Source organism: Pseudoxanthomonas mexicana, from assembly GCF_046736355.1.
Taxonomy (GTDB): domain Bacteria; phylum Pseudomonadota; class Gammaproteobacteria; order Xanthomonadales; family Xanthomonadaceae; genus Pseudoxanthomonas_A; species Pseudoxanthomonas_A mexicana_B.
Genome location: NZ_CP157201.1, coordinates 513,008 through 569,027, shown reverse-complemented (window position 1 = coordinate 569,027; position 56,020 = coordinate 513,008). Strand labels below are relative to the sequence as shown.

Sequence of the window (56,020 nt, the reverse complement as noted above, 5' to 3'; positions counted from 1 at the left end):
AGCTCGCCCTTCAGCGTCACGTCGGTCAGCACCAGGTCGAACCGGTGCGTGGACAGGCCCAGCGACTCGGCGGTCAGCAGCGCGAAGGCGTCCTCGGCGCGCAGCACGTGGACCACCTTCAGCGCCTGCCGCTCGAGCATGCGCCTGGTGGTCTCGGCGACCACGCGGCTGTCCTCGATGTAGAGGATGGTCGCGCCCTCGACCGGCTCGGGCTGCACGTAGCCGCGGATGAACGCGGCCAGCGCCTCGTGGCCGAGCGACTTGTCGAAGTAGTCGGTGACGAACTCGGTGAAGCGGCGCTCCTCCAGGTGCTGCTGGGCGTCGCCGGAGACGACGATCACCGGCACGTAGGCCTGCCCGGCCGCCTCGCGCACGCTGCGCGCGATTTCCAGGCCGTCGCCGTCGGGCAGCGCCAGCGCGGTGGTGACCAGGTGCACCGCACCCTTCTCCAGCGCCGCGCGCGCCTCGGCGATGCTGCCGCAGCCGATCACCTCCACGCCCGGCAGTTCCTTGCGCAGCACGTCGCCGATCAGCTTGCGCACCAGCTTGGAACCGTCGACCACCATCACCCGCGGGGTGTCGCTGATCAGGTGGCGCAGTTCCTGGCTCATGTTGGGGACGGCTTCCTTCAGACTTCGGTCGGGCGAGTCTGCCGCAAGAAGTGCCCGGTCACCAGCCATGCGCCGAGCCAGCCCAGCAGCAGCGAGCCGGCCAGCACGGCAACCGACGCCTGCCAGGACGGCCCGGCCAGCGCGAACGCGCTGCCGTAGCTGCGGGTCAGCGCGGCCAGCGGTGCGCGCAGCGCGGACGCGGCGGCGGCGACCAGCGTCAGCGCCAGCAGGCCGGCGGCCAGTCCGTACCACGCGCCCAGATACAGGAACGGGCGGCGGATGAAGCCGTCGCTGGCGCCGAGCAGTTGCAGCACGCCGATCTCCTCGCGCCGCGACTGGATGTCCAGGCGCACGGTGTTGCCGACCACCAGCAGCGCGCCGAGGCCGAACAGCGCCGCCAGCACCCACGCCAGCCGCCGGCCGAAATCCAGCCAGGCGTCCAGGCGCTGGCGCCAGGCCGCGTCGTGCTGGATCTGATCGGTTTCCGGCAGCGCCTGCAGGGCGGCCAGCAGGCCGGCCTCGTCCTGCGCCGGGGTGATCGCGAGCAGGTAGGGCAGCGGGTTGCCGTCCAGCGCATCCAGCGCCGCGCCCAGCCCGCTGCGCTGGCGGAATTCCTCCAGCCCCTGCGCGGGCGTGCGCAGTTCCACCGCCTGCACGTCGGCGCGCTCGCGCAGCAGCGCGGCGACGGCCTGCGCGCGCGCGGCCTCGACCTCGGCCTTCAGGAACACGTCAATCTGCCGCGACTGCGACACCCCGCCGGCGAAGTGCTGCAGGTTGCCCAGCGCCAGCCACAGCCCCAGCGGCAGCGCCAGCGACACCGCCATCACTCCGACGGTGAGCAGGGTGGCCCACGGCCGCCGCAGCACGCGGCCGAGGCTGGAGACGAAGCTGAAGAGGTGCTGGTCCAGCCAGATGCCGGCGCCCGAGCGCGGACGGGCGGGGGAATTCTCCTGCGCGCTCATTCGGCCAGGTCCGCCGGCGAGATGTCGTCGACCAGCCTGCCGTGATCGAGGATCAGCACGCGCTTGCGCATGCGCTTGAGCAGCGCCAGGTCGTGGCTGACCACCAGCACGCTGGTGCCGCGCTCGGGCATCGAGGCGAACAGCGACATGATCTCCGCGGCCAGGGTCGGATCGAGGTTGCCGGTCGGCTCGTCGGCGACCAGCAGGCGCGGCTCGGCGACGATGGCGCGGGCGATGCCCACGCGCTGCTGCTCGCCGGCCGAAAGCTGGGTCGGCAACGCCTTCTCGCGGTGGCCCAGCCCCAGCCGCGCCAGCACCTCGCGCACGCGCCTGCCGATGTCGCCGCGCCGCTCGCCGCGCAGGATCAGCGGCAGCGACACGTTCTCGGCGACCGTGCGGTCGGTGAGCAGGCGGTGGTCCTGGTGCACCGCGCCGACCTCGCGCCGGTGCAGCGGGATGCGCCCGCCGCGCACCTTCAGCAGGTTGCGGCCGGCGAACACCACCGCCCCGCGCGTGGGCCGCTCGCTCAGGTGGATCAGCTTGAGCAGCGTGCTCTTGCCGGCGCCGGAATGGCCGGTGACGAACAGCATCTCGCCTTGCGCCACCTCGAAGCTGACCTCGGACAGCGCTTCATGGCCGCCCGGGTACCGCTTGCTGACGCCTTCGAATCGCAGAACGCTCATGGGCGCCGATTATGCCTGCTCGCGATGCCGGTCCGGACGGCGAAGCCTGATCGATGAGGGAACGCAGTTGCAGGGGTGTTGTGTAAGGCGGAGCTTGCTCCGCTGCTCCCGGTTCCGGAGTCCGGATGGAAAAGCAGCCGGGCAAGCCCGGCTCCACAACCCATAGAAGGCGTGCCTCAGCTGCCGGAGACCAGCGACTTCAGCTTGCGGCCCAGGCGGGTGAAAAACGATGGCGCGCCGACCGGCGGCGCTTCCGCCCTGGCAGCGGCGGGCTTGGGCGCAGCGGCCACGCTGGCGCCAGCCTGGTCCTCGACCGGACGACCGTGGCGGCGGCGGCGGCGCTTGCGCGGCGCGCGCTCGCCCTGCGGCGCATCCGGTGCGTCTTGCGCGGGAACCACGGCGGCCGGACGCGGCGCGGCGGCCGGCGCGGACGCCGGGGCGCCTTCGCCCTGCGGCTTCCTGCCCTCGCCGCGCGGCGCGCGCGGCTTGCCGTCGCGCGAACGCGAACCACCACCACTGCTGCCGCCGCCGCTGCGGCCACGGCCGCCACCGGCGCCGCGACCACCGCCGCGCCGCTCCTCGTCGGCCGCCTTCTGCTCGCGCGCCTCGCGGAAGATCTCGCTGACGCTCTCCTCCGCCTCGCCTTCGATCGGCGCGCGCTCGGGGCGCGGCAGCGGCGTCAGCAGCTCGGGGGTGACCGGCTCGGACGGGATCTTCTGCTCGATGTAGGCCTCGATGTCCGGCAGCGACATCGCGTAGCGCTCGCAGGCGAAGCTGATCGCGTCGCCCTCGGCGCCCAGCCGCGCGGTGCGGCCGATGCGGTGCACGTAGTCCTCGGCGTCGAACGGCAGGTCGTAGTTGTAGACGTGCGACACGCCGTCGATGTGCAGGCCGCGCGCGGCCACGTCGGTGGCCACCAGCAGTTCCAGCTGGCCGGCCTGGAACTTCTTCAGCAGGCTCTCGCGCTTCTTCTGCGGCACGTCGCCGGACAGCACGCCGACCCGGTAGCCGGCCCGCTCCAGCGCGCGCGCCACCCGCTCGACGAACGCCTTGGTGTTGACGAACACCATCGTGCGCGCGCCCTCGCTGCGCGAGAGCAGGCCCAGCAGCAGGCGGATCTTCTCGTCGTCGGCCGGGTAGTAGATCTTCTGGCGCACGCGCGCGGCGGTGATGGTCTCGGTCTCGACGACCAGCTTCTCCGGATCGTTCATGTGCTCGTAGGCCAGCTCCAGCACGCGGTGGCTGAGCGTGGCGCTGAACAGCAGCGTCTGCCGGGTGCCGCGCTCGGGCATGCGCCGCAGCAGGAAGCGGATGTCCTTGATGAAGCCGAGGTCGAACATGCGGTCGGCCTCGTCCAGCACGCAGACCTCGCAGGCGTGCAGCGAGACCACCTTGTGCTGCTTGACGTAGTCGATCAGCCGGCCCGGGGTGGCGATGATCACGTCCACGCCCTTCTGCAGCAGCTCGCGCTGCTTGTCGTAGTCCACGCCGCCGTAGACCAGGGCGAAGCGCAGGCCCAGGTCGGCGCCGAACTTGACCGCGTCCTTGTGGATCTGGATGGCCAGCTCGCGGGTGGGCGCCAGGATCAGCGCGCGCGGATCCTCCGGCTTGCGCTCGGCCAGCGCCGGCCGGTTCAGCAGCCGGTTCATCACCGCCACCAGGAAGGCCAGGGTCTTGCCGGTGCCGGTCTGCGCCTGCCCGGCGACGTCGCGCCCGGCCAGGGCCACCGGCAGGGTCAGCGCCTGGATCGGCGTGCAGCGGGAGAATCCGGCCGCTTCCAGGCCCGCGAGCAGCGCCGGATGCAGGTCGAAGGAGGAAAAGGTTACGTCGGTTAAGGGTTTGTCGCTCATGCCATCTTCTTGGTGCGCCGCGCGCGCAGAGGCGGGCGGCGAGGGGTGCGGTGGATGCGCTTGCATCGCGCTGAACGGCGTCGCAAACTGCGTCCCTGATGCCGGGCCGGCAGCTTGATTTGGCCGCCCGAACGCCCCAGTTTACCGCAATAGCGGTGGCCATCCCCGGCCCCACCCGTCCGCGCCAGGCCGCGGACCCGCGCAGGAGACCCCAGTGAGCAACAAAGTAACCCACGTCGGCGACGCCGATTTCGACGCCGCCGTGCTGCAGTCCGACGAGCCCGTGCTGGTCGATTTCTGGGCCGAATGGTGCGGCCCGTGCAAGATGATTTCCCCGGTCCTGGACGAACTGGCCCAGGCCTACGAAGGCCGCCTGAAGGTGGTCAAGCTGAACGTGGACGAGAACCGCGCCACCGCCATCAAGTACCACGTGCGCAACATCCCGCTGCTGCTGCTGTTCAAGGACGGCCAGGTGCAGGCCACCCAGGTCGGCGCGGTCGGCAAGGGCCAGCTGACCCAGATGATCGACAAGGCCATCGGCGCGCAGGCGGTCTGAGCCGCGCCGGGCCTGCCGGCTGAATCCGTTCGAACCCGTTGCCGCGCGCCGCTTGCCAGCCGCGCCGGCACGGTGATAGTGTCGATGCATCCGGCGCGGGGACTGCGCCGCACCCTTCTGGCATCACACCCCATCCAGGCTCTTTCCCGACACGTCCGCGCATCGTGGACGCTCGCCACAGCGAGGAACTCGCACTTGTCCGACAGCAACAACGAAACCGGCGCTCCCGCCGAGAAGCGCGTGCGCAAGCCGCGTGCCCCCAAGGCCGCCACCACCGAATCCGGCGCACCGGCCGCCGCCGCGCCGCAGGCCGATAGCGCGCCTGCGGCCCCGCCGCCGGCCAGCGAGAACGCCGCGCCGCCGCGCCCGGCTTCCCACGAGTCCGAGGGCGGCCCCGCCCCGCAGGGCCAGGGCAACCCGCAGGAAGGCGAAGGCCGCGAGCCGCGCGAGGGCGGCCAGCGCTTCAACAACAACAACCAGCCGCAGGGCAACCGCCGCGACCGCTTCCGCAACCGCCGCAACCGTGATCGCGACCGCGACGGCCTGCCGCAGGACGGCAACGAGGGCTTCGTGCCGCGCAGCCCGCCGGCCAACGTGCCGGAAGGCTTCCCGCAGTACTCGCTGGGCGACCTGAAGAAGATGCCGGCGCAGAAGCTGCTCGACATCGCCGACCAGCTCAACATCCAAGAAGGCGTGGCGCGCGCGCGCAAGCAGGACGTGATCTTCGCCCTGCTCAAGGTGCTGACCCGCCACGGCGAGGGCGTGGCCGCCGACGGCGTGCTGGAGATCCTGCCGGACGGCTTCGGCTTCCTGCGCGCGGCCGAGGCCAGCTACCTGGCCGGCCCGGACGACGTCTACATCAGTCCCAGCCAGATCCGCCGCTTCAACCTGCGCACCGGCGACCACCTGGCCGGGCGCATCCGCTGGCCCAAGGACGGCGAGCGCTACTTCGCCCTGGCGGTGGTGGACACCATCAACGGCGAGCCGATCGAGGCCAGCAAGGGCAAGGTGCTGTTCGAGAACCTGACCCCGCTGTTCCCGCGCCGCCGCTTCACCCTGGAGCGCGGCAACGGCTCGTCGGAAGACATCGCCGGCCGCATCCTCGACCTGATGGCGCCGCAGGGCAAGGGACAGCGCGCGCTGATCGTCTCCCCGCCCAAGGCCGGCAAGACGATGCTGATGCAGCAGGTCGCCACCGCCATCACCACCAACCACCCGGAAGTGCACCTGATCGTGCTGCTGGTGGACGAGCGCCCGGAAGAAGTGACCGAGATGCAGCGCACCGTGCGCGGCGAAGTGGTCTCCTCGACCTTCGACGAGCCGGCCGCGCGCCACGTGCAGGTCGCCGAGATGGTGATCGAGCGCGCCAAGCGCCTGGTCGAGCACAAGAAGGACGTGGTGATCCTGCTCGACTCGATCACCCGCCTGGCGCGCGCCTACAACAACGTCGTGCCCAGCTCCGGCAAGGTGCTAACCGGCGGCGTGGACGCCAACGCCCTGCACCGCCCGAAGCGATTCTTCGGCGCCGCGCGCAACGTCGAGGAAGGCGGCTCGCTGACCATCATCGCCACCGCACTGGTCGAGACCGGCAGCAAGATGGACGAGGTGATCTACGAGGAGTTCAAGGGCACCGGCAACAGCGAAGTGCACCTGAACCGCCGCATCGCCGAGAAGCGCGTGTTCCCCGCCATCGACATCAACCGCTCCGGCACCCGCCGCGAGGACCTGCTGATCGAGCCGGAACTGCTGCAGAAGATCTGGATCCTGCGCAAGCTGCTGCATCCGATGGACGAGATCGCGGCGATGGAATTCCTGCTCGACAAGATGAAGAACACCAAGTCCAACGACGAGTTCTTCAGTTCGATGAAGCGCTGAGATCCTCTGCACCCATCCTGGGAAACGCCCCGCGATTGCGGGGCGTTTTTCGTTGGGGAAGGCGCAATTGCAAGGGTGGAGGCGGCGGCCCGGTGGCGGCGGAATGACGCCGCAGCGGTTCGTCGCCGGGGGATGGATGCCCGCCGGCAAGCGGAGCAGCCGGCCGGTTGACGGGGCCGGAGACAGGAGTAGGATCGAGGCCAGCCAAGGGACAGACCCGCGGCGCGCACAACGACATGAGGGATTCTCATGGAATACGACTACCTCGTCTTCATCGGGCGTTTCGAGCCCTTCCACAACGGCCACGCCGCCGTCGCCCGCCACGCGCTGGGCAAGGCCGGCAAGCTCGTCTTCCTCGTCGGTTCGGCCGACACGCCCCGCACCATCCGCAACCCGTGGACTGTGGCCGAGCGCGCGGTGATGATCCAGGCCGCCCTCGACGGCGACGCCGACCGCCTGCTGATCCGCCCGCTGCGCGATCACCTCTACAACGAGGCGCAGTCGATCGCCGGCGTGCAGCGCACCGTCGCCGAGGCCGTCCGCAGCGACGGCGGCGACGCCGCGCAGGCCCGCATCGGCCTGGTCGGCATGGACAAGGACGCCTCCAGCTACTACCTGCGCGAGTTCCCGCAGTGGCCGCTGGTGGACGTGCAGCACACCGAGACGCTGTCGGCCACCGAGCTGCGGCGCTACCTGTTCGAGGCCGGCGACATCGACTTCCACGGCGCCCTGCTGATGCTGCGCGGCAACGTGCCGGCGCCGGTGTACGAGATGCTGGAGGCTTTCCGCCGGAACTCACCCGCCTACGCGCAGCTGGTGGCCGAATACCGCTTCATCCAGCAGTACCGGGCGGCGTGGAAGGACGCGCCCTATCCGCCGACCTTCGTCACCACCGACGCGGTGGTCGTGCATTCGGGCCACGTGCTGCTGGTGCGCCGCCGCGCCGAGCCCGGCAAGGGCCTGTGGGCGCTGCCCGGCGGCTTCGTCGGCCAGGACGAGGGCCTGCTGGACGCCTGCCTGCGCGAGCTGCGCGAGGAAACCCGGCTGCGGATCCCGCTGCCGGTGCTGAAGGGCTCGCTGAAGGGCCGGCACGTGTTCGACCACCCCGAGCGCAGCCAGCGCGGCCGCACCATCACCCATGCCTTCCACTTCGACTTCCCGGCCGGCGAACTGCCCGAGGTGCGCGGCGGCGACGATGCCGACAAGGCGCGCTGGATCCCGGTCAGCGAGGCGCTGGAGATGGGACCCAAGCTGTACGAGGACCACCTGCACATCCTCGAGTTCTTCCTGGGCCGGGGCTGATCTCCCGTCCCGTCCTCTTCCCCGCCGGCGGACAGACCGCCGGCTCCACTCGACGCGAAGGAGCTTCCGTCATGCAAAGCCTCAACAACCTCCTCCTCAACACCGACAGCTACAAGGCCAGCCACTGGCTGCAATACCCGCCGGGCACCGACGCGACGTTCTTCTACGTCGAATCGCGCGGCGGCACCTACGACCGCACCGTGTTCTTCGGCCTGCAGGCGATCCTGAAGGAATACCTGGCCAGGCCGATCACCCACGCCGACGTGGACGAGGCGCGCGACCTGTTCGCCGCGCACGGCGAGCCGTTCAACGAGGAAGGCTGGCGCTACATCGTCGACCGTCATGGCGGCCTGCTGCCGATCCGCATCCGCGCCGTGCCCGAGGGCAGCGTGGTGCCGACGCACAACGCGCTGATGACGATCGAGTCGACCGACCCGCGGGCCTACTGGGTGCCGTCGTACCTGGAGACGATGCTGCTGCGCATCTGGTACCCGGTGACCGTGGCCACCGTCAGCTGGCACGCCAAGCAGACGATCCGCCAGTTCCTGGAGCGCACCAGCGACGATCCGGAAGGCCAGTTGCCGTTCAAGCTGCACGACTTCGGTTCGCGCGGCGTGTCCAGCGTGGAATCGGCCGCGATCGGCGGCGCCGCGCACCTGGTCAACTTCCTCGGCACCGACACCGTGTCGGGCCTGCAGCTGGCCCGCGCCTACTATCACGAGCCGATGGCCGGCTACTCCATCCCAGCCGCCGAGCACAGCACCATCACCAGTTGGGGCCGCGAGAACGAAGTGCAGGCCTACCGCAACATGCTGAGGCAGTTCGCCAGACCCGGCGCAATCGTCGCGGTGGTGTCGGACAGCTACGACATCTACCACGCCATCCGCGAGCACTGGGGCAGGACGCTGCGGCAGGAAGTCATCGACTTCCGCCCCGACTCCGGCGACCCGGTGGCGGTGGTGCACCAGTGCCTGGAACTGCTGGACGAGGCCTTCGGCCACACCGTCAACGGCAAGGGCTACAAGGTGCTGAACCACGTGCGCGTGATCCAGGGCGACGGCATCAACCCGATCAGCATCCGCGCCATCCTCGAGCGCATCACCAGCGCCGGCTACGCCACCGACAACGTCGCCTTCGGCATGGGCGGCGCGCTGCTGCAGCGATTGGACCGCGACACCCAGAAGTTCGCGCTGAAGTGCTCGGCCGCCCGCGTCGATGGCAAATGGATCGACGTCTACAAGGACCCGGTCACCGACAAGGGCAAGCAGAGCAAGCGCGGGCGCATGACCCTGCTGCGGCACCGCGAGTACGGCAACTTCCGCACCGTGCCGGTGCCGGCCGACGCCGCCTCGCTGGCCGACGTCGAGAAGCCGATGGGCTACGACGACGCGATGGTGACGATCTGGGAGGACGGCAGGCTGCTCCACGACGACAGCTTCGCCGACATCCGCGCACGCGCGGACGCGGCGCGGCTGTAGGCGCCGCGCCCGCGCGGCCTTCCCGCGATCGCGGCCCTGCCGGATCGCGGGGATCTGCGGCCACATACGCGCCGCTTTCGCCAAACTTTGCATTCGCACCGCGCACGGCCGCCAATCCATCGGCACGCCTGCCGCAAGCGCCGCCATGAAGCCCGCCCAGAATGGGCGAAGGCGTGATGCAAAAGCGCGGCGGGATTGCGATCATGTGCGCGTTCCATCGATCGAGCGACATTCGCCTGTCGGCACGCTGATCGGATGGAGCGAGATCCGCCGCATGCGGGCAGGCCCGTCGTCACCGGTCCACCCGTCCAGCGCGCCGGCCGCCCTTCGAATCGGGAACCGCTTCGTCGCGCGGCCACTTCGCCACTGCCCGGGATCCGGAAAGCGTGGCGCCTGTCCTGCACCTTTCGTAATCATGTCCAAGATACCCAGACAACATCCACGCGCCGTCGCGCCCGTGCTCGCGTCCTGCTTCGCGATCCTCCTTCCCTCCCGCGCTTTCGCGCAGGCATCTCCCGACGCCGGGGCCGGCCTGCGCGTGGAGCAGGTCGTCGTCACGCTGGAAGGAAAGGATGTCCCCGCAGACCGGCGCGCGCGCATCATCGATCAATTGCGCCGCAGCGTATCCCTGTTCCCGGGAAACCGCTTCTCTCCCGAAGCGCTCGACTACGCGCTCGCACGCGCGGTGCGGACGCAGGGCCTGGAACGCGCGGACTATGCCGTGCGCGGCGGCGACGGCGGCGGCCTGGTGGTCCACATCCAGGCCGCCGTGGGCGAAGGACGAGCGACGCAGGCCGCGGGCGGGATGCTGGTGCAGGGCGGCAGCGGCTTTCCCGTCCTGTACGACGGCAACGGCAGCTACGTGAAGCTCAAGGCGGAGGCGTTCGCACTGCACTACAGCAACACGAACGCCTGGTACGGGCGTCCGGATCTGATGCTGGACGGGAACCCCCTCGCCGGCGACAGCCCGGCCGGGCGCGGCTATCGGCAATGGATGGAAGGCTACCTGCACGGCGGCGTGTACGGCATCACCCCGTTGAACGATCGCACCCACGTCTACGGCGGCGTCAGCGCCATGCTGACCGGTTCCATCGGCAGCGAACTCTTCACCGATGCCACCCGCACCCATGCCGCCGTCGAGGATGCGTACCTGGGCGTGCTCACCGGCGGCACCCGGGAAAACGGCGACCGCTGGGTCCTCAACGCCAGCGCCGGCCGGCAACGATTCACCCTGGGCGACGGCTTCCTGATCGTCAACACCGCCGCCAATGGCGACAACCGCGCGGCATTGCAGGCCAACGCGCGCTGGTCGAACGATTTCCTCGGCCTGCTGCAGTTCCAGCACAACCGTACCCGCGTGGAGGCATTCCGGGTGGAACCGGACGAACTCCCGCGCCTGGACACGCGCACGGTCATCCACGGGATCAACGTCGAGACCGATGCTTTCCACCACACCCACCTGGCGGCCAGCTACCTGACGGTGCCGCGATCCCGGGCGCTTTCCTACCGGCTGGATGGCAGCAGCGTGGACCGCGAAGGATTGCGCGTGATGGACGTGCGCGGACGGTGGCAATCCTCGCCGCCCGGACAACGCGGCTGGCTGTTGTCGGGCGAATACGCCAGGCAGACCCACGCCCGCGAGGACGTGCGCGCAAGCGCCTACTCGATCGAGGCGGGCTATACGCTGCCCGACGTCGCCGGGTCGCCGGTCGTGAGCTATCGCCATGCCCGCTTCTCCGGCGACGACCCCGCGACCGGGCGGTTCGAGCGCTGGGATCCCCTGCTGTCCGGCGGCAATGGCGAGCAATGGGTGCAGGGCATCAACCACTTCAAGGTGGTGCAGGACTCCAACGTGATCGCCCATCGCCTGCAGGCACGGCTGCGTCCTTCGGCGAAGCTGGAACTGGTGCCGCAGTTGTGGGTGTTCCGGGCCGACTCCCGCCTCAACCTGGGCGGCAACCCGGCGCTGTCCTTCCTGCAATCCGACGACTACGGGACGGAAGCCAACCTCACGGTCAAGTTCTTCCATTCCCGCAACCTCTACCTGCATGGACACGTCGCGGTCACCCGGCCGGGACGCGCGGTGGATCTGGCGCTGGGCGGAACCCAGCGCAACTGGTGGAGCACGATGTTCTTCGCGCGCTACGCCTTCTGAACCTTCAACTTCCAAATGGAGATTCCTTGTGGATCGCAGAGAAATACTCAAAGGCATGACCATGGCCACGGCCGTTGCGCTGGCCACCGGCACGATGGCCAGCGCAACGGCGGCCGCCGCTTCGGGCACCACCGGCGGTGGCGGGAAAGGCATCGGCGAGGTGGACGTGAAGCCGCTAGACCCGGATTTCTTCCTCCCCGGCCGCTTCAAGGGCAAGACCCTGATCGTCACCGGCTGCGCCCGCGGCATGGGGCGCGCCGCGGCAATCCGCGCCGCGCGCGAGGGAGCCAACGTGGTGGGCGTGGACTGGATCCGCGACGAGGGCGAAGCCGTGGTGGAGGCCATCCGCCGGGAAGGCGGGCAGGCACGCTTCGTGTACGGCGACGTGGGCGATACGCGGACCTGCGACAGGATGGTGCAGGTCGCGGTGGAAGACTTCGGCGGGCTCGACCTGGCGTTGAACAATGCCGGCGTGATGGATGCGGTCTTCCCCGGCGAACCGGTCGACTACGCCAGGCAGAAGGATCTGATATTCCAGTCCGTGCACCAGGCCAGCGATGAATACTGGGAAAAGGTGTTGCGCACCAACGCGACCGGCGTGTTCAAGTCCATGCGCGCCGAGCTGCGGCAACTGGTGGCGCAACGCCGCGGCGGCGCCATCGTCAACGTGGGATCCGTGGCCGGGTTGATCGGTTTCGGCGGCACCTGCGCGTACTCGGCCAGCAAGCATGCCGTCAGCGGCCTCACCCGCTCGGCCGCCATCGATTATTCCGTGTACGGCATCCGCGTCAATTCCGTGAACATGGCGACCACCGAGACTCCCATGTACGAGCGCGCCAAGGCCCTGCTCACCGCGCGTGCGCGCGAATCGAAGGGGATGCCGCAGGTGGGCCTGATGAAGATCGACAGCCTCCTGCAGGCCACCGATTCGCACAAGCGCGGCGCTACCGCGTGGGAACAGGTGGCGGTGATGCTGTTCCTGCTTTCGGAAGAAGCCTCCAACCTGACCGGCGCGCTGTATGCCACCGATGGCGGCTACACCGCCTACTGATCAGGCAGATTGGCCACGGCGCACGGCCCGGTCCGGGCGGCGAAAGAAACGGAAGGCCTGCCAGACCGCAGGCCACCACCTTCATCCGGCGGCGCGGTCGCCGCGGGAGGGAGCCTTCATCACCGGCCTGTCGGCCAGGCCTTCGCTGCAGGACAGGATGCGGTTCAACTCCTTGCACAGTACCGACGCACGCTTGGCCTGCTCGTGGACGAACTGCCTGACATTCTCGTCGACGTACAACTGTGCCATCGTCCAGCCCGCATCGGTCCGGCACACGAGTCCCCGCTCCTCCAGTTTTGCCAGCTTGCGCCGGATGGTCTCCCTTGGCAGCAGCGATATCTGCTCCAGATCGCGCAGGCGCATCGCGCGCATGTCGCGGCCCTCCCTCACCAGATGCCCGTCCTCGCCCAGCACCACGTCCGGGGTGGCGCCCGGGGGTATCAGGTGGACGACGTTCAACTGGGCCAGCAGGCTCCAGATGACCACCGAATCCAGATCCAGATCGAAATGCCGCATCGTCCGCAGCAGATGGTCGACGATGTAGCGGTTCAGCGTGAACGATATCAGCACACGCGTGCCGTCCAGCGACGGGCCGTACCGGGCGTGGCTTGCGATCGACATCACCTCTGGTACCTCATGGATCCGCCATTGCGTGCCGTAAAAGTGCCACCGATCGCGTGAAGGAGGTGCCAATGCCATCGGCAGGTTCCTTCCGCGCCGCAAGCGCATCGCTTGTTGGCCGACCGCGCCGCCTATACGCTGGCCAAGCCGTGCGCCGGCCGAGTCTGCATGGCGCTGTGTCCTTCCTTCTTGCGTCCCGGAGATCCGCCATGAACTGCACCCGACTTTCCACCCTGGCTGTCGCGCTCCTGGCCGGCGCGATGTTTTCCGGGTGCTCGCAGCCGCAATCCACCACGATCGAGGCGCCCGCGGCCGCGCCTCCCGCACTGCAGCCGGCCAACGCCGACGCCCTGCATTTCCGCATCGGCACACTCGATGCCTACGCGCTGAAGGATGGCGACATCGAGATCGCCAACGACGGCAAGACCTTCGCCGTCGGCCAATCGATCGCCGACGTGAACGCGCTGTTGGCCGCGGCGGGACAGCCCACCGACGTGCTGCACCTGAGCCTGCAGCCATTGCTGGTCCGCAGCGGTGAGCGCGTGCTGCTGTTCGACACCGGCTCGGCGGACGCCTCGTTCGCGCGCGCCGGCCGCCTGCCGGACTCGCTGCGCGCGGCCGGCGTCGAGCCGGCGCAGGTCACCGACATCTTCATCTCGCACCGGCACCAGGATCACGTCGGTGGCCTGCTGACCGCCGATGGCGCACTGGCATTCGGGAACGCCACCGTGCACCTCTCGGCGCCGGAATGGGAATCCCTGCGCAACGACGCGCAGGCCGCCACGCTGGCCGCCGCGATCGCGCCGAAGGTCGTGGCCTTCCAGCCCGGCGCGGCGATCGTGCCGGGCGTGGTCAACGCGGTGGCCGTCGACGGGCACACGCCCGGGCACAGCGCCTACGAGATCGTGTCGGGCGACGAACGCCTGCTCTACCTCGGCGACACGGCGCACCACCACGTGATCTCGGTGCAGCGCCCGGAGTGGACCGTGCAGTTCGACCAGGACGCGCCGCTGGCGCAGGCCAGCCGGCGTGCGCTGCTGCAACGCGCGGCCGACGAAAGGCTGCGCGTCTACGCCGTGCATTTCCCCTATCCCGGCCTGGGACGCGTCGAGGCCAGGGACGACGGCTTCGCCTGGGTTCCCGAGCACTGAGCGGACCACGACGACGACGCACGCGATGGAGGGCAGGAATCCCGGCGGGTGCGGACCGATAATCGTCCACTCTATCGGCCCAGCCGCGATGGACGAGATCGCGGTGATGGAATTCCTGTTCAGCAAGATGAAGAACACCGAGTCCAGCGACGAGTTATTCAGATGACGCGTTGATCCACTGCTTCATTCAACAAAAACGCCTCGCATAGCGAAGCGTTCTTGTTGCAATCCGCGCCCATACAAGCAGCCTTGCCTTCTTCAACGACCGCTGTTGGCATCCATCCGAGATTCATTGCTCCACATGGCGTGCGATACCTCATCAGTCAGACACAATACCAAGAAACCACCATGCGCCTTCCATTCGTCGCAATTCCTGAATCCGAGATTGCCTGAAGGCTCACCATATTTTTTTATGATGGATGACCTCACTTCATCTATCGCCCCATCAGCGAGGACTGGGCGGAACCTGAATGCAAGCTGGTCTATCTTTCCGTCCTTGAGTCCTGCCCAGAGGCGCCCAGGCTTTTTCATGAAGTATTGATTATCGGCAATGCAGGAATTCTCGCAGTTCAAGGAGGGCAGCCTTTCACGAGCATCCCTTAATGGCTGCCCGATCCATATTCCATTCATTTCAAAAACCTCGTCTTCAGCCTTTGGATTGGCCGCCTCCAAAACCAAGAACGGGCAAAACATCAGAATCGCGAAAGTTAATCCCTTCTTCATTGCGGCAACCTCATTCCAAGCCATTCCTGTATTTGTCACGGCACCGTGATAAGTCCTGCAAATCCAAGGCATACATTACTTGCGCGGCTCGCGCAGGAAGCGCGCCATCGACGCGCCCGCGCCGGGCGTGGCCGGCACGAACTGCGCAGCGACGTCGACGAAGCCGCGCATCACCGCGATATCGCGCGGACTGCGGTTGAGCGCATCGCGCAGGTCCGGATCGGCGCCGGCGCGCAGCAGCCGCTGCACCACCGCCAGCAGGCCGTGCAGGGAGGCCAGGTGCAGCGGGCCGAAGCCGCGCGGATCCCGCACGTCCAGCAAGGCCTCCTCGTCGAGCAGCCGTTCCAGGCCGGCCAGGACGACCTGCTCGTCGCAGGCGGTGCCGGGCTCGGCGCGCGCGCCGAGCAGCAGCAGCAGCGGCGTCACCGCGCCGGCGGCGAGCCGTTCGGATTCGGCGCCGGACAGCAGCAGCGTGTCCAGCAGCGCCAGCAGGCGCGGGCGGTCGCGCGCGGTGAAGCCGTACAGCGCCGCGCAGTGCAGCGGGGTCAGGCCCTGCGCGTCGCCGGCATGCACGTCGGCGCCGGCGGTGAGCAGGCGCGCGGCGATGTCCGGCAGGCCCAATGCGGCGGCCAGCATCAGCACGGTGACGCCGCCGGGCAGGCGCTGCTCGATCTGCGCGCCGGCGGCCAGCAGCGCATCGACGATCTCGCCCTGGCGCATGCTCACCGCCGCCGACAGCGGGGTGGCGCCGGTGTTGGCCGCGTGCTGCGGATCGGCGCCGTGCGCGAGCAGCAGATCGACGGTGGCGCGATGGCCGCCGCCGGCCGCGCGCAGCAGCGCGGTGCAACCCTGCGCGTCCTGTGCGTCGACGGCGAAACCGAGGTCCAGCAATCGCCGCACCGCGCCGGCATCGCCGGCCATCGCCGCGGCGGGCAGGTCGGACGGGCGCAGCGCGCGCTGCGGCAATGGCCAGCCATGCCAGTCCAGCCAGTCGGCCAGATCGCGGCGGCCGCTGGCCAGCGCCACGCCCAGCGGGGTCTGCCCGTCGGCGGCGCGCGAAGCGGGCGAGGCGCCCTTGGCGATGAGCTGCCTGATCGCCGGCTCGCGGCCGAGCGCGGCTGCCAAGTGCAGCGCGCTCATGCCGTGACCGTCGCGCGCCTCGCGGTCGACGCCGAGATCGAGCAGGCGATCGAGCAGGCGCGACCAGCCCAGCCGCACCGCCAGCGACAGCGGCGGATCGCCCTGCGGCGAGGCGCCGAACGGATCGGCGCCGCGTTCCAGCAGTTCCAGCGCGAACGGCTCGGCCTGCGCGGCGTCGGCACTGTTCTGCGCGCAGGCAGCGAGGAAGCGCGCCAGTCCGCCCGCGCCGGCCGGCGATGCGCCGCGCGCCAGCAGCACCCGCAACGTCGCCAGCGCATCGGTGCCCGAGGCCAGCAGCGCGAACACCGGCGTGTCGCCGTCGGCATCCGGCACTTCGGCAGGCGCGTCGTGGCGCAGCAACCATTCGATGCGCGCCGGCGCCATGCGCAGCGCCGCATCGTGCAGCAGCGCGCCCAGTTCCCCGGGCGGGCACAGCGCCGCCAGCGCGGCCATGCTCTCGTCGCGGCCGGCCAGCAATCCTTCGCGCAGCAGCGCGGCCGGCGGCCGGTGGTCGGCCACGCGCGCTTCTTCGTCCTCGCCGGCGCGCACCGCCAGCGGCAACGGGTAGGCCGGATCGAGCAGCGACACCAGCGTCCAGCGGCCGGCGCTGGCGGCCAGATCCGCCGCGCGGCGATCCTGCGCGTCGGCCGCCTGCGCATCCACGCCCCATTCCAGCAGGCGCCGGATCAGCGCCGGCGAGGCGCCCTCGCCCTGGCAGGCGTGCATCAACGCATTGCGTTGCTGCGCGTCGTGCGCTTGCCGGTCGGCGCCGGCCTCGGCCAGCTTTTCCAGCACCGCGATGCGGCCGCCGTGGGCGGCGTCGAGCCAGGGCGTGCGGCCCTCGCCGTCGCGCGCCTCGACCTGGGCGCCGGCGGCGAGCAGCTTCTCGACGATCTCGGCATGGCCGGCGCGCGCGGCCGCGTGCAGCGCGCTGTGGCCGGCGGCGTCGCGCGCGTCCACCCGCGCCTTGTGCCGCAGCAGCAGTTGCACGCCGGCCGGGTCGTCCTCCTCGGTGGCCGCGGCGGCCAGCAGCACCGGCTGCGCGCCCGGCGGCTCGGGCCGAGCGCCGCGTTCGAGCAGGAACTTGGCCAGCCGCCAGTTGCCTGCGCCGCAGGCCACCCCGAGCGGGGTCAGGCCTTCCTGGTTGATCGCGTCGATGTCGGCGGCGGCATCGCGCAACAGCGCGACCACGCCGGGATCGGAACTGCGCGCGGCATGGTGCAGCGGGGTGTTGCCGTCGGCGTCGGCCACGCGCGGATCGGCGCCGTTGGCCAGCAGCGTGGTCACCGCGTCGGGCCGGCCGTGCCAGCTGTCGCGGGTGGCGGCCAGCAGCGGCGTCATCCCGGCGTGGGCCTGGTTGACGTCCACCCCGCGCGCGATCAGCGTGCGCAGCAGGCGCAGGTCCGGCAGCACCGCCGCCAGCACGCCGAGGCTGCGCTGGTCGCGCCATTCCGGCAGCGGCAGCGCGTGCGGATCGGCGCCGGCGTCGATCAGTTCCAGCGCGCGCTCGACCCGGCCGCCGCGCGCGGCCTCGAACAGCGCCAGCTCCAGGTCGTCCTCGCGCGCCGCCGCATCGATGCCGGCCGGCGCCGTCATCGTCGCGGCCGGCTGCGGCATGTCGATCACCGGCAGGCCGTCGGCGGCAGACACGCGCTGCAAGGCCAGGTGCAGTCCCGGCAGCGCCAGCGCGTAGACGATGGCCACGTAGACGCGCGCCGAGGCCGGCAGCAGGCCCGGCCATGCCAGCGCCAGCCCGGCGGCGAGGATCAGCAGCGCCAGCATCGCCACGCCCAGCCCGCGCCAGGCATGGAACTCGCGCTCGGCCAGCGCGCGCAGGTGCCAGCCCAGCGTGCCGCCGTCGCGCTCCATGCCGTGCCACAGCGGCCAGGTCCGCCACAGCCCGATGACGGCCACCGCCAGCGCCGCGCTCAGGCCCAGCGCGGCCATCAGCGAACCGCTGCCGCGCAGCGCCGCCAGCGGCCAGGCGACCAGCAGCGCGCACAGCGCCAGCGCCGCGCCCCACATCAGCGCCAAGCCGCCGGCCTCCGCGCGCAGCGCGCGCCGATCCCCGGACCACGGCCGGGTGCCGGCATGCCAGGACACCGCCAGCGCCAGCGCCGGCTGCGCCAGCCACGCGCCGGCGGCCGCGGCGATGCCGCCGGCCAGGGCCGACGCGGCCAGCGCCAGGCCGGCCGCCAGCGCGATCAGCGCGGCTTGCCGCGACGACGAGGAGACGGAACGCTCAGGCATCGTCCTGCCGTGCCGGCAGCGGCGAAGGGGGGAACTGGATATGGAAACCGCGCTCGACCAGGTTGCGCCGTACCACCGCGGCGTCCTCGCGCGCCAGACGGCGTTCCGGCGTCAGCGCCACTTCCAGCACGAAGCCCAGCGCTCCCAGCGGTTCGCGCAAGGGCGCGGGCACGCTGTCGAAATCGTCGCGCCGGGCCAGGTACAGGAAGGTATCCGGCTTGCGCTGGCTCTTGTAGACGTAGGCTTGCATCCGCGCGTACTGCGCCTGCGGGTCGGGGGACAGGCGGGGATTGTGGAGGAAACGCCCGGCCCGCGAAACCCGCGCGCGCGTTGCGCGGCATGACCTGTGGCCGGCCCGGAAGCGCGCGCAAGGCTGGTACGCTGCGCGCTTCACATGGCAATAACGGTAACCCGATGCGTCCTGCCCTCGTCGCCCTGTTCCTGCCGCTGGCATGGCTGGCTCCTTCCGCCCACGCCCAGCCCGTTCCACCGCTAACCATCGAACAGGTGATGGCCGACCCGGACTGGATCGGCGCGCCGGTCGAGCGCGCCTGGTGGGCCTGGGACGGCCAGCACGTGCAATACGAGCTGAAGCGCGAGGGCAGCCTGATCCGCGACAGCTACGAGCAGGCGATCGACGGCGGCGGCGCCGGCGCGCGCGTCGAGGACGCCCAGCGCGGCCGGCTCGACACCGCCAACCCGGTCTACGACGCGCAGCGCCAGCGGGCATTGTTCGTGCGCAACGGCGACGTGTTCCTGCGCGACCTGCGCAGCGGCGCGCTGACCCAGCTCACCCGCACCGCCGAGGTCGAGACGCAGCCGCGCTTCGCCACCGACGGCGGCGTGATCTGGCGCAGCGGCTCGACCTGGCTGCACTGGTCGCCGCAGGGCGGCATCGCCCAGATCGCGATCCTGCGCGCCGAGAAGGATCCGGCCGCCGATCCCAAGCCCGACGCGCTGCGCGAGCAGCAGCTGCGCACGATCGCCACGCTGGCGCGCGACCGCGAGCAGCGCGAGGCCGCACGCAAGCAGGACGAAGCCTGGCGCAAGGCCGACCCGACCCGCGCGCCGGCGCCGATCTACCTGGGCGAGGAGGTCCGCATCGAGGACGGCGCGCTGTCGCCGGACGGCCGCCACGCGCTGGTGGTGACCCGCCGCAAGAACGCCGACGAGGGCCAGGGCGGGCGGATGCCGAAGTACGTCACCGAGTCGGGCTACGAGGAATTCCAGGAAGTGCGCACCCGCGTCGGCCGCAACGCGCCGCCGGCGCACCAGTTGTGGCTGGTCGACGTGGACGCCGGCGGCGTGCGCGAGATCAAGTTCGACGCCCTGCCCGGCATCGCCGCCGATCCGCTGGCGGCCCTGCGCAAGGCTGCCGGCAAGGACGCGCTGAAGGGCAACCGCGACGTGCGCGTGGAGAACGAGAGCGGCGCGGCGATCGCCTGGAGCGACGACGGCCGCCAGGTCGCCGTGCAGATCCACGCGGTGGACAACAAGGACCGCTGGATCGCCAGCGTCGACCTGGAGCGCGCGCAGCTGCAGCCGCGCCACCGGCTGACCGACCCGGCCTGGATCAACTGGGGCTTCAACGAGTTCGGCTGGCTGCCGGACAACCGCACGCTGTGGCTGCTGTCGGAGGAATCGGGCTGGTCGCACCTGTACACGCAGGAAGGCGCGGGCAGGCCCGTCCAGCGCACGCGCGGGCGCTGGGAAGTCTCCTCGCCGGTGGTCGGCGCCGACGGGCGCAGCTTCTTCTTCGTGTGCAACCGCGCCGCGCCGGTGGACTACGAGGTCTGCCGGCTCGATCTCGATGGCGACCGGATCGGCGAGGTGACCGCGCTGGACGGCGTGGAGGACTTCTCGCTCTCGCCCGATGGCGCCAACCTGCTGGTGCGCCATTCGCGCAGCTACCTGCCGCCGCAGTTGTCGGTGGTCGGCCTGGACGGCCGCGCGCGCGCGCTGACCGACACCCGCAGCGCCGCGTTCAAGGCGCGCGAGTGGATCCAGCCGGAGATCGTGCAGGTGCCGTCGAAGCACGGCGCCGGCGCCGTCTGGGGCAAGTACTACGGCCCGGACACGCGGGAACCGGGCAGGAAGTACCCGATCGTGATGTTCGTCCACGGCGCCGGCTACCTGCAGAACGTGCATCAGCGCTATCCGGCCTACTTCCGCGAGCAGATGTTCCACAACCTGCTGGTGCAGCGCGGCTACATCGTGCTGGACCTGGACTACCGCGCCAGCGAGGGCTACGGCCGCGACTGGCGCACCGCGATCTACCGCAACATGGGCCACCCGGAGCTGGAGGACTACCTGGACGGGCTGGACTGGCTGGTCGAGCAGCGCCAGGGCGATCGCGAGCGCGTCGGCATCTATGGCGGCTCCTACGGCGGCTTCATGACCTTCATGGCGCTGTTCCGCAAGCCCGGCGTGTTCAAGGCCGGCGCGGCGCTGCGGCCGGTGGTGGACTGGACCCAGTACAACCATTCCTACACGTCCAACATCCTCAACACGCCCGAGGTCGATCCCGAGGCCTACCGCGCCTCCTCGCCGATCGAGTACGCCGAAGGCCTGCAGGACCACCTGCTGATCGCCCACGGCATGATCGACGACAACGTGTTCTACAAGGACTCGGTGGTGCTGGCGCAGAAGCTGATCGAGCTGCACAAGGACGACTGGGAACTGGCCTCGTACCCGCTGGAACGCCACGGCTACGTGCGCGCCGACTCCTGGCTGGACCAGTACAAGCGCGTGCTGAGGCTGTTCGAGCGCCGGCTCAACCCGCCGCCTGCCGCCGGTGAAGCGCGATGAGCAGCCTGCCGCCGCCGCTGTCGCCGACGCGCCGCGGCGGCTTCGTCACCCCGCTGGCGAAGATCTCTCTGCTGCTGGCCGTGGCGGCGGTGCTGTACTCGCTGGCGCAGCTGGCGGTGGCCGTGGTGCTGCCGGTCGACGGCATCGCCGGCTTCTTCGAGGAGACCGGGCTGCTGATGCCGGCATCGATGCGCTGGCTGCTGGACCACCTGCCCGTGCTGTCGCTGGCGGGCCTGGCGATGTCGTTGGTGTTCCTGATCAGCGCGTGGGGGCTGCTGCGGCGGCGTGAATGGGGCCGGCTGCTGTTCATCGCCTTCCTCGCCGTCACCGCGCTGGGCAACTTCGCCGGCGTGCTGCTGGTCGCGCAGATGTTCGACGCGATGCAGTCGATCTTCCCGGACAGCCTGGCCGGCACGCCGGAGATGGCGCAGTTCGAACAGCAGATGCTCGTCAACCGCAGCATCGCGCTGGCCAGCAGCATCGTCACCGCGCTGGCGTTCGCCGTGCTGCATGCCTGGGTGATCCACAAGCTGTGCACGCCGGCGGTGCGGGCGGAGTTTCGCTGAGAAACGGGGATTGGGGATTGGGGAAGCGTGGCGGCGGGCCGCTAGAATAACGGCATGAACGACATCTCCCCCGTCCGTGACTACCTGGCCGATCTCCAGGACCGTATCTGCGCCGCCATCGAGGCCGCCGATGGGCAGGCCCGCTTCCGCGAGGATGCGTGGACCCGCGACGCGCAGGCCGGCACCGCGCTCGCGGGCGGCGGGCGCACCCGCGTGCTGCGCGACGGCGCGGTGTTCGAGCAGGCCGGCATCGGCTTCTCCGACGTCTCCGGCAGCAGGCTGCCGCCTTCGGCCAGCGCGCATCGTCCGGAGCTGGCCGGGGCGTCGTGGCGCGCGGTCGGCGTGTCGCTGGTGTTCCATCCACGCAACCCCTACCTGCCGACCACCCACGCCAACGTGCGCCACTTCCGCGCCGAGCGCGATGGCGAGACGGTTGCCTGGTGGTTCGGCGGCGGCTTCGACCTCACCCCGTTCTATCCGTTCGACGAGGACGTGCTGCACTGGCACCGCACCGCACGCGAGTTGTGCGAACCGTTCGGCGGGCAGGCGCGCTATGACGCCCACAAGCGCTGGTGCGACGAGTACTTCTTCCTGAAGCATCGCGACGAGACGCGCGGCGTCGGCGGGCTGTTCTTCGACGATCTGGGCGAGGATTTCGGGCGCGACTTCGGCTACCTGCGCGCGGTCGGCGACGGCTTCCTCGACGCCTGGCTCCCCATCGTCGAGCGTCGCAAGGACACGCCCTACGGCGAGCGCGAGCGCCAGTTCCAGCTCTACCGGCGCGGCCGCTACGTCGAGTTCAACCTGGTCTACGACCGCGGCACGCTGTTCGGCCTGCAGAGCGGCGGCCGCGCCGAGAGCATCCTGATGAGCCTGCCGCCGCTGGTGCGCTGGGAATACGGCCACGCGCCGGCGCCGGGCAGCGCCGAGGCGCGCCTGCAGGACTACCTGCGGCCGCGCGACTGGCTGGCGGAGCTGGGCTGAACCCCGGGACGCGATGCGGCAATGGCGCCGCAGGCGGGCAAGCCGCCGCCGCAATCCGGAACGCCGGTTCAGGCCTTGCCCTTGCGGGGCACCACGGTGATGGTGCCGTCCACTTCCAGGGTGATCAGGGCCGCTGCCGACAGGTCTTCGAGACCATTGTCGCGCAGCGCCTCGTCCACGTCGGCGCGGGCGATGTTCTGCCGGCGCAGCACCTCCTGGAACAATTCCCCGTCACGGCCCAGCAGCACCGGGCTGCCCTGGGCGAGATGATCGAGCCTGCGGCTGCGCGCGGTCGCGAATCCCACCAGCCAGTTGCAGCCGATCAGCGTGGCGGCCAGGATCATGCCGCCGAGCAGCGAGACGTCCTCGCCGATCAGCGAGTTCTGCACCGCCGTGCCGAGCAGCACCACCACCAGCAGATCGAAAGGGGTGAACTGTCCGACCGTGCGCTTGCCGGAAAGGCGCAGCATCACCAGCAGGATGAAGTAGACGGCGACGGCGCGGAGCACGAACTCCCACCAGGGCATCGCCAGTTCCAGCAGGTCCGACATGGCCGTTCGCTCCCGGCGGGTATGCGGCCACGCTAGGCCAGGCCGCGTCACCCTTGCGTCAACGCACCTTCCTCGGTTGGCCCGCCGTGGGAGCGACGTCAGTCGCGACGCGGCTTTCCCGGCGCCCCCTGTCGCGACTGACGTCGCTCCCACCGGGAAGGGGATGATGGCCGCTCGACTTCGGCCCGGTGATCCCACCTTCTGATGGCAGGCCAATAAAAAGCCCCGCGGACCAGGGGGAGGTCGGCGGGGCCAGGGGAACGGAAACCTGGGGAGGGGTCGCCGTTCCGGTAGATCGCTCCAGGGGATGGGAGAGATCAGCGACAGACGTTGCATCTGTCGAGGGCTATGAAAACACTTCCAACATGGACAGATCGTGAAGCAAACGGTTAATAAACCGTGATATTTAGGGCGGATTCATTTACTGAACCTGCGGGTACATGAATGACTACCCCCGACATCTGCGGCAAGTGTTTGAGTGGAAACGGGTTGGCCGCGCAACTGGGTTCAATGCGCCTGATCCCAGTCGTCGCCGACGCCGCTGTCGACCACCAGTGGAACATTGAGTTGTGCCGCCGACGACATCAGCGCCTTGGCGTGAACGAGCAAAGTCGGCACAAAGTCCTCGTCGGCCTCGAACACCAGTTCGTCGTGCACCTGCATCAGCATCAGCGCGCGATCGCGGTGTTCGGCCAGCCAGGCGTCCACGGTGATCATCGCGCGCTTGATGATGTCGGCGGCGGTGCCCTGCATCGGCGCGTTGATCGCCGCGCGTTCGGCGCCGGCGCGCAGGTTCTGGCTGCGCGCGTGGATGTCGTTGAGGTAGAGGCGGCGGCCGAACAGCGTCTCCACGTAGCCCTGCTCGCGCGCCTGCTGGCGCATCCGCTCCATGAAGTCACGCACGCCCGGGTAGCGGCTGAAGTACAGCGCCACGTAGTCCTGCGCCTCGCCGCGCGAGATGCCGAGGTTGCGCGCCAGCCCGAACGCGCTCATGCCGTACATCAGGCCGAAGTTGATCGCCTTGGCGGCGCGGCGCTCGCTGGCGGTGACCTCGTCGATGGGACGGCCGAACACCTCGGCGGCGGTGGCCTTGTGGATGTCGGCGCCGGCCTCGAACGCGCGCACCAGGCCCGGGTCGCCGGACAGGTGCGCCATGATGCGCAGTTCGATCTGCGAGTAGTCGCAGGCGATCAGCTTGCGGCCCGGCGGGGCGACGAAGGCCTTGCGGATGCGGCGGCCGTCGTCGGTGCGGATCGGGATGTTCTGCAGGTTGGGATCGGACGAGGACAGCCGCCCGGTCGCCGCGCCGGACTGATGGTAGCTGGTGTGCACGCGGCCGCTGTCGGGATTGACCATCTCCGGCAGCTTGTCGGTGTAGGTGCTGCGCAGCTTGGCCAGGCCGCGGTACTCGAGGATCACGCGCGGCAGCTCGTGCTGGTCGGCGATCGCCTCCAGCGCTTCCTCGTTCGTGCTGGGCTGGCCGGTCGGCGTCTTCACCATCACCGGCAGCTTCAGTTCCTCGAACAGCAGCGCGCACAGTTGCTTGGGCGAATCGAGGTTGAACGCGCGCCCGGCCAACTCGGTCGCCTTCTGCTGCGCGGCCAGCATGCGCCGCGACAGGTCGGCGCTCTGCCGGCGCAGTTCCTCGGCGTCGATGCGCACGCCGTTGGCCTCCATCCGCGCCAGCACCGGCACCAGCGGCATCTCGATCTCGCGGTACACGCGCTCCAGCGCCGGTTCGGCCGCCAGCCGCGGCGCCAGCGTTTCGTGCAGGCGCAGGGTGACGTCGGCGTCCTCGGCGGCGTAGCGGGTGGCGTCCTCGATGGCCACCTGCGAGAACGGGATCTGCTTGGCGCCCTTGCCGGCGACCTGCTCGTACTTGATCGTCTCGTAGCCGAGGTAGCGGCGTGCCAGCGAGTCCATGTCGTGGCGGCTGGCGGTGGAATTGAGCACGAAGCTCTCCAGCATGGTGTCGTCGTGGTAGCCGCGCACCTCGACACCGTGGCGGCGCATCACGTGCAGGTCGTACTTGCCGTGCTGGCCGATCTTGCGCTTGCCCGCGTCCTCCAGCAGCGGCCGCAGCGCGTCCAGTGCGGCGGCGCGATCGATCTGCGCCGGCGCGCCGGCGTAGTCGTGCGCCAGCGGCAGGTAGGCGGCCTGGCCGCTCTCGACGCTGAAGCTCATGCCGACCAGGTTGGCGCGCAGCGCGTCCAGCGAGTCGGTCTCGGTGTCGAAGGCGAACGCCGCGGCCGCGCGCAGGCGCTGCAGCCAGCGGTCGAGCTGCTCGCCGGTCAGGATGGCCTCGTACTGGCCGGGCGCGGACAGCGCGGCATCGGGCGCCTCCACGGTGGCCGTACCACCCCGGGCATAGCCGGCGGCGGTGCCGCGCACGCTGTAGGCGGTCTCCGCGCCGGCCACGGGCGCGGGCGCGCCGGTGGATGCGCCATCGAGTTCCTTCAGCGCCTGGGTGAAGCCGTAGCGCTGGTACAGCGTGCGCAGCGCCTCGACGTCGCGCGCCCGCAGCGACAGCGTGCGCGGACCGCCGGCCAGCGCGACGTCGGTCTTGATGGTGACCAGTTCGCGGTTGAGCGGCAGGCGCGGCAGCGCAGCGCGCAGGTTGTCGCCGATCTTGCCCTTGATTGCGGGCGCGGCGGCGATCACGCCGTCGAGGCTGCCGTATTCGGCCAGCCACTTGGCCGCGGTCTTGGGGCCGCACTTGTCCACGCCGGGCACGTTGTCGATGGTGTCGCCCATCAGCGCGAGCAGATCGACGATCTGGCCGGCGCGCACGCCGAACTTCTCGATCACCGCCGCGTCCGAATCCATCCGGCTGCCGGTCATCGTGTTGACCAGCTCGATGCCCGGGCGCACCAGCTGGGCGAAATCCTTGTCGCCGGTGGAGATGGTCACCGCGATGCCGTCGGCCGCGCCCTGCAGGGCCAGCGTGCCGATCACGTCGTCGGCCTCGACGCCGGGCTCGCGCAGGATGCCGATGCCCAGCGCCTCGACGATCGCGCACATCGGCTCGACCTGCGCGCGCAGTTCGTCGGGCATCGGCGGGCGGTTGGCCTTGTACTGCGGGTAGAGATCGTCGCGGAAGGTCTTGCCGGGCGCGTCGACGACGAAGGCGACGTAGTCGGGCTGTTCCTTCAGCGTGGCGCGCAGCATGTTGACCACGCCGAACAGCGCGCCGGTCGGTTCGCCCTGCGCGTTGCTCAGCGGCGGCAGCGCGTGGAAGGCGCGATAGAGATAGCTGGAGCCATCGATCAGGACGAGTCGGGTCATCCGATCATTCTACGCGCCGGCCCGGCGACCGGCGTCACGCCCCGCGACGGCGCCACGGGCGCATAATCGCCCCACACCCGAACCTGTCTGGAGTCCGCCATGTCCGGCAAGACGCTGCGTTGTGCACTGTTCCTCCTGCTGCCGGTCCTGGCGGCCTGTGCGACCGGCACGCCGGATCCGGGCGTGGACCTGGCCAACGCGCAGGTCGCCGTGCGCACCGAGGCCAACGGCGACGTGATCGAGGAATACCGCGTCGGCGGCCAACTGCGCATGGTCAAGGTCACGCCGGTGCGCGGCGCGCCCTACTACCTGATCGACGAGAACGGCGACGGCCGGCTGGACAAGAGCAAGGGACCCGGCGACGTGTCGCCCGTGTACTGGAAGCTCTACGGCTGGTGAGGCGCAGCCGCCGCGCTCAGCGGATGACCAGCACCGGGATGCCGCTGCGCGCCAGCACCTCGCTGACCTGGCTGCCCAGCACCAGCCGCCCGAGCCCGCGGCGGCCGTGCGAGGCCATCACGATCAGGTCGCTGCCGCGCTGCTCGGCGGTCTCGATGATGCCATCGGCGGCGTAGCGGTTGGGCACGTGCACGGTCTCGGCGGTGATGCCGGCGGCGGCGGCGGCATCGCGCGCCGACTGCAATACCCGCGTCGCGGTCGCCTCCTGCGCGCGCTGGTATTCGGGCAGCAGGGCGAACGCCGGCCCGCCCAGCGCGTCCTCGTAGCCGCTGATCGGCGGCTCACTGACGGTGACCACCGCCACTTCCGCCTGCAACTGCGTGGCCAGCGCCAGGCCGTGCTCGAGGCCGCGCGCGGCCAGCTCGGAACCATCGATGGCGATCAGGATGCGCCTGTACATCGTCCGTCTCCTTCCACTGTCGCGATGACGACAGCATGACACGGGCGGCCGCGGCCGGCATGGCCGGCGCACCGCCGTCCGTCGCCCGGCGTTTCGGCCATGCCGGCGGATGGAGGACTTGTCAGGCCGGCTGCAGGTTGGCGTAGGCCAGCACCAGCCACTTGCTGCCGTCGTTGTCGAAGTTGACCTGCACGCGCGCGTGCGCGCCGCTGCCCTCGTAGTCGGTGACCACGCCGCTGCCGAACTTGGGATGCACGACGCTGGTGCCGAGCTTGAGCGCGGGCGCTTCCAGCGCGGCATGGCCGAGGTTGCGCGGCGCGCCCAGCGAGGCCGGCCGCGACACCTGCACCTTGGGCCGCACCTCGTGCAGCAGCTCGCGCGGGATCTCGCGCAGGAAGCGCGACGGCACGTTGTAGTTGTCCATGCCGTGGATGCGGCGCGACTCGGCGTAGCTGAGCACCAGCTTCTGCCGCGCGCGGGTGATGCCGACGTAGGCCAGCCGGCGCTCCTCCTCCAGCCGCCCGCTTTCCTCGATGGAGCGCGCGCTGGGGAACAGCCCGTCCTCCAGCCCGGCCAGGAACACCAGCGGGAATTCCAGCCCCTTGGCCGAATGCAGCGTCATCAGCTGCACGCCGTCCTCGCCGGCCTGCGCCTGGCCTTCGCCAGCCTCCAGCGAGGCGTAGGCGAGGAAGGCGACCAGTTCGGTCATGCCCTGGCTTTCCTCGTCCTCGTCGGGACGGGTGAAGCGCGAGGCCACCGACACCAGTTCGTCCAGGTTCTCGATGCGCGATTCCGAATCCAGCCCGCCGCGGCTCTCCCTGGCCCAGTGATCGCGCAGGCCCGATCGCATCAGCACGTGGTCGATGCGCTCCTTCAGTTCCATCTGCGCGGTCTCGCCGGCCAGCGTGTTGATCAGCGTGACGAAGCCGGCCAGCGCGTTGCGCGCGCGCCCGGCCAGTTCGCCTGCCTGCGTGCACGACATCGCCGCTTCCCACAGCGACAGCGACTGCGCGCGCGCGCAGCGGCGCACCTCGTCCAGCGTGCGATCGCCGATGCCGCGGGTGGGGGTGTTGACCGCGCGCTCGAACGCCGCATCATCGGCACGGTTTGCGATCAGCCGCAGGTAGGCCAGCGCATCCTTGATTTCGGCGCGCTCGAAGAAGCGCATGCCGCCGTAGACGCGGTACGGCATCTGCTCGGCAATCAGCGCCTCTTCGAACGCGCGCGACTGCGCGTTGCTGCGGTAGAGCACCGCCGCCTCGCCGTGGCTGCCGCCGTCGCGCACCCACTGGCGGATGCGCTCGATGACGTAGCGCGCCTCGTCCATCTCGTTGTAGGCCGCGTACAGGTCGATGGGGTCGCCGTCGCCGCTGTCGGTCCACAGCTGCTTGCCGATGCGGTCGGGGTTGTGCGCGATGACCGCGTTGGCGGCACTCAGGATATTGGCGCTGGAGCGGTAGTTCTGCTCCAGCCGGATGGTCTGCGCGCCGGGGAAGTCCTTGAGGAAGCGCTGCACGTTCTCCACCCGCGCGCCGCGCCAGCCGTAGATGGCCTGGTCGTCGTCGCCGACCACGAACACGCGCCCGGAATCGCCGGCCAGCACGCGCACGAAGGCGTACTGGATGGCGTTGGTGTCCTGGAACTCGTCGACCAGGATCTCGCGGAAGCGCGCGCGGTAGTGCGCCAGCAGCGCGGCGTTGTCGCGCAGCAGCTCGTGCGCGCGCAGCAGCAGCTCGGCGAAGTCGACCAGGCCGGCGCGGTCGCAACGCTCCTGGTAGGCGGCGTAGGCCTGGCGCAGCGTCTCGGTCCACTCGTCGCGCGGCTCGGGCTGGATGTGCTGCGGCCGCCGGCCCTCGTCCTTCTGCTGGTTGATCCACCAGACGATCTGCTTGGGCGGGTAGCGCGCCTCGTCCAGCTCCAGCGCCTGCGCCACCCGCTTGACCAGCCGCAGCTGGTCGTCGCTGTCCATGACCTGGAAGCCTTCCGGCAGCTTCGCGTCCTGCCAGTGCAGGCGCAGCAGGCGGTGGGCCAGGCCGTGGAAGGTGCCGATCCACATGCCGCGGCTGCCGTTGCGCAGCTGCAGGTCGGCGCGGTGGCGCATCTCGCCGGCGGCCTTGTTGGTGAAGGTCACCGCGAAGATGCCGTGGGTCGGCACGCCGTGGACTTCGTTGAGCCAGGCGATGCGGTGGGTCAGCACGCGGGTCTTGCCGGAGCCGGCGCCGGCCAGCACCAGGTAGTGGCCGGGCGGCGCGGAAACGGCCTCGCGCTGGGCGGGGTTCAGGTGATCGAGCAGGTGAGAGACATCCACCGCGGCATTTTACAGGAGCCCGTCCCTGTGGGAGTCGTGCCGGCATGCCGGCACGGGTGAGTCGCGATGGGCTTTCCCATGAAAGCCTCGTCGCGACTCACGTCGCTCCCACCAAGAGGCCTCAATCCGCGGCGTGCTCGCGCTTGCTGGCGCCGTGGGTCATCAGCTTGTCGGTCCAGGCGATGCCGATGGCCGAGAGGATGAACACGATGTGGATGATGGTCTGCCACATCACCCCGGCCTCGGTGAACTTGCTGCCGGGCTGGCCCAGGTCGCCCACCTCGATGAAGGTCTTGAGCAGGTGGATGGAGGAGATGCCGATGATCGCCATCGCCAGCTTGACCTTCAGCACCGAGGCGTTGACGTGGCTGAGCCACTCCGGCTGGTCCGGGTGGCCTTCCAGGTTCAGCCGCGAGACGAAGGTCTCGTAGCCACCGACGATCACCATCACCAGCAGGTTGGAGATCATCACCACGTCGATCAGGCCGAGCACGATCAGCATGATCGCCACCTCGGCGGTCGGCCCGCCCTCGGCCAGGGCGGCGGCCTGCGCGGCCTGGTCGCCGTTGAGGAACACCTGGTGCACCAGGTGGACCAGTTCGACGCCGAACTGCCAGACATACACCGCCTGCGCGAAGATCAGGCCCAGGTACAGCGGCAGCTGCAGCCAGCGCGAGGCGAAGATCAGGTTGGGCAGGAAGCCGAGGCGGCCGGGGGAAGGCTGGGTCATGGACGGGACGGTGTTTGCGGGGGACGCGGCAGGGTAGCGGCCGGCGATGGCACTGCCAAGATGGAGCGCGGGGCTACACTGCCGTTTTCGCCGGGAGACCGCCATGATCGACCTGTACTACTGGCCCACGCCCAACGGCCACAAGGTGACCCTGTTCCTGGAGGAGGCCGGGCTGGACTACGCGATCAAGCCGGTCGACATCGGCAAGGGCGAGCAGTTCCAGCCGGCATTCCTGGCCGTCTCGCCCAACAACAAGATGCCGGCGATCGTCGACCACGCCCCGGCCGATGGCGGCGTGCCGATCAGCGTGTTCGAGTCCGGCGCGATCCTGCTGTACCTGGCCGAGAAGACCGGCCGCTTCCTTCCCGCCGATGCGCGTGGCCGGGTCGCGGCGCTGGAATGGCTGTTCTGGCAGGTGGCCGGGTTGGGGCCGATGAGCGGGCAGATGGGCCATTTCAACGTCTATGCGCCGGAGAAGATCCCGTACGCCATCGACCGCTACGGCAACGAGGTACGCCGCCTGCACGGCGTCATCGACCAGCGCCTGTCGCGGCACGCATACCTGGCCGGCGACGAATACGGCATCGCCGACATGGCCAGCTACCCGTGGATCGAGGCCTACGACGCGCTCAAGCCCGACTACCCGGCATTCCCGCACCTCAAGCGCTGGCACGACGCGATCGCCGCGCGACCGGCCACGCAACGCGCCTATGCGCTGAAGGACCAGGTCAACCCCGACGCCGGCAAGCCGCTGGACGAGGAGGCGCGCAGGCACCTGTTCGGCCCGCGTTGACCCGCCGGGGCGGCGCAGGCCGCGCCACCCCCCGCGCCACATCCGATAAAGTCGCCGGTCCACGCCCGCGAACGAATGCCATCGCCAGGAAACCCATGCGCACGCTGATCGCCACCCTCGCCCTCATGCTCACCGCCCCGAACGTCCACGCCGAGAAACTGACCCTGGAAGCCATCACCGCCAGCACGCCGCTGGCCGGGCCGTCGCTGGCGCAGCCGCGCATCGCGCCGGACGGTTCGCGGGTGACCTTCCTGCGCGGCAAGGACAGCGACGGCAACCGCCTGGACCTGTGGGAATACGACGTCGCCGCCGCGCAGACGCGGATGCTGGTCGATTCGGCGGTGCTGCTGCCGGGCGAGGAGGTGCTCAGCGACGAGGAGAAGGCGCGCCGCGAGCGCCAGCGCATCGCCGGCCGCAGCGGCATCGTCGCCTACCACTGGGCGCCGGACGGCAAGTCGCTGCTGTTCCCGCTGGGCGGCGAGCTGTACCTCTACGACCTGCGCAAGTCCGGCCAGGATGCGGTGCGCCAGCTCACCCGCGGCGGCGGCTTCGCCACCGATCCGAAGATCTCGCCGAAGGGCGGCTACGTCAGCTTCATCCGCGCCCGCGACCTGTGGGTCATCGACTTGGCCAGCGGCAAGGAGATCCGGCTCACCGGCGACGGTGGCGGCGCCATCGGCAACGGCGTGGCCGAGTTCGTCGCCGACGAGGAGATGGGCCGCCACACCGGCTACTGGTGGGCACCGGACGACTCGGCGATCGCCTTCGCCCGCATCGACGAGAGCCGGGTGCCGGTGCAGAAGCGCTACGAGGTCTACCCGGATCGCACCGAGGTCGTCGAGCAGCGCTATCCGGCCGCCGGCGATCCCAACGTCGCCGTCCGCCTCGGCGTGATCGCGCCGCGCCAGGGCGCCAAGGCGCGCTGGGTGGACCTGGGCGCCGAGACCGACATCTACCTGGCGCGGGTGGACTGGCGGGATCCGCAGCGGCTGACCTTCCAGCGCCAGTCGCGCGACCAGAAGAAGCTCGAGCTGATCGAAGCCACGCTGGCCACCGGCAAGCAGCGCACGCTGATCACCGAGACCAGCGCGACCTGGGTGCCGCTGCACGACAACCTGCGCTTCCTTGCCGACGGCCGCTTCCTCTGGGGCTCGGAGCGCAGCGGCTACGAGCACCTCTACCTGGCCTCGGAGGACGGCGCCACGCTGACGCCATTGACCGCTGGCGAATGGGTGGTCGACGCGCTGCTGGCGGTGGACCAGGACGCCGGCACCGTCTATTTCAGCGGCACCCGCGACGGCGCCACCGAGACCCACGTCTACGCCGTGCCGCTGGCCGGCGGCGAGATCCGGCGGCTGACCCGCAAGCCGGGCGTGCACGCGGCCACCTTCGCGCGCAACGCCAGCGTCTACGTCGACAGCTGGTCCAATCCGCAGACGCCGCCGCAGATCGAGCTATACCGCGCCGATGGCGAAAAACTGGCCACGCTGCTGGCCAACGATCCGGCCGCGCCGGATCACCCGTACGCGCGCTACCGCGACGCCCACCGCCCGGTCGAGTACGGCACGCTGACCGCCGCCGACGGCGCCACCCCGCTGCACTACAGCCTGATCCGGCCGGCCGGGTTCGACGCGGGCAAGCGCTACCCGGTGGTGGTGTTCGTCTACGGCGGCCCGGCCGCGCAGACCGTCACCCGCGCCTGGCCCGGCCGCAGCGACGCGCTGTTCAACCAGTACCTGGCCCAGCAGGGCTACGTGGTGTTCTCGCTGGACAACCGCGGCACCCCGCGCCGCGGCGCGGCCTTCGGCGGCGCGCTGTACGGCCGCCAGGGCACGGTGGAGGTGGACGACCAGCTGCGCGGCGTGGAATGGCTGAAGTCGCAGCCGTTCGTCGATCCGGCGCGCATCGGCGTGTACGGCTGGTCCAACGGCGGCTACATGACGCTGATGCTGCTGGCCAAGCATAGCGACGCCTACGCCTGCGGCGCGGCCGGCGCGCCGGTGGCCGACTGGGCGCTGTACGACACCCACTACACCGAGCGCTACATGAACCTGCCCGCGGCCAACGTCAAAGGTTACCGCGAGGCCAGCGCGTTCACCCACCTCGACGGGCTGACCTCGCCGCTGCTGCTGATCCACGGCATGGCCGACGACAACGTGCTGTTCACCAACAGCACGCAGGTGATGGGCGAGCTGCAGAAGCGCGCGCGGCCGTTCGAGCTGATGACCTATCCCGGCGCCAAGCACGGCCTGCGCGGGGCCGACCTGCTGCACCGCTACCGGCTGACCGAGCGCTTCTTCGATCGCTGCCTGAAGCGCTGATGCGCCGATGATCCCACCGGCGGTCGCCATCGCGCCCGTCGGCAAGACGGATCAGGGATTGCCCGGCGCCGGCTGCGCGCCCGGCGGCACCCAGATCGCCATGCCGGCGGCGCGCTTCTGCGTGGTCGGAATGCCGACCCCGACGCTGCCGCCGCTGTGGCGGCCATAGCTGCCGGCGCCGACCGACATGCCCACCGGCGATCCGCTGGATCCCACGCCCATCAGCACCACGCCGTTGGCGCCGAGCGCGGCGGCCTCGCGCTTGAGTCGGGCCACCGCCGCGTCGGTCTGGCCCTGGGTGCCGAAACCGACCGCGCTGGACGCCTCGATCTGGGCGATCTCGATCGCGCCGGCCGGCGGGGTGTTGTAGACCTGCACCTGCGCCGGGTCGATGGCCGGGCGGGCCTGGCCCAGCATCACCCTGGAAGTGCTGGCGCAGCCGCCCAGGGCGATGGCCAGTGCGAGGAATGCGACAAGACGAAGCGCCATGACGGTGTCTCCCGGTAGATGCGGCCCATAGTCGGCCGGCCGCGCTGAATATCCCCCATCCGCCGTCAACGCCGGGTGCGCATGGCGCGCGCGCTATCATTGGCACCCATGCGTTCCTTCCGCTTTCCGACGAGTGCCCGCCTGCCATGAGTGCCGTTCCCGGGCCCGAACACGGGCCGCCCCGGCTGGCCGTCGACTACGTGCATGCCCCTTCCCCGGACTCGCTGCTGACCCTGCCCGAGACGCTGGCGGTGTTCGGCTTCGGCGCGCTGGCGCCGGCGCGCGAGCGGGTGGCCGACGCGCGCTACCTGCGGGTGCCGCTGCCGCCGCTGTCCGGCGCCGCGCCGTACGAGATCTGGCGCGCCGGCGGGCCGGTCGCCCGCGCGGTCGACGACGGCATCGCCCACGCCAGCGACGGCGAGCTGCAGTTCGGCGCGCTGGAACTGGCCGAGGGCGAGCACGGCATCCTCGCCACCGCCGAGGAACTGTACGGCCGCGCCAGCGCGTTCTGGCGCGCCAGCGGCCATCCGCACCTGCTGCGCATCTGGAACTACTTCGACGCCATCACCGACGGCGACGGCGACGACGAGCGCTACCGCCAGTTCTGCATCGGCCGGGTGCGCGGGCTGGGCCAGGTGGACACCGCCACCCTGCCGGCCGCCACCGCCATCGGCTGCCGCGACGGCAAGCGCGTGCTGCAGGTGTACTGGCTGGCCGCGCGCACGCCCGGGCTGCCGCTGGAGAACCCGCGCCAGGTCAGCGCCTGGCGCTATCCGCGCGAATACGGCCCGCAGTCGCCGAGCTTCGCGCGCGCGCTGCTGCCGGACTCGCCGCGGCTGCCGCTGCTGCTGTCCGGCACCGCCAGCATCGTCGGCCACGCCTCGCGGCATGCCGATTCGCTGAAGGCGCAGCTGGACGAGACGCTGACCAACCTCGACAGCCTGATCGCCGCCGCGCGCGAGCGGCACCCGGGCCTGTCGCCGCACCTGGACGCCGGTTCGCGGCTGAAGGTGTACGTGCGCGACGCCGAGGACGCCGACGCGGTGCGCGCGCAGCTGCAGGCGCGGCTGGGCACGGCGGTGCCGATGCTGATGCTGCAGGCCGACGTGTGCCGGCGCGAACTGCTGGTCGAGATCGAGGGCATGCACGGCGTGCAGGCTTGACCCCGGCGCCGCCAGCCTGCATACAGGCGGCGCGCGCCGCGATGGCTGCGCCATCCCTTCCTTGCAACCGATGGAGTCGCAACCGTCATGGGCCTGATTAGCTTGCTGTGGGGCATCGTCTCGATGCTGTGGATGATCCTGGCGCTGATACCGCTGCTGGGCTGGGGCAACTGGTTCCTGATCCCGTTCGCCGCGGTCGGCGCGATCATCGCCGCGATCGGCATCGCGCTCACCGCGCCGGGGCGCCGCGGGCGCGCCAAGACCGGCTTGATCCTCAACGTGGTGGTGATCGTGGTGGCGGTGACGCGGCTGGCGCTGGGTGGCGGCGTCATCTGATGCGGTGTAGCGCCTTGCCAGGGCATCCGGTCGCGGCGAGCCGAGCAGGCTCGGCTCTACAAGGATTGATAGAGCCCAACTTGTTGTAGAGCCGAGCTTGCTCGGCTCCGGCCGTGAGCGCAGGCGTATCATGGACGCCTTGCCCCGGAGACGAAGATGGCCTATCCGCATACCCGCCCGCGCCGCATGCGCCGCGACGATTTCTCCCGCCGGCTGATGCGCGAGCACGCGCTGAGCGCCGACGATCTGATCTACCCGGTGTTCGTGCATGAACTGGCCGGCCGCGAGGCGGTGCCGTCGATGCCCGGCGTCGAGCGGCTGTCGATCGACGAACTGCTGAAGGTCGCCGAGCAGGCCGCCGAACTGCGCATCCCGGCGCTGGCGCTGTTCCCGGTCACCGCGCCGCAGGCCAAGTCGCTGGCCGCCGAGGCCGCGTGGGACGACGACGGCCTGGCCCAGCGCGCGGTGCGCGCGCTGAAGTCGCGCTTCCCCGAGCTGGGCGTGATCACCGACGTGGCGCTGGATCCGTTCACCACCCACGGCCAAGACGGCATCATCGACGAGACCGGCTACGTGCTCAACGACATCACCGTCGAGGCGCTGGTCAGGCAGGCGCTGTCGCACGCGCGCGCCGGCGCCGACGTGGTCGCGCCCAGCGACATGATGGACGGCCGCATCGGCGCGATCCGCGAGGCGCTGGAGGCCGAGGGCTTCGTCCACACCCGCATCATGGCCTACTCGGCCAAGTACGCCTCGGCGTTCTACGGCCCGTTCCGCGACGCGGTCGGCAGCGCCGGCAACCTCGGCAAGGGCAACAAGTACACCTACCAGATGGATCCGGCCAACACCGACGAGGCGCTGCACGAAGTGGCGCTGGACATCGACGAGGGCGCCGACATGGTGATGGTCAAGCCGGGCATGCCGTACCTGGACGTGGTGCGGCGGGTGAAGGAGGAGTTCGGCGTGCCGACCTTCGCCTACCAGGTCAGCGGCGAGTACGCGATGCTCAAGGCCGCCTACGCCAACGGCTGGCTCGACGAGCGCGCCTGCACGCTGGAGGCGCTGACCGCGTTCAAGCGCGCCGGCGCCGACGGCGTGCTCAGCTACTTCGCGCTGGACGCGGCGCGCTGGCTGCGCGAGGCGCGCTGACCGGCGGCGCTACCGCAGGCAGTCGCCGTCGCCATCGGCCGGCGGCGCGCGCATGCGGTAGATGTCGAGCCCGCCGGCCTTGGGCGCGCGCGCCGAGCCGGCGACCAGCAGTTCCGACGGCTTGCCGGCATCGACCACCGGCCCCGAGGTACGGCCCTCGGCGGTGTTGAACGACAGCGCCAGCGGCTGCACGTCGGCATACGCGCCGCCGCGGCAATGCGCCAGATGGAGGCGAACCGCTGCCCCGGCCTCCCGCGAACGCGCGAACACCAGCGCGCGGCCGTCCTGCAGCCAGGCCGCGTCGGTTTCGTCCTGCGCGCTGTCGATGCCCGGCAACGGCCGCGGTTCGACGAAGGCGCTTTCGTCCCGCCGCGCGACGAACAGGTCGAACCCGCCGGCGCCGCCGTGGCCGTCGCTGGCGAACAGCAGCCGCCGGCCATCGCGCGACAGCGTCGGCGCGGCCTCGTCGCCACGCGTGTTGACGCCCGGCCCGAGGTTCTCCACCGGGCCGAAGCCGCCCTCGGCCAGCACCGCGGCGCGGTACAGATCACCGCCGCCGTGGCCGCCGGGCCGGTTGGAGACGAAGTACAGCCAGCGGCCGTCGGCGCTGAGGAACGGGGCGGACTCGTCGGCCGGGGAATTGATCGGCAGCGGCGCCGCATCGGCCCAGCGCCCTTCGCGCAGCACCGCCTGCCACAGGTCGCGGCCACCCGCGCCGCCGCCGCGATCGCTGTCCCAGACGATGCGGCGGCCGTCCGGCGCGACGCTGGCGCGGCCCTCGTCGGCGCGGGTGGAGACCACGCCCATGCCTTCGATGCCGTATTCGGACAACTGCGCCCGCGCCGTGCCAGCGGTTAGACTGGCCACAGACACGGCCGCCATGATGATGACGCGTTTCATCGGTCCGCCGCCTTCCCATTGCCAGCGGGGTTTATACCAAGCATGTCCATTCGCCGTTATGCCGTCTTCGGCCATCCCGTCGTCCACTCGCTGTCGCCGCGGATCCACGGCGCGTTCGCCCGGCAGACGGGCATCGCCCTGGACTACGCCGCCATCGACGCCACGCCGGAGGATTTTCCCGCCGCGCTCGAGGCCTTCACCGCCAGCGGCGGCGCCGGCGCCAACGTGACCCTGCCGCTGAAGGAGGCCGCGTTCGCGCTGTGCGCGCGGACCAGCGAGCGCGCGCGCCGGGCCGGCGCGGTCAACACCCTGACCCGCAGCGACGGCCAGTGGCATGGCGACAACACCGACGGCGCCGGGCTGGTGCGCGACCTGATGGACCGGCAGGGCCTGGACCTGCGGGTCAACCGCGCGCTGCTGCTGGGCGCAGGCGGCGCCGCGCGCGGGGTGGCGCCGGCGCTGCTGGACGCGGGCATGGACGAGCTGTGGATCGTCAACCGCAATCCGCAGCGCGCCGACGCGCTGGTCGATGCGCTGGGCGAACCGGGGCGGGCGATCTCGCGCTACTGGGAAGACCTGGGCCGGCTCGGCGACTTCGATCTCGTCATCAACGCGACCTCGGCCGGGCGCGAGGGCGCGGCCGCCTTCGCGCTGCCGTTCACCCTGACCAACGACCGCACCGCCGCCGTCGACCTGAACTACGGCGAGGCGGCGATCCCGTTCCTGGCCTGGGCGCGCGCGGCCGGTTGCCGGCGCACCGTCGATGGCCTGGGCATGCTGGTCGAGCAGGCGGCCGAGAGCTTCCACGGCTGGCACGGCATGCGCCCGGAAACCGATCCGGTCTACGCGGCACTGCGCGAACGCGACGCCACCCTGGTGACCGGGGACTGACGGTTGTCCGTGGGAGCGACGTGAATCGCGACCGGACCGTGGGATGACGGCGCATCCTCGCTGACCGATATTCTGCAGTCGCGATTCACGCCGCTCCCACAAAAGGCGTCATGCGGGGTGGCTACAGCAGGCCGTCGCGCTTGAACGCCAGGTAGCGCTCGACCAGCGCCGCCGGCAGCTCGTCGCTGCCCACGTCCAGCACCATCACCCGGTGGCTGCGCAGCGCCTCGTGCGCGGCGGCGCGCTGCTCCAGGTAGCGGGCGACCGCGCCGGCGCGGATGGCGCCGGGCAGGTCCCGCACCTCGTCCTCCAGCGCCCGGTCCAGCGACTGCTCGCGCAGGCTCGCCACGCAGACCAGGTGGCGCTTCTGCAGCAGCCGCACCGCGGCCAGCAGATCCTCGATGTCCTCGTCGCGCACGTTGGTCACCAGCATCACCAGCGCGCGCCGGCGCTGGCGCAGCGACAGTTCGGTGGCGGCCGCCAGGTAGTCGGTGGCGACCGCGCGCGGCTGCAGGTCGTAGCTGGCGCGCAGCAGCGTGTCCACCGCGCCCATGCCGCGCTGCGGCGCCACCCAGCGCGCGTCGCCGCCGCTGGCGAACAGGCCGACCGCATCGCCCTGCCGCAGCGCCAGGTAGGACACCACCAGCGACGCGTTGAGCACGTGGTCGAAATGGCCCAGCGCGTCCTCGCGCGCCAGCATGCGCCGGCCGGTGTCGATCATCATCACCAGCTGCTGGTTCTTCTCGTCCTGGTATTCGCGCGAGATCAGCTTGCGCGAGCGCGCGGTCGCCTTCCAGTCGATCTGGCGCAGGCTGTCGCCGACCCGGTACTCGCGCATCTGGTTGAAGTCGGTGCCCTCGCCGCGGCGGCGCCGGAGGTGTGCGCCAACCAGCCGCGAGGCCTGTTCGGCGCTGAACAGCGCGAAACGCGTCAGCGGCGCGAAATTGGGATAGACGCGCACGCGCTGCGGCGTGCCGGCGACGCGCGATTGCCGCCACAGCCGCAGCGGCGAATGCAGGCGCAGCTGCACGCCCTCGAACACCGCGTCGCCGCGCTCGACCGGGCACAGGCGGTAGTCGAAGCCGGTGACGCTGCCGGCGGCCAGCGACAGCCGGCGCGGCAGGCCCTGCATCGGCCAGCCGCCCGGGTGCAGGTCGTAGACGTCCACGCGTTGCGCGCGCGCCGGCGATTCGAAGGCCAGCGAGACCTCGCGCCAGACGCCGAGCGCGAGCGCGTCGGGCACCTGGCGGATCGCCTGCGGCGTCGGCCGCGCGCGCAGCCGCCAGGCGTCCAGGATCGCCAGCAACGCGATGGCCGCGCCGATGCCCTGCCATGCGGCCGGCGGCAGGCCCAGGTAGAGCAGCGCCAGTCCTGACAGTCCCCACGCCGCCAGCAAGGCGATCAGCAAGGGCGCCGGCCTCATGGAACGGCCCCTTCCCCCGCCTGCGGGGGAAGGCCGGGATGGGGGCAAGGGAAGGGCAATGTCCCGCAATCCTGGCGATGGTTCGCCCCCACCCCGGCCCTCCCCCGCACGCGGGGGAGGGAGCGAAGCTCGCGCATGCCAGCGTTGCCGGGCGTTCGCATCGTGGCAGCGGCAGCTCGCAGGGTCATTTCCGCGGCGCTTCCACCTTGGCCAGCAGCGCGCCGAGCACGTCGCCGGCGCTCTGGCCCTCGATCTGCAGTTCCGGCGCCAGGGTGATGCGGTGGCGCAGCGCAGGACGAGCGATTTCGCGCACGTCGTCCGGAGTGACGAAGTCGCGCCCGTCCAGCACCGCCTGCGCGCGCGCCGCGCGCACCAGCGCGATGCTGCCGCGCGGGCCGGCGCCCAGCGAGATGCCCGGCCACTGCCGGGTCGCCGCGGCGATCCGCACGGCGTAGTCGATGACCTGTTCGTCGACCGCCACGGCGGCGGTGCCGCGCTGCATCGCCACCAGCTCGCCGGCGCCGAGCACGCGCCGCACCCGCGACAGGTCGAAATCGCCGGCGGTGCGGCCGGTGGTGATCGCGTCGACCATGCGCTTCTCGTCCTCCAGCGCCGGATAGCCGATCAGCACCTTCAGCAGGAAGCGATCCAGCTGCGCTTCCGGCAGCGGATAGGTGCCTTCCTGCTCGACCGGGTTCTGCGTGGCCAGCGCCATGAACGGCGGATCCAGGGCGAACGGCTTGCCCTCGATGGTGACCTGCCCTTCCTGCATCACCTCCAGCAGCGCCGACTGGGTCTTGGCCGGCGCGCGGTTGATCTCGTCGGCCAGCAGCAGGTGGGTGAAGATCGGGCCGCGGCGGATCTTGAAGCTCTCGGCCTTGGGATCGTAGACCGCGTGGCCGCTGACGTCGCTGGGCATCAGGTCGGGGGTGAACTGCACGCGCGCGTAGGTCAGTTCCAGCGCCTGCGCCAGCGCGCGCACCAGCAGCGTCTTGCCCAGCCCCGGCACGCCCTCGATCAGCACGTGGCCGCCGGCCAGCAGCGCGATCAGGATCTGGTCGAGCACCTCGGGCTGGCCGATGAAGGCCTTGCGGACTTCCTCGCGCACGGCGGCGACGCGTTCGGCGAGCGCGTCGCCGGTCAGGGGGGCGGCGGACAGGTCGGTCATAGTCGGTTTCTCAGTTGAATCAAGATGGAAATGCGATCGCGGAAGGCGACCCGGTCGTGCGCGGCCGGCGTCTGCAGGGCGCGGCGCACGCCGTCGGCCGGCACGCCCAGGCGCGCGGCGATGGCTTCGATCTGCGCCCCGCCGGCCAGCGCGGCGGCCAGCGGATCGCGGCGGCGCAGCCGCGCCAGGAACGCCTGCCGCACCGCCGCGTGCAGCAGCGCGCCGCGGCGGTAGCGGAACAGGTGCTCGCCGGAGGCGCGCACGTGTTCCAGCAGCGAGCGGCGCTCGGCCGCCGGCGACGGCAGCAGCGGGCCGAAGCGCTGCATCCGCGCCCACAGCCAGGCCAGCAGCGCCAGCAGCAGCGGCAGCCACACCGGCCAGCCTTCGCCCAGGACCCGCTGCAGCAGCGACGGCATCCGCGCCGCGTAGACCAGGTGGATCGTCCCGCGCCCGTAGTTGGGCGCCAGCGCCTGCCGCGCCAGCGCCTGGTGCGGCACGTCGCGCAGGCCGCCCTCCGGCGGCCGGGTCGGATCGGCGATCAGTGCGAAGCGGCCGTGCGGCTTCTCGTTGACCAGGAAGTCGAAGTCGGCCAGCACGTCGACGCGGCCCTGTCCATGCACCAGACGCGCATGGACGTGGCCATCGCGCAGGTTGCCCCAGATCAACTCCGGCTCCACGTCGCGCAGGCGGAAGCGCTGGCCGTCGCAGAACTCGACGTGGTGTTCCTGCCCTTCGACCTGGAAGTCCTCGCAGGTCGCGCTGTCGGGCATCGTTTCGACGCCGAGCCGCAGCAGCAGTTCGGGAGGCGGCGCCGCATCCCGGCCGCGGCGCGGCGGCGGCGTGCGCACCAGCAGGTGCCCGCCGCGCTCGACCCAGGCCAGCAGCCGCTCGATCTCGTGCGGGCGCAGCGCGCCGGGATCCTGGAAGATCAGCAGGGTGTCGGCGGGCGCCAGCGCCTGCGCGTCCAGGTCCAGCCGCTGCCGCGAGACCGCCTCCACGCCGTCCACGCGCAGCGCCTGCCGCAGCGCGTACAGCGGGTTGTAGCCGGCCTCGCCGCGCGCCGGCAGGTACAGCGTCTGCTCGACGCGCTCGTGGTTGCGCAGGAACCAGAACACCGCGATCGCCGCCATGATCGCCAGCGCCGCGACGATCAGGCCGATGCGCAGGCGGCGGCCGGCCGCGCTCATGCGCTTGCCCAGCGGTGGTGCAGCCGCAATTGCTCCAGCAGCGCCTCGAACTCGTCGTCGGCCGGCAACCGCTGCGCGTACGCCGCGTACTGCCAGGTGCGCACCGTGCGCGCGAACAGTTCGCGCGCGTCGGCGTCGGGCAGGCGGCGCGAGGCGCGCAGGCATTCGGCCTCGGTCGCGCCCGGTGGCAGCATCGCGTCCAGGCGCTCGCCGAGGGCCTCGACGCTGGCGCGATACAGCAGCGCCAGCGCATCCCGCGGCCGGCCCTCGCGCCACAGCCGGTGCGCGGTCGCGGCGATGTCGTCGGGCAGCGCCTCCGGCGGCTCCACCGCGTGCCGGAAGATCTCCGACGGCGCACCGTCGGCAACCCGGCCGCCACCACGCATCCACGGCAGCCACCAGCGCATCGTCGCCAGCAGCAGCGCCACCAGCAGGCCGGCCAGCAGCCACAGGCCCCATTCGCCGAGGAAGGCGACGATGCCGGTGAGCCTGTGCACCCATTCGGGTGGTTCGACGTCATCCTGCTCGTTGCCATCGGCCTTGCGCGCCTGCCACACCGTGCGGCTGCGCTTCTCGCCCAGCAGCGGATCCTCATAGGCGCGGCGCACGGCCTGGCGGAAGCCGCCATCGTCCACGCGCTGGTCGCCGAACACGATCGGCAGCGTCGGCGGCGTGCCGCGTGGCTGTGGCGGCGGCGTCGATGCCGATGGCGGCGCCTGCGCGCGTTCCTGTGCCTGCGCGAAACCCGTGGGCATTCCCGCCGCCAGTGCCAGCAATACCCCCAGCGCGGTGGTCGAGGACAGCAGGCGGCGGCGCAACCGGCGGAACGCGATCTCCACGTCCCAGGCCTCGATCCCGGTGCGCCGGTTGAGGTAGAGACCGAAGCCTGCGCCGACGTAGAAGGGTTCGATCACGCTGACCGCCAGCCAGGCCAAGGCGTTGTAGCCCACCTGCGTCCACAATGGCGGCTGCTCGCTGATCAGCGACCACGCCGCGCGTGCGGTCTCCGACAGCATTTCCAGCGGCACGAACAGGAACACCGCCATCACGCAGGCCAGCAGCAGCACGATTTCGAAATGCAGGCACACCAGCGTCAGCAGCGCCGCATTGCCGTAGATCGCCCCGCCCAGCACGCCTCGCCGTTCGCGCCGCAGCGCCGCATCGCCGCCCTCGAGCAGGTCGATCGGCAGGTACAGCGCGCGCACCGGCCCGAAACGGCGCCAGCCCAGGTAGCCGCGCATCGCCGCCCAGCCCCATTGCCGCTGCGCGCGCAGCGTCTCGCGCACCGTCGGCGTGGCGCCGAACACCGCGCGCGAGATCACGAACAGCGGGATGCGATCGAACAGCGGCTTGAGCCACCACATCAGCAGCAGCGCCAGCCAGACGCGGCCCAGCGCGACGGCGGCCAGGTTGGCCAGCGCGAACGCCGGCAGCGTCGCCAGCCACCACGACTTCCAGATCGTGCCGGCGTGACGGCGCACCAGCGCCATGCCCAGTTCCATCGCCTCCCACGACGAACGCGCGCGCAGTTGCACGGTCAGCAGGTCAAGCCGCATCGCCGCCGCCCTCGCCTGCGCCACCGCGCCCGCCGCGCCACAGCCAGCCCAGCACCAGCGTCCACAGCACCGCCGACACGCCGTACTTGATCGAAGCCGGGATCGACTGGGTGGACGACCAGAACGCCTCGATGAACGCGGCGATCAGCAGCATCACCGCCGCGCCCAGGCAGATCCGCGCGCCCTTGCGCCCGGCCACCACCAGCGCATCGGCGCGCCTGTGCCGCCCCGGCGCGATCAGGTTCAGGCCCAGCCGCAGCCCGGCGCCGCCGCACAGCACGATCGCGGTCAGCTCGAACGGCGCATGACCGGCGACGAAGCGCCACAGCGGATCGCCGTGGCCGATCTGCTGCAGGTGGCCGAACACCGCGCCTATGGTCACGCCGTTGAAGATCAGCACCAGGATCGCGCCGACCCCGGCCAGCAGGCCGCTGGCGAAGGTGCGCAGGCCGATGCTGATGTTGTTCATGATGTAGTGGCCGAACATCTGCCAGTCACTGCCGCTCTCGCGGCCGAGCGCGTGGCGCGGGTCGGCCGGGTCGTACATGCGCTCCAGCGCGGCGACCTGCGCCGGATCCATCAGCCCGTGGATCAGCTCCGGGCGGAACTGCAGCAGCACGAACATGCCCACCAGCGGCAGCGCGAACAGCGCCAGCGCCGCCGCCATGCAGCCCGGTTCGCTGCGCACCAGCCGCGGGAAATCGGCCAGCAGGAACTCCAGCGCGCGCCGCCAGCGCGGCGCCTGGGTGCGGTAGAGCAGGTTGTGGCCCTGCTGCATCAACTGCTGCAGGTGTCCGGTCAACGCCGGGCTGTAGCCGCGCCGGCGCGCCAGCGCCAGCTGCTGGCACAGCCGCCGGTAGCGCGCGGGAACCTCCTCGTCGGCCAGCGCGCCGGCGTTGCGCTGGCCGCGCGCCCGGCGCGCATCGCCGCGCGACTGCAGCCAGTATTCGAAGGCCTGCCATTCGGCCTGGTGGCGGGCGACGAACTGCTCCTGCCTCATCGCCGCCCCAGCAGCCAGTTGGCCATGCCGTACAGGCGCAGCACGCCGGGCTGTCCCTGCGCCTGGGTCAGCGGCGCGGCGATGTCGGCCAGCTCGGCCTGCCGCGCCGCCGTCAGCAGCGGCGCGCGCTCGCCGAAGGCCACGATCGCGGCCTGCTCGTCCGGCTGCAACGGCAGCGGCGGCGCGTACACCGCGTTGATCGGCGCCGGCCGGTGCTCGATGCGCGGCGGCACGTGCACGACCAGGGTGCCGGCGACCATGTCGCCCAGCCGCCGCCCGTGCGGATCGGCCAGGCCGGCGACCAGGCCGGCCGCATAGCCGAACGGCAGCATGTCCACCGTGCGCAGCAGGTTGCGGATTACCGCCGCCAGCCAGCCGACCGGCGCGCCGTCGGCGGCGACCACGCGCAGGCCCAGCGCCTTCTTGCCGATGGTCTGGCCGTTCCAGAACGCCTCCAGCACGATCGGATAGCCCCAGTACAGGAGGAACAGGAAGATCAGGTAGATGCCCTGTCCCATCCGCCCCAGCAGCCCCAGCACCATGCCGAGCAGGAACAACAGGGTCAGCCGCACCGCCAGGTCGATCGCCCAGGCCACCGCGCGCGGCGCCGGGCCGGCGGCGGGCAGGTGCAGGGCCACGCCCTCGGGCGTGATCACTTCGCGGTAGGTGTCCAGGCGCGCCGGTTCAACGGCCATCGCCGCGCGTCCCGGATTGCTGCGGTGGTGCGATCCGGCGTCCCGTCCGGACCCTTGCTGTGCGCGGCAGGCGCATTCCCGTCCCCGTTCCCTGTCCTGCCGGACTTTATCCGGCAACGCCGCGCTTGCCCAGCCTGCCGCGGCCGGCCCCGCCCGCAGCCTAGGCCGTTTCCGCTTGCCCCAGATAGCGGTCCTTCAAGCGCACGTAGTGCTGCGCCGAATAGTGCAGGCTCTCGATTTCACGATCGCTCAGCGTGCGCGCCGGCCGCGCCGGGTTGCCCAGCCACAGTTCGCCCTCGCCGACGATCTTGCCCGGGCCGACCACCGCGCCGGCGCCGACGAAACCGTGCCGTTTGATCACCGCGCCGTCGAGGATGCGCGCGCCCATGCCGATCAGGCAGGCGTCCTCGATGGTGCAGGCGTGCACGATCGCGCCGTGGCCGATGGTCACGTCCGCGCCGATCAGGGTCGGATGGCCGGCCTGGTTGTACGGGCTGTGGTGGCTGACGTGGACGATGGTGCCGTCCTGCAGGTTGCTGCGCGCGCCGATGCGGATGAAGTTGACGTCGCCGCGGACGATGGTGCCGGGCCACAGGGACGCGTCCTCGGCCAGTTCGACGTCGCCGATGACGATGGCGGCCGGGTCCACGTACACGCGCGGGCCGAGCACCGGAAAGCGGTCGAGATAGGGACGCAGGTTGCTCATCCGGGCGATTGTAGCCGCGCCGGGCACGCCGGCCGCACTACACTGCGGCGCATGGACAGCCACGACACCCCGCTCTGCGACCTGCTCCCCACCCTGCAGCGCCTGCGCACGGCCTGGCAGGCCGGCAAGCCCGATGCCGCGCAGCGGCGCGCGGACCTGCTGCGCCTGCGCGAGGCGCTCAAGCGCCGGCTGCCGGAGATGGCCGACGCCATCGCCGCCGATTTCGGCCACCGCTCGCGCCATGAAACGCTGATCGCCGATGGCATGGCGGTGCTGGCCGAGATCGACCACCTGCGCCGCCACCTGCGCGGCTGGATGAAGCCGCGCCGCGTCGGCGCCGGCTGGCGCCTGTGGCCGGCGCGCGCCGAGCTGCGCGCCGAGCCGGTCGGCGTGGTCGGCGTGATCGCGCCGTGGAACTACCCGGTCAACCTGGCGCTGATTCCCCTGGCCACCGCCATCGCCGCCGGCAACCACGTCTACCTCAAGCCGTCCGAGCACACCCCGCGCACCAGCGCGTTCCTGCGCGACCTGCTGGCCGCGGCGTTTCCCCCGGACCGGGTGGCGGTGGCGCTGGGCGGCGCGGAGGTGGGCGCGGCGTTCTCCGCGCTGCCGCTGGACCACCTGGTGTTCACCGGCTCGACCGCGCTCGGCCGCAAGGTGATGGCCGCCGCCGCGCCCAACCTGACCCCGCTGACGCTGGAGCTGGGCGGCAAGTCGCCGGCGATCGTCTGCGACGACTATCCGATCGAGCAGGCGGCCGCGCGGCTGGCGACCGGCAAGTGGTTCAACGGCGGCCAGACCTGCATCGCGCCGGACTACGTGCTGGTGATCGGCGAGGGCCGCCGCGACGCGCTGGTGCAGGCGCTGCGCGCGCAGGTGGCCGCGCGCTACGGCGGCCCCGATGCGGCGGACGACTACACCCGCATCATCAACGACGGCCAGTTCGCGCGCCTGCAGGGCTACCTGGACGATGCGCGCGCGCGCGGGCAGGAGGTGATCGCGCTGGGTGCGGATCACGATCCCGCGCAGCGGCGGTTCGCGCCGACGCTGGTACTGGAACCGGGCGATGACGCGAAGCTGATGCAGGAGGAGATCTTCGGCCCGATCCTGCCGATCCGCACGCTGGCGTCGCTGGACGAGGCCATCGCCTTCGTCGCCGCGCGCGAGCGGCCGCTGGCGCTGTATCCCTTCAGCCACGAGCGCGGCGCAATCGAGCGCATCCTGCGCGGCACGCTCGCCGGCGGCGTCACCGTCAACGACACCCTGCTGCACTTCGCCGCCAGCGGGCTGCCGTTTGGCGGCGTCGGCGCCAGCGGCATGGGCGCCTACCACGGCCGCGCCGGCTTCGACGCGATGAGCAAGCAACTGCCGATCCTGTGGCAATCGCGCCGCGCCGGCAGCGACCTGCTCCGGCCGCCGTACGCGAAGGTGGCGAGGTTCATCGACTTCCTCGTCCGCTAGGCTTGCAGCCCCGTAATGACTCCCGCCTCTCTGCCTTGCCCATGAAAATCGCCAGCTGGAACGTCAACTCGCTCAACGTGCGCCTGCCGCACCTGCAACAGTGGCTGCAGGCGGCCGCGCCGGACATCGTCGGCCTCCAGGAGACCAAGCTGGAGGATCACCGCTTCCCCGACGCCGCGCTGGCCGCGCTGGGCTACCGCAGCGTTTTCGCCGGGCAGAAGACCTACAACGGCGTGGCGATCCTCTCGCGCGATCCGGCGATGGAGGTGCAGGTCGGCATCCCCGGCTTCGAGGACGATCAGAAGCGCGTGATCGCCGCCACCGTCGCCGGGCTGCGCATCGTCAACCTGTACGTGGTCAACGGCCAGGACGTGGGCACCGAGAAGTACGGCTACAAGCTGCGCTGGCTGGAGGCGGTGCGCGAATGGCTGCGCGACGAGCTGCAGCGGCACCCGAAGCTGGTGGTGCTGGGCGACTTCAACATCGCCCCGGATGAGCGCGACGTGCACGATCCCGTCATCTGGAACGAGGCGCACATCCTGACCTCGGCCGCCGAGCGCGAGGCGCTGCGCGCGCTGTACGCGCTGGGCCTGCACGACGCCTACCGCCTGCACCACGCCGACGGCGGCGTGTTCAGCTGGTGGGACTACCGCGCCGCCGGTTTCCGCCGCGACCTCGGCCTGCGCATCGACCTGACCCTGGTGTCCGACGCGCTGCGCGAGGCGGCGGTGGAAGCCGGCATCGACCGCGAGCCGCGTACCTGGGATCGCCCCAGCGACCACGCGCCGGCGTGGGTGCGGCTGGCGTGCGCCTGACAGGAAGAAGGCCCGGCGCTGGCCGGGCCTTCGGATCCGCCACGCCCGCGCCCCCTGCGGGGAACGCTTGCCGCGGCGCCGCCTTCAGCGCGCGCGGCCGCGCGTGAACAGGTTGACGATCAGCAGCAGGATGACCGCGCCCAGCAGCGAATACAGGAAGGTGGTCAGGGTGATGGCCTGGTTGATGCCGCCGCCGAACAGCCAGCCGGCGAGCATCGCGCCGACGATGCCGACCACGATGTTGAGGATGATGCCCTGCTGGGCGTCGCGCTTCATGATGAGGCTGGCCAGCCAGCCGACGATGCCACCGACGATCAGCCAGATGATGATGCCCATTGCCGTCTCTCCTTTCACAAGGCACCGGGATTCGGTGCGCCGCCGCCATTCAAGCCGGATGGCCGTGAAGCATCCGTGTAACGCCGCGCGCGCAAGGCCGGCGTCGCACGGCCGGGGAGCGGTGCGGGCATGAGCCGGGACCGCGGCGACCACTGGCGCTTCGACGGCATCGACGTGTGGCGGCGCGACTATCGCCCCGGCACGCGCGGCGAGCCGCAGGCGCGGCAGGTGCTGGCGCAAGCGCTGGGTGTCGCCGACCCGCAGGCGCTGCCGATCCGCCGCGAGGCGCGCGGGCGGCCGTGGCTGGACGCTCCGCTGGCGCACCTGGACACCGGCTGGAGCCACAGCGGCGACCAGCTGCTGGTCGCCCTCGGCGACGCGCGCCGGGTGGGCGTGGACCTGGAGCGGCTGCGCCCGCGCCCGCGCGCGCTGCTGCTGGCCGAGCGCTTCTACCATCCGCAGGAACTGCGCTGGCTGCTGGGCCTGCCGCCGGAGCAGCAGGAGGCGGCGTTCGTGCGGCTGTGGTGCGCCAAGGAGGCGGTGCTGAAGGCGCACGGCCACGGCCTGTCGTTCGGGCTGGAGCGCTTCTGGGTCGGCGAGCAGGACGGCCAGCTGCGGGTGCTGGAAAGCCACCGCGACCTCGGCCCGGCCGAGCAATGGCGCCTGCGCGAGTGGCAGCCGCTGCCGGGCTACCGCGCCGCGCTGGCCTGGCATCCGCGCATGCCCTGACGACGGCGGCCATGCGGCCGCGTACGCAGCGCCGCACGCTGGGCGATACTGTGGCCGATGAACGACTCCGATCCTTCCGTCGCCGTGCCCGCCCAGGCCCAGGCCGACCTGTACGCCGGGCTGGCCGACCTGGGCCTGGACGCCGCCGCGCTGGCGCCGCCGCTGCTGGCCTACCTGGCCCTGCTGCTGCGCTGGAACCGCACCTACAATCTCACCGCCATCCGCGACCCGCGGCAGATGGTCACCCGCCACCTGCTCGACTCGCTGGCCATGCATCCCTTCGTCGGCGAGGGCCGGCTGGCCGACCTGGGCACCGGCCCCGGCCTGCCCGGCATCCCGCTGGCGATCGCCCATCCGCGCCTGCAGGTCACCCTGGTGGAGAGCAACGGCAAGAAGGCGCGCTTCCTGCGCGAGGCCGTGCGCACGCTGCGCCTGGGCAACGCCCGCGTGGCCGAGATCCGCGCCGAGGCGCTGGACGCCCCGGGCGCCTACGACCTGCTGACCGCGCGCGCGCTGGACACCCTGGCCGGCATCCTGGCGGTGGGCGCCCACCTGCTGGCGCCCGGCGGCCGCCTGCTGGCGATGAAGGGCGTGCGCCCGGACGACGAGATCGCCGCCCTGCCCGCCGGCTGGGCCGCCACCGCCGTCCATCCGCTGTCCGTGCCGGGTCTGGACGGCGAGCGCCACCTGGTCGAGGTGGGCCGGACGGCGTGAAACCCGCATAATCCCCGGTCCGCCCTTCCCACCCACCCACGAGGCATCCCCCCGCATGGCCCGCATCATCGCGATCGCCAACCAGAAAGGCGGCGTCGGCAAGACCACCACCGCCGTCAACCTGGCCGCCGCGCTGGCGCGCGCCCCGCAGCGGGTGCTGCTGGTGGACCTGGACGCGCAGGGCAACGCGACGATGGGCAGCGGCGTGGACAAGCGCGAGCTGGCCGCCTCCAGCTGCGACGTGCTGTTGCAGGAAGCCTCGGCGAAGGAGGCCATCGTCACCGCGCCGGAAGGCTTCGACCTGCTGCCGGGCAACATCGACCTGACCGCCGCCGAGATCCAGCTGATGGACAGCGAGGGCCGCGAGCAGCGCCTGAAGGCCGCGCTGGAACCGCTGCGCGGCGACTACGACTTCATCATCATCGACTGCCCGCCGGCGCTGTCGCTGCTCACCCTCAACGCGCTGACCGCCGCCGACTCGGTGCTGGTGCCGATGCAGTGCGAGTACTACGCGCTGGAGGGCCTGAGCGCGCTGATGGAAACCATCGAGGCGCTGCGCGGCCGGCTCAACCCCACCCTGGAGATCGAGGGCGTGCTGCGCACGATGTTCGACATCCGCAACAACCTGGCCAACGCGGTGTCGGCCGAGCTGACCACGCACTTCGGCGACAAGGTGTTCCGCACCATCGTGCCGCGCAACGTGCGCGTGGCCGAGGCGCCCAGCCACGGCCAGAGCATCGTCGGCTACGACCGCGCCTCGCGCGGCGGCGTGGCCTACCTGGGCCTGGCCGGCGAGATCCTGCGCCGCCAGGCCGACCGCAACAAGATGCAGAAGAAACTGGAGCACGCCTGATGAGCGCCCCGAAGAAGCGCGGCCTCGGCCGCGGCCTGGAAGCCCTGCTCGGCCCGAAGGCGGCCGAGGCTCCGCCGGGCGAGGCGCAGCCGGGCGAGGCGCTGCGCACGCTGCCGGTGGCGCAGTTGCAGCCGGGCAAGTACCAGCCGCGCACGCAGATGGATCCGGCCAAGCTCGACGAGCTGGCCGAGTCGATCAAGGCGCAGGGCGTGATCCAGCCGATCGTGGTGCGCGAGCTGGCGCCGGGCCAGTTCGAGATCGTCGCCGGCGAGCGCCGCTGGCGCGCCAGCCAGCGCGCCGGGCTGGCCGAGGTGCCGGTGGTGGTGCGCGAACTGGACGATCGCACCGTCATCGCGATGGCGCTGATCGAGAACATCCAGCGCGAGGATCTGAACCCGCTGGAAGAGGCGCAGTCGCTGCAGCGGCTGATCAGCGAGTTCTCGCTGACCCACGCCGAGGCCGCCGAGGCGGTCGGCCGCTCGCGCGCGGCGGTGTCCAACCTGCTGCGCCTGCTGGAACTGCCGCCGGCGATCCGCGCGCTGCTGGAGGCGCGCCGGCTGGAGATGGGCCACGCCCGCGCGCTGCTGACGCTCTCGCCCGAGCTGGCCAGCAAGCTGGCCGCCGAGGCCGCCGAGCAGGGCTGGTCGGTGCGCGAGGTCGAGCACCGCGCCCAGCAGTTCGCCGCCGGCAAGGTGCCGGTCAGCGGCCGCAAGGCCAGGCCGGGCAAGGCCGCGCCGCAGCCGGACATCGCCTCGCTGGAGACCGAGCTGTCCGAGAGCCTGGGCACCCGGGTCACCATCGCCCACGGCCGCGGCGGCAAGGGCAAGCTGGTCATCGCCTACACCGACCTGGACACCCTGGACGGCGTGCTGGAGCGGTTGCGCAGGCATTGAGCGCGGCGCTTCGTCCGCAACGCGCCCCTCCCGGCGCTTTTCGCGGCGTGCTTCAATCCCGGATTCGTCGAACTTCCCGATGGAGGGAATCATGGCCAACTGCAGCTGCGGAGAATCCGTCCGTGACGCCATTTCCATGTCGATCGGCCACGAACGGCTGAAGAGTTGCCCGGAATGCTCGGGACAGGCCGGACGCCACGTGTTCTATCCCGAGAGCCACTTCGGCATGCGCGAGATGGGTGACGGCAGGCGCATCGTCCAGTCGTGGTGCCCCGATTGCCGCTCGCGGCATCCCTCGACCGCGCAGCCCGCCTACACCTGTCCCTGAAGCGCGCATCCTCAGGGCGCCGCATCGCAGGATTGGCCAGTCCGGCTCCGGGCCACTAACATCCGGCCATGTTTCCAAGCCGGAGCGTTGCCTTGAAATCCGTCCTGCTCGCCCTGCTGCTCGCGGCCTCGCCGTCGCTCGCGGCCGCCACGCCTGCCGCCGCGTCCGGCGCCGATCAGCGCTTCCAGCAGATCTACGAGCGCGAATGGAAATGGCGGCAGGAACAGACCGGGCAGGCCGACGAGGACGGCGACGCCAGCGGCAACAGGACCCGCCTGCCCGACGTCGGCGCGCAGGCGCAGCAGGCGCGGCTGAAGGTCTGGGAGCAGGTGCTCGAGGATCTGGACGGCATCGATCCTTCGCAGTTGTCGGCGGAGAACCGCATCAACCTGGCCATCTACCGCCCGCAGGTGGAGAACCTGGCCGCCGGGGTGCGCCTGCGCGCCTACGAGATGCCGTTCAATTCGGATTCCTCGTTCTGGTCCAACCTGTCGTTCATGGCGCGCCGGCCGATGAACACGGCCGCCGACTACCGCGCCTACGCCGCGCGCCTGCGCGACGTGCCGCGCTATTTCGACCAGCAGATGGACAACATGCGCGCCGGCCTGAAGCGCGGCTTTTCCGTGCCGCGCGCGGTGCTGGACGGGCGCGACGTCTCGATCGCCACGGTCGCCCACCTGAAGGATCCCGAGCAGTCGAGCTTCTACGCGCCGTACCGCAGGCTGCCCGCCGGCATCCCGGCCGCCGAACAGGAGGCGCTGCGCGCCGAGGCGCGCGCGGCGATCAGCGATGCGCTGGTGCCGGCGTTCGGCAAGCTGCTGGCGTTCTTCCGCGAGGAATACGTGCCGCAGGCGCGCACCACCCTGGCCGCCGAGGCCATGCCCGACGGCAAGGCCTTCTATGCCCAGCAGATCCGCGAATACACCACGCTGGACCTGGGCGCCGAGGAGATCCACCGGATCGGCCTGGCCGAGGTGGCGCGCATCCGCGCCGGGATGCAGGAAGTCATCGCGCAAACGGGGTTCAAGGGCAGCTTCGCCGAGTTCCTGGCCTTCCTGCGCACCGACCCGCAGTTCTACGCCAGGACGCCCGATGAGCTGCTGCACCGCGCGGCGTGGATCTCCAAGCGCGTGGACGGGGTGATCGGCAGGTATTTCGATCCGCTGCCGCGCGGGCGCTTCACCATCGTCCCGGTGCCGGACGACATCGCGCCGTTCTGGACCGCCGGACGCGGCGGCATGGGCACCTACTGGCTCAACACCTACGACCTGCCCTCGCGGCCGCTGTACAACCTGCCCGCGCTGACCCTGCACGAGTCCGACCCGGGCCATTCGTTCCAGGCCGCGCTGGCGCGCGAGCAGGCCCAGCAGCCGGAGTTCCGCCGCAACAGCTACATTTCCGCCTATGGCGAGGGCTGGGGCCTGTACGTGGAGAAGCTCGGCGAGGAAATGGGCGTCTACGAGACGCCGTACGAGCACTTCGGCCGCCTGACCTACGAGATGTGGCGCGCGGCGCGGCTGGTCATCGACACCGGCGTGCACCACAAGGGCTGGAGCCGCGAGCAGGCGCTGGCGTTCCTGCGCGACAACACCGCGCTGTCCGAGCACGAGGTGACCACCGAGGTCGACCGCTACATCTCCTGGCCGGCGCAGGCGCTGAGCTACAAGCTGGGCGAAATCGCCATCGTGCGCCTGCGCGCCGAGGCCGAGGCCGCGCTGGGCGAGCGCTTCGACATCCGCGCCTTCCACAACGTGGTGCTGCGCCAGGGCTCGGTCACCCTGCCGGTGCTGGAAAGCCAGGTCCGCCAGTTCATCGCCGACAGCAAGGCCGCCGCCGCGCTCCCGGCCCGGGCCGCGCCCTGAAGCCGGGCGCTTCGCCCGGCTCCGGCTCCGCGTAGAGCCGGGCTTGCTCGGCTCCGACCATCCCGACGACCCGCCAGCGGAGCAAGCTCCGCTCTACAGACGCTCGGAGAACCGCCGGGGCGGCCCCTGTAGAGCCGAGCTTGCTCGGCTCCGCGACCATCCCGACAACCCACCAGCGGAGCAAGCTCCGCTCTACAGACGTATCGGCGCTCGGAGAACCGCCCGGGCGGCCCCTGTAGAGCCAAGCTTGCTCGGCTCCGCGACCATCCCGACGACCCGCCAGCGAAGCAAGCTCCGCTCTACGGACGCATCGGCGTCCGGAGAGCCGCCGGGACGGCCCCTGTAGAGCCGAGCTTGCTCGGCTCCGCGACCATCCCGAGGAACCACCAGCGGAGCAAGCTCCGCTCTACAGACGCATCGGCGCCCGGAGAGCCGCCAAGACGTCCCCTGTAGAGCCGAGCTTGCTCGGCTGCGTCCGCTGTACAAGTGTGGAAGAGTTCCCTCATCCGCCCCTTCGGGGCACCTTCTCCCGCAGGCGGGGGAAGGGAACGCGATATGCGGGCATCAGGGGCAGGAGGATAATCTTCTGGGGCTATAGGATTCCATTCGGAGGTTCCTTCTCCCGCCTGCGGGAGAAGGTGGCCGACAGGCCGGATGAGGGACGGCCGGAAGAGGTATGCCGAAAAGGAGGGAGGGAGTCCGGGCGATGGAAGTCCCGCAGCGAACCCTGGACGCATCCTTTTCCATCATTCGAACAGCGGCGGCTGTGTCATCGCTTCCTCCCGGTCGCGGAAGCCCGACACCCCCACGCCGACCAGCCGATACAGCGTATCCGCCGGCAGGTCGACGCGGTCGCGCAGCGCCAGCGCGATCGCGCGCAATTCCTCCTCCGAGGCCGGCGGCCGATCCGGCGTCAGGCTGCGGGTCAGCGTGCGGAACTGCGCGGTCTTCAACTTCAACACCACCGTGCGGCCAATGCGCTCGGTCCTGCGCGTGGCCTGCCAGGTCTTGCCGGCCAGCCGCGCGATCGCCTCGTCCAGCGCGTGCAGCGGCAGGTCGCGGGCGAAGGTGTCCTCGGAGGAAATCGACTGCACCGGCTGGTCCGGCTCCACCGGCCGCTCGTCGATGCCGCGCGCGCGCCGGTACAGGCTGCCGCCGAAGCTGCCGAACAGCCGCTCCAGTTCCTCGCGCGGCCACTGCCGCAGTTCGCCGACGCTGCGGATGCCGACTGCGTGCAGCTTCGACAGCATCACCTTGCCCACGCCGGGGATGCGCTCGACCGGCAGCGGCGTGAGGAAGGCCTCGACGCGGTGCGGCCGCAGCACGAACAGGCCGTCGGGCTTGCGCCAGTCCGAGGCGATCTTGGCCAGGAACTTGTTGGGCGCCACCCCGGCCGAGGCGGTCAGCGCGGTTTCCCCGCGGATCTGCGCGCGGATGGCCTCGGCGATCGCGGTGGCGGTGGGCAGGTCCGAGCGCGGCGCGGTGACGTCCAGGTAGGCCTCGTCCAGCGACAGCGGCTCGACCAGCTCGGTATGGCGCAGGAAGATCTCGCGCACCTGCCGCGACACCGCCTTGTAGCGCACGAAGTCCGGCGGCACGAACACCGCCTGCGGGCACAGCCGCTCGGCGCGCACCGCCGGCATCGCCGAGCGCACGCCGAACCTGCGCGCCTCATAGGAGGCCGCGCACACCACCGATCGCTCTCCGCGCCAGGCCACCACCACCGGCCGCCCGCGCAACGCGGGATCGTCGC

General features: G+C 71.0%; 49 protein-coding genes (2 of these 49 cut by a window edge). 25 read left to right on the top strand and 24 right to left on the bottom strand.

Going from position 1 to position 56,020, the window contains the following annotated elements; genetic code table 11:
• The 4 genes from AAG688_RS02465 to rhlB form a co-directional block, all read right to left on the bottom strand.
• Nucleotides 1-611, bottom strand: the 5' portion of a protein-coding gene (locus AAG688_RS02465) for a response regulator (RefSeq protein WP_411833790.1). It extends 229 nt beyond the left edge of the window; only the first 611 of its 840 coding nucleotides appear in the window; its start codon is at nucleotides 609-611; its stop codon lies off the left edge, out of view.
• 17 nt (nucleotides 612-628) lie between these two features.
• Nucleotides 629-1,573 carry a permease-like cell division protein FtsX gene (gene ftsX / locus AAG688_RS02460; protein WP_411833789.1) on the bottom strand — a complete coding sequence of 315 codons (945 nt, stop codon included), beginning with the start codon at nucleotides 1,571-1,573 and terminating at the stop codon, nucleotides 629-631.
• The gene (ftsE, locus tag AAG688_RS02455) at nucleotides 1,570-2,256 is read right to left on the bottom strand and encodes a cell division ATP-binding protein FtsE (RefSeq protein ID WP_411833788.1); all 687 of its coding nucleotides are present in this window, start codon (nucleotides 2,254-2,256) and stop codon (nucleotides 1,570-1,572) included. Before ftsE ends, ftsX begins: the two co-directional genes overlap by 4 nt.
• A 176-nt stretch (nucleotides 2,257-2,432) precedes the next feature.
• On the bottom strand, nucleotides 2,433-4,106 hold the full coding sequence (gene rhlB / locus AAG688_RS02450) for an ATP-dependent RNA helicase RhlB (RefSeq protein ID WP_411833787.1): 1,674 nt from the start codon (nucleotides 4,104-4,106) through the stop codon (nucleotides 2,433-2,435).
• A gap of 214 nt (nucleotides 4,107-4,320) precedes the next feature.
• Here rhlB and trxA point away from each other — a divergent pair, with 214 nt between their 5' ends.
• The 6 genes from trxA to AAG688_RS02420 all read left to right on the top strand — a co-directional run bounded on the left by trxA (nucleotide 4,321) and on the right by AAG688_RS02420 (nucleotide 12,523).
• Nucleotides 4,321-4,662 carry a thioredoxin TrxA gene (gene trxA, locus AAG688_RS02445; protein WP_411833786.1) on the top strand — a complete coding sequence of 114 codons (342 nt, stop codon included), beginning with the start codon at nucleotides 4,321-4,323 and terminating at the stop codon, nucleotides 4,660-4,662.
• A 195-nt stretch (nucleotides 4,663-4,857) separates the two neighbouring features.
• Nucleotides 4,858-6,537: a transcription termination factor Rho gene (gene rho / locus AAG688_RS02440; protein ID WP_411833785.1), complete on the top strand. Its 1,680-nt coding sequence runs from the start codon at nucleotides 4,858-4,860 to the stop codon at nucleotides 6,535-6,537.
• Between the two features lie 243 nt (nucleotides 6,538-6,780).
• The gene (locus AAG688_RS02435; protein ID WP_411834914.1) at nucleotides 6,781-7,839 is read left to right on the top strand and encodes a bifunctional nicotinamide-nucleotide adenylyltransferase/Nudix hydroxylase; all 1,059 of its coding nucleotides are present in this window, start codon (nucleotides 6,781-6,783) and stop codon (nucleotides 7,837-7,839) included.
• A 71-nt stretch (nucleotides 7,840-7,910) separates the two neighbouring features.
• A complete protein-coding gene (locus AAG688_RS02430; protein WP_411833784.1) occupies nucleotides 7,911-9,317 on the top strand; it encodes a nicotinate phosphoribosyltransferase in 1,407 nt (468 codons plus the stop codon).
• Nucleotides 9,318-9,462: 145 nt separating this feature from the next.
• Nucleotides 9,463-11,472 carry an alginate export family protein gene (locus tag AAG688_RS02425; RefSeq protein WP_411833783.1) on the top strand — a complete coding sequence of 670 codons (2,010 nt, stop codon included), beginning with the start codon at nucleotides 9,463-9,465 and terminating at the stop codon, nucleotides 11,470-11,472.
• A gap of 61 nt (nucleotides 11,473-11,533) precedes the next feature.
• A complete protein-coding gene (locus AAG688_RS02420) occupies nucleotides 11,534-12,523 on the top strand; it encodes an SDR family NAD(P)-dependent oxidoreductase (RefSeq protein WP_411833782.1) in 990 nt (329 codons plus the stop codon).
• 81 nt (nucleotides 12,524-12,604) lie between these two features.
• On the opposite strand, the gene AAG688_RS02415 is transcribed toward AAG688_RS02420, so the two are convergent.
• On the bottom strand, nucleotides 12,605-13,222 hold the full coding sequence (locus AAG688_RS02415; RefSeq protein WP_411833781.1) for a hypothetical protein: 618 nt from the start codon (nucleotides 13,220-13,222) through the stop codon (nucleotides 12,605-12,607).
• A gap of 131 nt (nucleotides 13,223-13,353) precedes the next feature.
• Between AAG688_RS02415 and AAG688_RS02410 the strand changes: the two genes are divergently transcribed.
• Complete coding sequence (locus AAG688_RS02410; protein ID WP_411833779.1) at nucleotides 13,354-14,295, top strand: MBL fold metallo-hydrolase; 942 nt, start codon at nucleotides 13,354-13,356, stop codon at nucleotides 14,293-14,295.
• 258 nt (nucleotides 14,296-14,553) lie between these two features.
• On the opposite strand, the gene AAG688_RS02405 is transcribed toward AAG688_RS02410, so the two are convergent.
• The 3 genes from AAG688_RS02405 to AAG688_RS02395 all read right to left on the bottom strand — a co-directional run bounded on the left by AAG688_RS02405 (nucleotide 14,554) and on the right by AAG688_RS02395 (nucleotide 18,658).
• Complete coding sequence (locus AAG688_RS02405) at nucleotides 14,554-15,018, bottom strand: hypothetical protein (RefSeq protein WP_411833778.1); 465 nt, start codon at nucleotides 15,016-15,018, stop codon at nucleotides 14,554-14,556.
• A 75-nt stretch (nucleotides 15,019-15,093) separates the two neighbouring features.
• Entirely contained in the window at nucleotides 15,094-18,408 is a 3,315-nt protein-coding gene (locus AAG688_RS02400) for an ankyrin repeat domain-containing protein (protein ID WP_411833777.1), read from the bottom strand.
• Entirely contained in the window at nucleotides 18,401-18,658 is a 258-nt protein-coding gene (locus AAG688_RS02395) for a YcgL domain-containing protein (protein ID WP_411833776.1), read from the bottom strand. Before AAG688_RS02395 ends, AAG688_RS02400 begins: the two co-directional genes overlap by 8 nt.
• A gap of 164 nt (nucleotides 18,659-18,822) precedes the next feature.
• Here AAG688_RS02395 and AAG688_RS02390 point away from each other — a divergent pair, with 164 nt between their 5' ends.
• Genes AAG688_RS02390 through hemF form a run of 3 tightly spaced genes read left to right on the top strand, consistent with a single transcriptional unit; the run spans nucleotide 18,823 to nucleotide 22,766 of the window.
• On the top strand, nucleotides 18,823-21,216 hold the full coding sequence (locus tag AAG688_RS02390; RefSeq protein ID WP_411833775.1) for a prolyl oligopeptidase family serine peptidase: 2,394 nt from the start codon (nucleotides 18,823-18,825) through the stop codon (nucleotides 21,214-21,216).
• Nucleotides 21,213-21,782: a hypothetical protein gene (locus tag AAG688_RS02385; protein ID WP_411833774.1), complete on the top strand. Its 570-nt coding sequence runs from the start codon at nucleotides 21,213-21,215 to the stop codon at nucleotides 21,780-21,782. Before AAG688_RS02390 ends, AAG688_RS02385 begins: the two co-directional genes overlap by 4 nt.
• Before the next feature lie 54 nt (nucleotides 21,783-21,836).
• A complete protein-coding gene (gene hemF / locus AAG688_RS02380) occupies nucleotides 21,837-22,766 on the top strand; it encodes an oxygen-dependent coproporphyrinogen oxidase (protein WP_411833773.1) in 930 nt (309 codons plus the stop codon).
• Between the two features lie 68 nt (nucleotides 22,767-22,834).
• Here hemF and AAG688_RS02375 read toward each other — a convergent pair whose 3' ends face one another.
• Nucleotides 22,835-23,317, bottom strand: a complete 483-nt coding sequence (locus AAG688_RS02375; protein WP_411833772.1) for a DUF421 domain-containing protein — start codon at nucleotides 23,315-23,317, stop codon at nucleotides 22,835-22,837.
• 507 nt (nucleotides 23,318-23,824) lie between these two features.
• On the bottom strand, nucleotides 23,825-26,602 hold the full coding sequence (gene polA, locus AAG688_RS02370) for a DNA polymerase I (RefSeq protein ID WP_411833771.1): 2,778 nt from the start codon (nucleotides 26,600-26,602) through the stop codon (nucleotides 23,825-23,827).
• 99 nt (nucleotides 26,603-26,701) lie between these two features.
• Between polA and AAG688_RS02365 the strand changes: the two genes are divergently transcribed.
• Nucleotides 26,702-27,001 carry a DUF2782 domain-containing protein gene (locus tag AAG688_RS02365; RefSeq protein WP_411833770.1) on the top strand — a complete coding sequence of 100 codons (300 nt, stop codon included), beginning with the start codon at nucleotides 26,702-26,704 and terminating at the stop codon, nucleotides 26,999-27,001.
• 16 nt (nucleotides 27,002-27,017) lie between these two features.
• On the opposite strand, the gene AAG688_RS02360 is transcribed toward AAG688_RS02365, so the two are convergent.
• From AAG688_RS02360 to AAG688_RS02350, 3 genes are all read right to left on the bottom strand, one after another.
• On the bottom strand, nucleotides 27,018-27,461 hold the full coding sequence (locus AAG688_RS02360) for a universal stress protein (protein ID WP_411833769.1): 444 nt from the start codon (nucleotides 27,459-27,461) through the stop codon (nucleotides 27,018-27,020).
• Nucleotides 27,462-27,582: 121 nt separating this feature from the next.
• Complete coding sequence (uvrD, locus tag AAG688_RS02355) at nucleotides 27,583-29,769, bottom strand: DNA helicase II (RefSeq protein ID WP_411833768.1); 2,187 nt, start codon at nucleotides 29,767-29,769, stop codon at nucleotides 27,583-27,585.
• Nucleotides 29,770-29,890: 121 nt separating this feature from the next.
• On the bottom strand, nucleotides 29,891-30,499 hold the full coding sequence (locus tag AAG688_RS02350) for a TIGR00645 family protein (protein ID WP_411833767.1): 609 nt from the start codon (nucleotides 30,497-30,499) through the stop codon (nucleotides 29,891-29,893).
• A gap of 103 nt (nucleotides 30,500-30,602) precedes the next feature.
• Here AAG688_RS02350 and AAG688_RS02345 point away from each other — a divergent pair, with 103 nt between their 5' ends.
• Both AAG688_RS02345 and AAG688_RS02340 read left to right on the top strand, forming a co-directional pair.
• Nucleotides 30,603-31,292, top strand: coding sequence for a glutathione binding-like protein (locus AAG688_RS02345; RefSeq protein ID WP_411833766.1), 690 nt, complete (start codon nucleotides 30,603-30,605; stop codon nucleotides 31,290-31,292).
• Nucleotides 31,293-31,387: 95 nt separating this feature from the next.
• Nucleotides 31,388-33,613, top strand: a complete 2,226-nt coding sequence (locus AAG688_RS02340; protein ID WP_411833765.1) for a DPP IV N-terminal domain-containing protein — start codon at nucleotides 31,388-31,390, stop codon at nucleotides 33,611-33,613.
• A 51-nt stretch (nucleotides 33,614-33,664) separates the two neighbouring features.
• Here the strand turns inward: AAG688_RS02340 and AAG688_RS02335 are convergent, their stop codons facing one another.
• Nucleotides 33,665-34,102 carry a hypothetical protein gene (locus tag AAG688_RS02335; protein WP_411833764.1) on the bottom strand — a complete coding sequence of 146 codons (438 nt, stop codon included), beginning with the start codon at nucleotides 34,100-34,102 and terminating at the stop codon, nucleotides 33,665-33,667.
• A 146-nt stretch (nucleotides 34,103-34,248) separates the two neighbouring features.
• On the opposite strand from AAG688_RS02335, the gene AAG688_RS02330 reads away from it, so the two are divergent.
• The 3 genes from AAG688_RS02330 to hemB all read left to right on the top strand — a co-directional run bounded on the left by AAG688_RS02330 (nucleotide 34,249) and on the right by hemB (nucleotide 36,750).
• A complete protein-coding gene (locus AAG688_RS02330) occupies nucleotides 34,249-35,265 on the top strand; it encodes a pteridine-dependent deoxygenase (RefSeq protein ID WP_411833763.1) in 1,017 nt (338 codons plus the stop codon).
• An 87-nt stretch (nucleotides 35,266-35,352) separates the two neighbouring features.
• Complete coding sequence (locus AAG688_RS02325) at nucleotides 35,353-35,601, top strand: hypothetical protein (protein WP_411833762.1); 249 nt, start codon at nucleotides 35,353-35,355, stop codon at nucleotides 35,599-35,601.
• Nucleotides 35,602-35,757: 156 nt separating this feature from the next.
• Nucleotides 35,758-36,750: a porphobilinogen synthase gene (hemB, locus tag AAG688_RS02320; RefSeq protein WP_411833761.1), complete on the top strand. Its 993-nt coding sequence runs from the start codon at nucleotides 35,758-35,760 to the stop codon at nucleotides 36,748-36,750.
• 9 nt (nucleotides 36,751-36,759) lie between these two features.
• Here hemB and AAG688_RS02315 read toward each other — a convergent pair whose 3' ends face one another.
• Complete coding sequence (locus AAG688_RS02315) at nucleotides 36,760-37,650, bottom strand: TolB family protein (protein ID WP_411833760.1); 891 nt, start codon at nucleotides 37,648-37,650, stop codon at nucleotides 36,760-36,762.
• A 42-nt stretch (nucleotides 37,651-37,692) separates the two neighbouring features.
• Here AAG688_RS02315 and aroE point away from each other — a divergent pair, with 42 nt between their 5' ends.
• Nucleotides 37,693-38,541: a shikimate dehydrogenase gene (aroE, locus tag AAG688_RS02310; RefSeq protein ID WP_411833759.1), complete on the top strand. Its 849-nt coding sequence runs from the start codon at nucleotides 37,693-37,695 to the stop codon at nucleotides 38,539-38,541.
• A gap of 121 nt (nucleotides 38,542-38,662) precedes the next feature.
• Here aroE and AAG688_RS02305 read toward each other — a convergent pair whose 3' ends face one another.
• The 7 genes from AAG688_RS02305 to AAG688_RS02275 form a co-directional block, all read right to left on the bottom strand.
• Entirely contained in the window at nucleotides 38,663-39,964 is a 1,302-nt protein-coding gene (locus AAG688_RS02305; protein WP_411833758.1) for a DUF58 domain-containing protein, read from the bottom strand.
• Between the two features lie 184 nt (nucleotides 39,965-40,148).
• Nucleotides 40,149-41,132, bottom strand: a complete 984-nt coding sequence (locus AAG688_RS02300; RefSeq protein ID WP_411833757.1) for an AAA family ATPase — start codon at nucleotides 41,130-41,132, stop codon at nucleotides 40,149-40,151.
• Entirely contained in the window at nucleotides 41,129-42,319 is a 1,191-nt protein-coding gene (locus AAG688_RS02295; RefSeq protein ID WP_411833756.1) for a DUF4350 domain-containing protein, read from the bottom strand. Before AAG688_RS02295 ends, AAG688_RS02300 begins: the two co-directional genes overlap by 4 nt.
• Nucleotides 42,316-43,875, bottom strand: coding sequence for a DUF4129 domain-containing protein (locus AAG688_RS02290; RefSeq protein ID WP_411833755.1), 1,560 nt, complete (start codon nucleotides 43,873-43,875; stop codon nucleotides 42,316-42,318). Before AAG688_RS02290 ends, AAG688_RS02295 begins: the two co-directional genes overlap by 4 nt.
• A complete protein-coding gene (locus tag AAG688_RS02285) occupies nucleotides 43,865-44,875 on the bottom strand; it encodes a stage II sporulation protein M (RefSeq protein ID WP_411833754.1) in 1,011 nt (336 codons plus the stop codon). The genes AAG688_RS02290 and AAG688_RS02285 overlap by 11 nt, the downstream gene beginning before the upstream one ends.
• Entirely contained in the window at nucleotides 44,872-45,570 is a 699-nt protein-coding gene (locus AAG688_RS02280; protein ID WP_411833753.1) for an RDD family protein, read from the bottom strand. The genes AAG688_RS02285 and AAG688_RS02280 overlap by 4 nt, the downstream gene beginning before the upstream one ends.
• A 160-nt stretch (nucleotides 45,571-45,730) precedes the next feature.
• Nucleotides 45,731-46,276, bottom strand: a complete 546-nt coding sequence (locus AAG688_RS02275) for a gamma carbonic anhydrase family protein (protein ID WP_411833752.1) — start codon at nucleotides 46,274-46,276, stop codon at nucleotides 45,731-45,733.
• Between the two features lie 51 nt (nucleotides 46,277-46,327).
• On the opposite strand from AAG688_RS02275, the gene AAG688_RS02270 reads away from it, so the two are divergent.
• Both AAG688_RS02270 and xth read left to right on the top strand, forming a co-directional pair.
• Nucleotides 46,328-47,737, top strand: a complete 1,410-nt coding sequence (locus AAG688_RS02270; RefSeq protein WP_411833751.1) for a coniferyl aldehyde dehydrogenase — start codon at nucleotides 46,328-46,330, stop codon at nucleotides 47,735-47,737.
• A 41-nt stretch (nucleotides 47,738-47,778) separates the two neighbouring features.
• On the top strand, nucleotides 47,779-48,552 hold the full coding sequence (xth, locus tag AAG688_RS02265; RefSeq protein ID WP_411833750.1) for an exodeoxyribonuclease III: 774 nt from the start codon (nucleotides 47,779-47,781) through the stop codon (nucleotides 48,550-48,552).
• An 84-nt stretch (nucleotides 48,553-48,636) separates the two neighbouring features.
• On the opposite strand, the gene AAG688_RS02260 is transcribed toward xth, so the two are convergent.
• A complete protein-coding gene (locus AAG688_RS02260; protein WP_411833749.1) occupies nucleotides 48,637-48,888 on the bottom strand; it encodes a GlsB/YeaQ/YmgE family stress response membrane protein in 252 nt (83 codons plus the stop codon).
• A 129-nt stretch (nucleotides 48,889-49,017) separates the two neighbouring features.
• Here AAG688_RS02260 and AAG688_RS02255 point away from each other — a divergent pair, with 129 nt between their 5' ends.
• From AAG688_RS02255 to AAG688_RS02230, 6 genes are all read left to right on the top strand, one after another.
• Nucleotides 49,018-49,617, top strand: a complete 600-nt coding sequence (locus tag AAG688_RS02255; RefSeq protein WP_411833748.1) for a 4'-phosphopantetheinyl transferase family protein — start codon at nucleotides 49,018-49,020, stop codon at nucleotides 49,615-49,617.
• 57 nt (nucleotides 49,618-49,674) lie between these two features.
• Nucleotides 49,675-50,331, top strand: coding sequence for a 16S rRNA (guanine(527)-N(7))-methyltransferase RsmG (gene rsmG / locus AAG688_RS02250; protein ID WP_411833747.1), 657 nt, complete (start codon nucleotides 49,675-49,677; stop codon nucleotides 50,329-50,331).
• Between the two features lie 55 nt (nucleotides 50,332-50,386).
• The gene (locus AAG688_RS02245) at nucleotides 50,387-51,184 is read left to right on the top strand and encodes a ParA family protein (RefSeq protein ID WP_411833746.1); all 798 of its coding nucleotides are present in this window, start codon (nucleotides 50,387-50,389) and stop codon (nucleotides 51,182-51,184) included.
• Entirely contained in the window at nucleotides 51,184-52,077 is an 894-nt protein-coding gene (locus tag AAG688_RS02240) for a ParB/RepB/Spo0J family partition protein (RefSeq protein ID WP_411833745.1), read from the top strand. The genes AAG688_RS02245 and AAG688_RS02240 overlap by 1 nt, the downstream gene beginning before the upstream one ends.
• Nucleotides 52,078-52,213: 136 nt before the next feature.
• Nucleotides 52,214-52,405 (top strand): hypothetical protein, encoded by a 192-nt coding sequence (locus tag AAG688_RS02235; protein WP_411833744.1) that lies wholly within the window; start codon nucleotides 52,214-52,216, stop codon nucleotides 52,403-52,405.
• A gap of 68 nt (nucleotides 52,406-52,473) precedes the next feature.
• Nucleotides 52,474-54,267 (top strand): DUF885 domain-containing protein, encoded by a 1,794-nt coding sequence (locus AAG688_RS02230; RefSeq protein WP_411833743.1) that lies wholly within the window; start codon nucleotides 52,474-52,476, stop codon nucleotides 54,265-54,267.
• 746 nt (nucleotides 54,268-55,013) lie between these two features.
• On the opposite strand, the gene dinB is transcribed toward AAG688_RS02230, so the two are convergent.
• Nucleotides 55,014-56,020, bottom strand: the 3' portion of a protein-coding gene (gene dinB / locus AAG688_RS02225; protein ID WP_411833742.1) for a DNA polymerase IV. The gene runs 82 nt beyond the window's last position; 1,007 of the gene's 1,089 nt are visible here — the last part of the coding sequence; its start codon lies off the right edge, out of view; its stop codon occupies nucleotides 55,014-55,016.

Excerpts from the sequence above, each read along its gene's own strand:
- ftsX (WP_411833789.1), bottom strand. The coding sequence starts at position 1,573 with ATGAGCGCGCAGGAGAATTCCCCCGCCCGTCCGCGCTCGGGCGCCGGC.
- ftsE (WP_411833788.1), bottom strand. The coding sequence starts at position 2,256 with ATGAGCGTTCTGCGATTCGAAGGCGTCAGCAAGCGGTACCCGGGCGGC.
- rhlB (WP_411833787.1), bottom strand. The coding sequence starts at position 4,106 with ATGAGCGACAAACCCTTAACCGACGTAACCTTTTCCTCCTTCGACCTG.
- AAG688_RS02430 (WP_411833784.1), top strand. The coding sequence starts at position 7,911 with ATGCAAAGCCTCAACAACCTCCTCCTCAACACCGACAGCTACAAGGCC.
- AAG688_RS02425 (WP_411833783.1), top strand. The coding sequence starts at position 9,463 with ATGAAGCCCGCCCAGAATGGGCGAAGGCGTGATGCAAAAGCGCGGCGG.
- AAG688_RS02420 (WP_411833782.1), top strand. The coding sequence starts at position 11,534 with ATGGCCACGGCCGTTGCGCTGGCCACCGGCACGATGGCCAGCGCAACG.
- AAG688_RS02415 (WP_411833781.1), bottom strand. The coding sequence starts at position 13,222 with ATGGCATTGGCACCTCCTTCACGCGATCGGTGGCACTTTTACGGCACG.
- AAG688_RS02410 (WP_411833779.1), top strand. The coding sequence starts at position 13,354 with ATGAACTGCACCCGACTTTCCACCCTGGCTGTCGCGCTCCTGGCCGGC.
- AAG688_RS02405 (WP_411833778.1), bottom strand. The coding sequence starts at position 15,018 with ATGAAGAAGGGATTAACTTTCGCGATTCTGATGTTTTGCCCGTTCTTG.
- AAG688_RS02400 (WP_411833777.1), bottom strand. The coding sequence starts at position 18,408 with ATGCCTGAGCGTTCCGTCTCCTCGTCGTCGCGGCAAGCCGCGCTGATC.
- AAG688_RS02395 (WP_411833776.1), bottom strand. The coding sequence starts at position 18,658 with ATGCAAGCCTACGTCTACAAGAGCCAGCGCAAGCCGGATACCTTCCTG.
- AAG688_RS02390 (WP_411833775.1), top strand. The coding sequence starts at position 18,823 with ATGCGTCCTGCCCTCGTCGCCCTGTTCCTGCCGCTGGCATGGCTGGCT.
- AAG688_RS02385 (WP_411833774.1), top strand. The coding sequence starts at position 21,213 with ATGAGCAGCCTGCCGCCGCCGCTGTCGCCGACGCGCCGCGGCGGCTTC.
- hemF (WP_411833773.1), top strand. The coding sequence starts at position 21,837 with ATGAACGACATCTCCCCCGTCCGTGACTACCTGGCCGATCTCCAGGAC.
- AAG688_RS02375 (WP_411833772.1), bottom strand. The coding sequence starts at position 23,317 with ATGTCGGACCTGCTGGAACTGGCGATGCCCTGGTGGGAGTTCGTGCTC.
- polA (WP_411833771.1), bottom strand. The coding sequence starts at position 26,602 with ATGACCCGACTCGTCCTGATCGATGGCTCCAGCTATCTCTATCGCGCC.
- AAG688_RS02365 (WP_411833770.1), top strand. The coding sequence starts at position 26,702 with ATGTCCGGCAAGACGCTGCGTTGTGCACTGTTCCTCCTGCTGCCGGTC.
- AAG688_RS02360 (WP_411833769.1), bottom strand. The coding sequence starts at position 27,461 with ATGTACAGGCGCATCCTGATCGCCATCGATGGTTCCGAGCTGGCCGCG.
- AAG688_RS02350 (WP_411833767.1), bottom strand. The coding sequence starts at position 30,499 with ATGACCCAGCCTTCCCCCGGCCGCCTCGGCTTCCTGCCCAACCTGATC.
- AAG688_RS02345 (WP_411833766.1), top strand. The coding sequence starts at position 30,603 with ATGATCGACCTGTACTACTGGCCCACGCCCAACGGCCACAAGGTGACC.
- AAG688_RS02340 (WP_411833765.1), top strand. The coding sequence starts at position 31,388 with ATGCGCACGCTGATCGCCACCCTCGCCCTCATGCTCACCGCCCCGAAC.
- AAG688_RS02335 (WP_411833764.1), bottom strand. The coding sequence starts at position 34,102 with ATGGCGCTTCGTCTTGTCGCATTCCTCGCACTGGCCATCGCCCTGGGC.
- AAG688_RS02330 (WP_411833763.1), top strand. The coding sequence starts at position 34,249 with ATGAGTGCCGTTCCCGGGCCCGAACACGGGCCGCCCCGGCTGGCCGTC.
- AAG688_RS02325 (WP_411833762.1), top strand. The coding sequence starts at position 35,353 with ATGGGCCTGATTAGCTTGCTGTGGGGCATCGTCTCGATGCTGTGGATG.
- hemB (WP_411833761.1), top strand. The coding sequence starts at position 35,758 with ATGGCCTATCCGCATACCCGCCCGCGCCGCATGCGCCGCGACGATTTC.
- AAG688_RS02315 (WP_411833760.1), bottom strand. The coding sequence starts at position 37,650 with ATGAAACGCGTCATCATCATGGCGGCCGTGTCTGTGGCCAGTCTAACC.
- aroE (WP_411833759.1), top strand. The coding sequence starts at position 37,693 with ATGTCCATTCGCCGTTATGCCGTCTTCGGCCATCCCGTCGTCCACTCG.
- AAG688_RS02305 (WP_411833758.1), bottom strand. The coding sequence starts at position 39,964 with ATGAGGCCGGCGCCCTTGCTGATCGCCTTGCTGGCGGCGTGGGGACTG.
- AAG688_RS02300 (WP_411833757.1), bottom strand. The coding sequence starts at position 41,132 with ATGACCGACCTGTCCGCCGCCCCCCTGACCGGCGACGCGCTCGCCGAA.
- AAG688_RS02295 (WP_411833756.1), bottom strand. The coding sequence starts at position 42,319 with ATGAGCGCGGCCGGCCGCCGCCTGCGCATCGGCCTGATCGTCGCGGCG.
- AAG688_RS02290 (WP_411833755.1), bottom strand. The coding sequence starts at position 43,875 with ATGCGGCTTGACCTGCTGACCGTGCAACTGCGCGCGCGTTCGTCGTGG.
- AAG688_RS02285 (WP_411833754.1), bottom strand. The coding sequence starts at position 44,875 with ATGAGGCAGGAGCAGTTCGTCGCCCGCCACCAGGCCGAATGGCAGGCC.
- AAG688_RS02280 (WP_411833753.1), bottom strand. The coding sequence starts at position 45,570 with ATGGCCGTTGAACCGGCGCGCCTGGACACCTACCGCGAAGTGATCACG.
- AAG688_RS02275 (WP_411833752.1), bottom strand. The coding sequence starts at position 46,276 with ATGAGCAACCTGCGTCCCTATCTCGACCGCTTTCCGGTGCTCGGCCCG.
- AAG688_RS02270 (WP_411833751.1), top strand. The coding sequence starts at position 46,328 with ATGGACAGCCACGACACCCCGCTCTGCGACCTGCTCCCCACCCTGCAG.
- xth (WP_411833750.1), top strand. The coding sequence starts at position 47,779 with ATGAAAATCGCCAGCTGGAACGTCAACTCGCTCAACGTGCGCCTGCCG.
- AAG688_RS02260 (WP_411833749.1), bottom strand. The coding sequence starts at position 48,888 with ATGGGCATCATCATCTGGCTGATCGTCGGTGGCATCGTCGGCTGGCTG.
- AAG688_RS02255 (WP_411833748.1), top strand. The coding sequence starts at position 49,018 with ATGAGCCGGGACCGCGGCGACCACTGGCGCTTCGACGGCATCGACGTG.
- rsmG (WP_411833747.1), top strand. The coding sequence starts at position 49,675 with ATGAACGACTCCGATCCTTCCGTCGCCGTGCCCGCCCAGGCCCAGGCC.
- AAG688_RS02245 (WP_411833746.1), top strand. The coding sequence starts at position 50,387 with ATGGCCCGCATCATCGCGATCGCCAACCAGAAAGGCGGCGTCGGCAAG.
- AAG688_RS02240 (WP_411833745.1), top strand. The coding sequence starts at position 51,184 with ATGAGCGCCCCGAAGAAGCGCGGCCTCGGCCGCGGCCTGGAAGCCCTG.
- AAG688_RS02235 (WP_411833744.1), top strand. The coding sequence starts at position 52,214 with ATGTCGATCGGCCACGAACGGCTGAAGAGTTGCCCGGAATGCTCGGGA.
- AAG688_RS02230 (WP_411833743.1), top strand. The coding sequence starts at position 52,474 with ATGTTTCCAAGCCGGAGCGTTGCCTTGAAATCCGTCCTGCTCGCCCTG.